This is a genomic window from Thalassobaculum sp., from assembly GCF_040219615.1.
Classification (GTDB): domain Bacteria; phylum Pseudomonadota; class Alphaproteobacteria; order Thalassobaculales; family Thalassobaculaceae; genus Thalassobaculum_A.
Window position 1 is genome coordinate 278,033 of sequence record NZ_JAVJSE010000041.1, and the last position, 54,518, is coordinate 332,550.

Consider the following 54,518-nt stretch of genomic DNA (forward strand, 5'->3'; position numbering starts at 1 on the left):
GAAGGTCAGCTCGAGCGCGCGGGTGATGGCGCCCCAGTTGTCGACGAGGGTGGAGTCCCAGTCGAACAGCACCGCGCGCGGGCGCGGCAGCACGATCACGACGTGCGCCCCTCGCCCGCGGCGTAGGCCAGATAGGCCTGGCGCAGGCCGAGGCCGACGGAGCCGGCCTTGCCGTTCCCGATCACCGCCTCGTCGATCTGGGTGACCGGAGTCACGAAGGAGGTCGCCGAGGAGATGAACGCCTCGCGGGCCTGCTTGGCCTCGTCGACGGTGAAGCCGCGCTCCACGAACTTCAGCTTCTCGCGCTCGGCCAGCTTCAGCAGGGTCAGCCGGGTGATTCCGTTCAGGATCGCCGCGTTGGCGTTGCGGGTCACCAGCTCGCCGTCCTTGGTGACGATCCAGGCGTTGGTCGATGTGCCCTCGGTCACCAGGCCGTCGTCGTCGACCTGCCAGGCCTCGTAGGCGCCGGCCTCCTTGGCCTGCTGCTTGCCGAGCACGTTCGGCAACAGGGCGACGGTCTTGATGTCGCAGCGCTCCCAGCGGATGTCCCGGATCGAGATCACCTTCACGCCGTTCTCGACGGCGGCGGCGGCCGGCAGCGCGATGCGCTTGGCGGTCATCACCAGCGAAGGCTGGGCCTGCTTCGGGAACGGATGGTCGCGGCGCGCCACCCCGCGGGTGACCTGCATGTAGATCAGCCCGGTCCGGATCCGGTTGCGGCGCAGCAGTTCGCGCATGACCGAGCGCAGCGCCGGCCGGCTCATCGGTTCGACGATCCGCAGCTCGCGCAGGGAGCGGTCCAGGCGGTCGAGATGCGGGATCTCGTCGACCATCGCGCCGTCGAAGATCAGCACGACCTCGTAGACGCCATCGGCGAACTGATAGCCGCGGTCCTCGACGTGGACGGCGGCGTCCGCGTGCGGCACGTAGCGGCCGTTGACATAGGCGATGCGCGACATGCTGGGGATCTCCGGACGGGAGGCGAACGGACCTTCCTTACAACGCCCGGCGGTTCAGAAAAAGTCCAGTCGGACGGCGAACATCTTCTCGACCTTCTTCACCGCCTCGTAGGTCGCGAACACCACCACCCGGTCCTTGGTGGCGATCACGGTCTCGCCGCGCGGCACGATGACCTCGCCGTCGCGCACGATGGCGCCGATGATGACCCCGGCCGGCAGTCTCGCGTCCTTCAGCGGCCGGCCGACCAGCGGCGAGGTCTCCAGCGCCTCGGCCTCGATCACCTCGCCGAAGTCCTCTCGGACCGAGTAGACGCTGCGGATCCGGCCGCGGCGGACGTGCTGCAGGATCGACGACACCGTGATCGCCCGCGGGTTGACCACCGCGTCGATGCCGAGCTGGGTGATCAGCGGCGCATAGGTCAGGGTGTTGATCAGCGTCACCGTGCGGGCGCAGCCGGAGCGCTTGGCCAGCAGCGAGCTCAGGATGTTGACCTCGTCGTCGTTGGAGACCGCCACGAAGGTCTCGGTCCGAGCGATGTTGGCCTCGTCCAGGATCTCCGGATCGAGCACGTCGCCGTTCAGGACCATGGTGCGGTTCAGGGCCTGGGCGACGAACCTGGCCCGGTCGCGCGAGTACTCGATGACCTTGACGTCCACGCCCGGGTGGTCGCGCTCGATCTCCTGGGCCAGGGTCAGGCCGATATTGCCGCCGCCGGCGATCACCACGCTGCGCGCCTCCGCCTCCTCGTGGCCGAAGCTGGCCAGCGCCCGCGACAGATGCGCGCTGCTGCACACGAAATACACCTCGTCGCCCGGCAGCATCTGGTCCTCGGGCTTGGGGACGATGGCGCGCTCGTTGCGCAGGATGCCGACGATCACGATCGCCAGGTCGGTGAACAGGCTGGTGAGCTGGCGCAGCGGCGTGTTGACGATCGGCGTGCTCTCGACGCAACGCACGCCGACCACCCGGACCTTGCCGTCGGCCATCGGCACCACGTCGAGCGCGCCCGGCACCTGCAGTCGCCGGCCGATGGCGCGCGCCACCTCGCGCTCGGGCGAAATGATCACGTCGATCGGCATGTGCTCGCGGCTGAACAGGTCGGCCCAGATCGGCAGCAGGTAGTTCTGGTTGCGGACCCGCGCGATCTTGGTGGGTACGTTGAACAGCGAGTGGCCGACCTGGCAGGCCACCATGTTGACCTCGTCGGAGTAGGTCACCGCGATCAGCATGTCGGCGTCGCGCGCGCCGGCCTGCTCGAGGATCCCCGGATGCGAGGCGAAGCCGTTGATGGCGCGCACGTCCAGGGTGTCGCTGATCTTCTGGATCAGCGTCGGCTCCTGGTCGATCACCGTCACATCGTTGTTCTCGCCGGCCAGATGCCGGGCGATGCTGGTGCCGACCTGGCCGGCGCCGCAGATGATGACTTTCATGGGTCGTCCTCAGCTGGCGGGGCGGACCAGCTTGTCCCCCTGGAATACCCCGAGCGACTTCAGCTTGCGGTGCAAAGCGGAGCGTTCCATCCCGATGAACGCCGCTGTGCGCGAGATGTTCCCGCCGAACCGGTTGACCTGCGAGATCAGGTATTCGCGCTCGAAGGTCTCGCGTGCCTCGCGCAGCGCCATGCCCATGATCTCGCCGCCCTTCTCCCACTTCAGGGTGGCCGGGGTGGCGGAGCCGATCTCCGGCGGCAGCTGGTCGGCGCGGATCGCCTCGCGCGGGTCGCCCGACGCCATGATCAGGATCCAGTCGATCACGTTGCGCAGCTGCCGCACGTTGCCCGGCCAGTCATAGGCCTGCAGCGCGGCCACCGCGTCCTCGCCGAGCCCGCGCACCGCCATGCCGCCGTTCTCGGCGGTCTGGCGCACGAAATGGCGGGCCAGCATCGGCACGTCCTCGCGGCGCTCGCGCAGCGGCGGCACGCGGATCGGCACCACGTTCAGGCGGTAGAACAGGTCCTCGCGGAACCGCCCCGCCCCCATCTCCTGCTGCAGGTCGCGGTTGGTGGCCGCGATCACCCGGACGTCGACCTCGACCTCGGTGTCGCCGCCGATCCGCCGGAACGCCTGTTCCTGCAGGACCCGCAGGATCTTGCCCTGGGTCTCGATCGGCATGTCGGCGACTTCGTCGAGCAGCAGCGTGCCCTTGTGCGCCAGTTCCAGCGTGCCCACGGTGCGCGGTTCGCGGCCGCCCGGCTCGGTCCCGAACAGTTCCGACTCCAGCCGTTCCGGCGTAAGCGTGGCGCAGTTCAGCACCACGAAGGGCCCGCTGACCCGGCGCGACCGCTCGTGGATGCGGCGGGCCACGACTTCCTTGCCGGCTCCGGCCGGCCCGGTGATCAGGACCCGGCTGCCGGTCGGCGCCACCTTCTCGATCGCGCCGCGCACCGCGTTGATGCCGGTCGAGATCCCGATCAGGTCGGTCGAGGATCCGGCACGCCGCCGCAGTTCGGTGTTCTCGCGCCGCAGCCGGGTGGATTCCACGGCCCGCTCGATCATGAACAGCAGGCGGTCTGCCTTGAACGGCTTCTCGATGAAGTCGTAGGCGCCCTTCTTGATGGCGGTGACGGCGGTCTCGATCGTGCCGTGGCCGGAAATCATGATCACCGGCAGGTCGGGATGATCGCGGCGGATCTCGTCGAGGATCCCGATCCCGTCCAGGTGACTGTTCTGCAGCCAGATGTCGAGGATGACCAGGGACGGCATGCGCCGGCGGATCGCGTCCAGCGCCTCGCGGGCGTTGGCGGCGGCGCGGGAATCGTAACCCTCGTCCTCGAGGATCCCCGCGATCAGCATCCGGATATCGGCCTCGTCGTCGACGATCAGAATATCATTCGCCATGAGACACAGACGCCGGGTCGGTTGCGGACGGCGTCGGCGCTTCGACCTCGAAGATGAGGCTGACCGTGGCACCGCCGCCGGGACGATCACGTAGCTCGACCGAGCCGCCGTGATCTTCCATGATTTTCTTAACAATGGCCAGTCCGAGCCCGGTGCCCTTGTCGCGGGTGGTGACGTAGGGTTCGGTCAGGCGGTCGCGGTCGGCCTCGGGCAGGCCGCGGCCGTTGTCGGAAACCGTCACGCAAAGCCGCGGCCCCTGGCGCTCTACCATCACTTCGACGAGGCCGTGCCAGTCGTCGTCGGCCGGGTCGCCGCCGTCCTGCCGACGGCTCTCGATCGCCTCGACGGCGTTCTGCAGCAGGTTGGTCAGGGCCTGGCGGAGCTGTCGCGAATCGCCGGTGACCAGGATCGGGTCGATCGGCAGCGCCACCTCGAAGTCGACGTCGGTCCGGCCGGCGCGCTGCAGGTCGACCGCCCCGGATACCAGGTCTCCGATCGACTCCTGCCGCATCACCGGCGTCGGCATCCGGGCGAACGCCGAGAACTCGTCGACCATCCGGCCGATGTCGCCGACCTGCCGGACGATGGTGTCGGTCATGCGCTCGAAGGTCTCGGGATCGCTGCTGATCTGCCCCAGATACTTGCGCTTGAGGCGCTCGGCCGAGAGCTGGATCGGGGTCAGCGGGTTCTTGATCTCGTGGGCGATCCGGCGGGCGATGTCGGCCCAGGCCGCCTTGCGCTGCGCCGACAGCAGTTCGGTGACGTCGTCGAAGGTGACCACGAACCCCGCCACCTCGCCGTCGTCCGTCTCGGCGCCGATCCGGGCCAGGAAGGTCTTGCGCTGGTCGTCGGCGCCCTGGACCGCGACCTGGTCCTCGGACTCCCGCCACGGCCGCCGCCGGGCCTCCGCGATCAGCGGGCCGAACTCCGGGACCAGGTCCTGCAGCGGCTGGCCGATGGCCTCATCCAGATCGAGCCCCAGCAGGCGCCCCGCCGAGCGGTTCGGCAGGTTGACGTTGCCGGCCGGATCGAGACCGATCACCCCCGCCGACACCCCGCCGAGCACCGCCTCGGTGAAGCGCCGGCGGTCGTCGAGCTGCTGGTTGGCGTCGATCAGGTCGGACCGCTGGGATTCCAGCTGCGCGGTCATGCGGTTGAAGGCCCGGCTGAGGGTCGCCAGTTCGTCGACCGCGTCGCCCGGCGAGACCCGGGTGGTCAGGTCGCCGGCCCGCACCCGCTCGGCCACGCTGATCAGGGCACTGATCGGACGCGCCAGCCGGTCCGCCAGCAGCAGCCCGACCCAGCTTGCCGCGAGCAGCAGCAGCAGCGCGACCAGCGCGAAAACGATCGCGAAGGTCAGCTGGAAGTCGAACCGCTTGCCCTCCAGCACCTGGTACTGGGAGACCGCCTCCTGGGTGCGCTCGACATGGGCCAGCAGCGCCGGGTCGACGAAACGGCCGACATAGAGGAAGGCGTCGACGAACTGGTTCAGCGCGACCAGCGCGCGGATCCGGTCGTCGTTCTCACTGGTCAGGATCACCACCTCGCCTTCCCGCGCCTGCGCCATGGCGCGCTCCGGCAGCGGCTCGAAGTCGAACGAGAACGACAGGCTGGAGCGTGCCAGCGCCCGCCCGGAGCCGTCGAACACCACCGCTTCGGTCAGGTTGCGCACGGCCGCCTGGGCCGACATCACCTGGTCGAACCGGCGCGTGTCGGACAGCAGGAACGGAGCGTCGCGGTTCAGGTCGTTGGCCATGGCCAGGGCGTCGCCGCGGATGGTCTGGCGGTGCTCCTCGAGATACGCCTCGGCGACCGCCGTCGAGCTCTTCACCGCGGTAGCCACGCGCTCGCTGAACCAGCCGCGCAGCCCGAAATCGAAGAACACCGCCGAGAAGATCGACACGATCAGGGTCGGGGTGATGGCGACCGCCGCGAACATCACGGCGAGCCGGACATGCAGGCGAGAGCCGGCCTGACCGCGCCGCCGCTCCACCCAGATCCGCGCAAGCTGGCGGGTGATCAACGCGCCGAGCGCCAGCAGGAAGGCGATGTTCAGGTAGATCGCCGCCAGCACCATGTCCGGCTCGGGCCCGAGCGGGCCGGAGCCGGTGAGGATGATCGCGGTGCCGACACCCGAGGCGATCGCCAGCAGCGCCAGGGTCAGGGCCAGCCGACGCTCCAGGTCGTGCCGGCGGGCCCAGCGCAGGAAGCCGTTGATCCAAGGCGTCCCGGCCGGGACCGTCGACGGCGGGTCCGGCGGTCGGTCGTCCGGCTTTCCGGCGGTCGGTCGGGGTGCGGCGGCGTCGGTCATCGTGTCCGGGTTTTATGCTCGGCCGTTGGTTTCGGCCAGCCTGGCGACGCGTCAGGGCTCCGAACGTACGCCACGCACGACCGGGATGTCCAACTCGCGGATCTTCTTGCGCAGGGTGTTGCGGTTGAGCCCGAGCAGTTCGGCCGCCTTGATCTGGTTGCCGCGCGTCGCGTTCAGACACAGTGTCACCAGCGGCCGCTCGACCTCGCGCAGGATGCGATCGTACAGCCCGGCGGCCGGCAGACCGTCGTGGTGGGCGCCGAAATACGCCACCAGGTGACGCTCGACGGCGCCCGACAGGCTGTCCGGCCCGGTCTCGCCCTCGGTTGCCTCGGGTTCCGCGGCATCGGCCAGTTCGGACTCGATCACGTCCTCGCCGATGGTCTCCTCGGCATACAGCGCCGACAGCCGGCGGCACAGGTTCTCGAGCTCGCGCACGTTGCCCGGCCAGGCATAGCGCTGCAGCCGCTGCATCGCCGGCTTGTCCAGGTGCTTGATCGGCAGCCCTTCCTGCGGCATCTGCGCGAAGAAGTGGCGCGCCAGGTCCGGCACGTCCTCGATCCGCTCGCGCAGCGCCGGCAGCCGGATCGGCACCACGTTCAGGCGGTAGAACAGGTCCTCGCGGAACAGCCCCTGGCGGATCAGCTGGCGCAGGTCGCGGTGGGTCGCGGCGACGATCCGGACGTCGGCGCGGATCGGCGTGCGGCCGCCGACGGTGGTGTACTCGCCCTCCTGCAGGACCCGCAGCAGGCGGGTCTGTGCCTCCAGCGGCATGTCGCCGATCTCGTCCAGGAACAGGGTGCCGCCCTGGGCCTGCTCGAACCGGCCGGTCGCCCGCATGGTGGCGCCGGTGAAGGCGCCCTTCTCGTGGCCGAACAGCTCGGACTCGATCAGTTCGCGCGGGATCGCCGCCATGTTGATGGCGACGAACGGGCCGTTGCGGCGCTTGCCGTAGTCGTGCAGCGCCCGGGCCACCAGTTCCTTGCCGGTTCCCGACTCACCGGTGATCATCACCGTCAGGTCGGTGCCCATCAGGCGGGCCAGCACCCGGTAGATGTCCTGCATGGCCGGGGACCGGCCGATCAGCGGCAGCGCCTCCTCGGCGACCGGGGGCGGCGGCGTCCCCTCGGTCACCGTGGCGGGCGCCGCGGTCGGGCTCGACAGGGCCTTGCGGACGGTGGCCACCAGTTCGTTCAGGTCGAACGGCTTCGGCAGGTAGTCGAAGGCGCCGCGCTCGCTGGCCTTGACCGCGGTGAGCAGCGTGTTCTGCGCGCTCATCACGATCACCCGCAGGTCGGGCCGGGCCCGGCGGATGCGCGGCAGCATGTCGAGGCCGTTCTCGTCCGGCATCACCACGTCGGTGATGACCAGGTCGCCCTCGCCGTCCTCGACCCACTGCCACAGGCCGGCGGCGGTGCCGGTGCTCTTGACCTCGTGTCCCAGGCGGGTAAGTGCCTGGCTGAGCACGGTGCGGATCGCGCGGTCGTCGTCGGCGATCAGGATCGAGGCCCGCGCGTCGCTCACAGCGCGCCCTCCATCTCGGCGGCGCCGCGGCGGCGCACGCGCCGTGGCTTGGGCTCTTCGGTGATCGGGAAGGTCAGGCGGAAGATCGTGCGGCGCGCCGCCGAGTCGACCTCGATGACCCCGCCGTGGTCGGCCACCGTCTTCGCGACGAAAGCCAAGCCGAGGCCGGTGCCGTTGATCTTGGTGGTGACGAACGGCTCGAACAGGTTGGCGCGCAGCTCCTCGGGAATGCCGGGGCCGTTGTCCTGGACCGTGACCTGCAGGGGCAGGTGCAGCCGCTCCAGCGAGCCCGCGACCGCGACCCGCATGCCGTGCCGGTAGCTGGTGGTCAGGGTGATCTCGCCGGCCTCCTTCGGGACCGCCTCGCAGGCGTTCTTGATGAGGTTCAGGAAGATCTGCACCAGCAGGTCGTGGTTGCCGAGGACCGGGGGCAGCGACGGGTCGTAGCGCTCCACGAAGGTCACGTGCCGCCCGAAGCCGTTCTGGGCGACCCGCCGGCAGCGCTCCAACACCTCGTGGATGTTGACCGGGCCGCGCTGGATCGGTCGTTCGTCCGAGAACACCTCCATGCGGTCAACCAGCGCGCAGATCCGGTCGGTCTCGTCGCAGATCAGGCGGGTCAGGGTCGCGTCCTCGGGCCCGACCGACTGTTCCAGGAGCTGGGCCGCGCCGCGGATTCCGGACAGCGGGTTCTTGACCTCGTGGGCCAGCATGGCGGCCATGGCGGTCACCGAGCGGGCGGCGCCGCGATAGCTGAGCTGGCGGTGCATCTTGAAGGCGATGGTGCGTTCCTGCAGGCACAGCGCCACGCAGTCCGGCGACTCCGGGATCGGCGAGATCTGCAGGTTGACCGTGCGCTGGCCCAGCCGCGGCGATTCGATCACCAGGTCGTAGTCGGACAGGCTGGCCTGGGTGTCGCGCGCCTGCTCGATCATCCCGATCAGCGGGCTGTCCTCCGGAATCCACTCCGACAGCGGTCGGCCGGCGGCGTAGGCGGCGCTGGCGCCGATCAGGTCCTCGCCGGCCATGTTCAGCGACACGATCACGTTGTCGCCGTCCACCACCACGACCGCGGACGGCAGGGCGTTGAGCACGGCACTTCCGTCGATCGCCGGGGCGCCGCGCCGCTTTCGCGCTGCCTTGGCTGCTGCTCCGATCACGCCGCTCTCCGCTCGATCAGGGGGTCGAAATACCGGTCGATGGCCGCGAACACCCGCTGCGGCTCGACCGTGTTGTTGACGGCCTGGCGGAACCCGGCCGAGTCCGGCAGGCCCTGGCTGTACCAGCCGACATGCTTGCGGGCGTTGCGCAGCCCGGCGTTGACGCCGTAGTGCGACAGCATCCCCTCGAGATGCTCCACCAGGATGGTCTTCAGCTCGGCTACCGACGGCGCCTCGCCTTCGCCGCGCCCGGCCAGCCGGTCGGCCACCTGCCGCAGTACCCAGGGCCGGCCGCAGGCGCCGCGCCCGATCATCACGCCGTCGGCGCCGGACTGTTCCAGGCAGGCGACGGCCTCGTCCGGCGTGGTGATGTCGCCGTTGGCGACGACCGGGATCCGGACGGCGTCCTTGACCTGCCGGATGAATGCCCAGTCGGCCCGGCCGTTGTACATCTGGCAGCGCGTGCGGCCGTGCACCGTGAGCATCCGGATGCCGGCGTCCTCGGCGATCCGGGCCAGCCGGGGGGCGTTGCGGTCGCTCTCGTCCCAGCCGGTGCGCATCTTCAGGGTCACCGGCACCGGCACCGCCTTCACCACCGCCGCGACGATGCGCCCGGCCAGGTCCTCGTCGCGCATCAGCGCCGAGCCGGCCAGCCGGTTGACCACCTTCTTCACCGGGCAGCCCATATTGATGTCGACGATCGCGGCGCCGCCGTCGACCGCCAGGCGGGCGGCCTCGGCCATCACCGCCGGGTCCCAGCCTGCGAGCTGGACCACCGCCGGCGCGTCGTCGGCGTCGATCTCGGCCTTGCGGAGTTCCTCGCGGACCTCGCGCAGCATGGCGTCGCTGGCGATCATCTCGGACACCACCAGCCCGGCGCCGTAGCGTCGGACGATGCGTCGGAACGGCCGGTCAGACACGCCGGACATCGGCGCGAGCACCACGGGGTCCTGAAGGGCGATGGGCCCGATTTCTATGCTCATAATTTAGGCAGGCCAATTCAGTGATGAATTCTTGAGCATTGTTAGCGACGGCGCGCGGAATCGCAAGCACGCCGTTCCGCGACCGTCGTCGGTATCGGGCGAACCGCCGGTGTGCGCGGGGAAGCGCTACTCGAGAAGCAGGGCCTGCACGGCCTTCACGCCGGGATAGGCCAGGGTCAGCAGCAGATAGACCACCAGGACCGCACGGGCGGCCCGCCGGCCGCGCAGGCCGGAACGGGCGTGCAGGAGCAGCACGGCCGCTACCACCAGGAAGGAGGCGAGCGACAGGACGGTCTTGTGGTCGAGCACCAGCAGGCGGCCGGTCTCGTCCAGTTCCAGCACCATGCCGGAGGCGATCCCGAAGCCGAGCACCACCAGCGCCAGCAGCAGCATCTGGAACTGCAGCCGGTCGGCGTCGGCCGCCGCCGGCAGGGAGGCGCGCCAGCCCGCCTCCCGCTTGGCCTTGAGGGCACTCTCCTTGAGCACCACCGCCAGGCCGGCGACCGCCGCCACGGTCGCCAGCGCGTAGGTCGCCAGCGACACCAGGATATGGAGGATGACCCAGCCTTCCGGCAGGGTCCCGACGACGCCGGCCGGCTCGGGGTCGTCGGTCACCGTTGCCAGGAATGCCAGGATCATCAGATACGGCCCCAGCAACGCCGCCAGCCGGCCGGCCCAGGGCCGAACCAGTACCACCGCGGCGAACACCATGACGGTGGCGGCGACGCTGATCCACAGCGCCACCCCGAGGCTGGGGTCCCAGTGCCCGGCGAGCCGGGCGACGCTCCAGCCGACCGCGCCGACCGCGGCGACCGCAAGTGCCAGCCAGAGCCGGGGTCCGGCACCGGGTACCGGCCGTACCGCCAGCAGCGCTGCCGGCACCAGGGCGGCGAGCGCCGAGAGGTTCAGGGCGAGAGACATGGACGGATGCCTACACTAAGATCGCGCCCCGCTCCAGGGCCGGCGACGACGCATGCCCCTTGCCCGCCCACGACCGGCCGAGAGGACCATCCGCGCGTGAAGACCATCGCCCTGATCGTGGCCGCCGGACGCGGCGAGCGGGCCGGCGGCGGACCGCCGAAGCAGTATCGCCGGCTGGCCGGGATGCCGGTGCTGCGCCGCAGCCTGATGCCGTTCCTGACGCATCCGCGGGTCGCCGGGGTCCGGGTGGTGATCGCCGACGGCCACCGCGACGACTATGTCCGGGCGACCGGCGGCCTGGACCTGATGCCGCCCGTGACCGGCGGCGCCGAGCGCCAGGAATCGGTGCGCCTCGGCCTGGAGTCGCTGGCGGCGGAGAACCCGGACGCGGTGCTGATCCACGACGCCGCGCGGCCGTTCGTGCCGGGCGCGATGATCGACCGGGTGCTCGACGCCCTGACCGCCGCGCCGGGCGCCCTGCCCGTCCTGCCGGTGGTCGACACCCTCAAGCGCGGGGCCGGCGGCATGGTCGGCGAGACCGTGCCGCGGGACGGCCTGTGGCGGGCGCAGACCCCGCAGGGCTTCCGCTACCCCGAGATCCTGGCGGCGCACCGGGTCGCCGCCGGCGGCCCGCCGGCGACCGACGACGCGGCCCTGGCCGAGCGGGCCGGGCTGGCGGTCGCATTGGTCGAGGGCGCCGAGGATGCTGCCAAGCTGACCACCGCCGACGACCTCGCCCGCGCCGAGGCCCGGCTGGCGGCGGTCCTGGAGACCCGGGTCGGCACCGGCTTCGACGTGCACCGGATCGGCCCGGGCGACGCCATGATGCTGGGCGGTGTGGCGATTCCCCATGACGGCGCCCTGGTCGGGCACTCCGACGCCGACGTGGCGCTGCACGCCCTGACCGACGCGATCCTGGGCGCCCTGGCCGACGGCGACATCGGGGCGCATTTCCCGCCCAGCGACCCGCAATGGCGCGGGGCGGCCTCCGACCGGTTCCTGGCCGACGCCGTGCGCCGGGTCCGGGAGCGCGGCGGGCGGATCCGCCATCTCGACCTGACGCTGATATGCGAGCGGCCGAAGATCGGCCCGCACCGCGACGCCATCCGGGCGCGCATCGCCGAGATCTGCGGCGTGGCGGTCGACCGGGTGTCGGTCAAGGCGACGACCACCGAGCGGCTCGGCTTCACCGGCCGGCAGGAGGGCGTGGCGGCGCAGGCGGCGGCCACCCTCGCACTGCCCGCCGACGACCCGGGCGCGGAGTAGCCGGGTGCCGGTCCCGCGCCCGTCCCTCGCCGATCCACGGATCCTCGCCGCCACGGCGCTCGGCACCGGCTACCTGCCGGCTGCGCCGGGCACCTGGGCGTCGCTGCTGGCGGCCGTCGCAGCCTGGCCGATCGCGGCCGCCGGCGGCTGGCCGCTGCTGCTGGCCGCCGCCGCGGCGGTCTCCATGCTCGGAATCCCGGCGATCGCGGCCTACCACCGGGCCTCCGGCCGGATCGACCCGGGCGAGGTGACCATCGACGAGGTCGCCGGGCAGTGGCTGGCGCTGGCCGCCTGCCCGCTCGATCCACTGTGGTGGCTGGCCGGGTTCGTCGCGTTCCGGGTGTTCGACATCGTCAAGCCGCCGCCGGTGCGCTGGGCCGATCGCCGCTTCAAGACCGCCGTCGGCGTCATGCTCGACGACGTGCTGGCCGGGCTCTACGCTGTCGCCGTCCTGCTGGCTGCCCGCTGGGCGCTCGCGCCTTCCATATGACCCTGCCGGTGTGACCCTGCCCCTGTGACCCTGCCCGTATGACCCCCTGCCGGAGACGGCCATGCTGCCCGAGACCCTGATCGACGCCGCCACGGCCCTGCTCTACGCCTGCCGCGAGGCCGGCATGACCATCGCCACGGCCGAGTCGTGCACCGGCGGGCTGGTGGCGAGCTGCCTGACCGAGGTGCCGGGCTCCTCAGACGTCTTCGAGCGCGGTTTCGTCACCTACTCGAACGACGCCAAGGCCGAACTGCTGGGCGTGCCGATGCAGATGATCACCCGGCACGGCGCGGTCTCCGAGGAGGTCGCCAAGGCGATGGCGATCGGCGCGCTGGCCCGCTCGCGGGCGCTGATGACGATCTCGATCACCGGGGTCGCGGGCCCCGGCGGCGGCACCGCGGCCAAGCCGGTCGGGCTGGTGCATTTCGCGTCGGCCATGACCGGCGGCAACACCGTCCACGAGCGTCACGAGTTCGAGGGCAACCGCACCGACATCCGGCGCGAGGCGGTGCGCACCGCGCTCCGCATCCTGGCCGACCGGATCCCCCGCCAGGCCTACGGCGCCGGCGGCTGACCGCCGTACAGTTGGTCGGCGCGGGTCTCGAAGGCCTGCACCATGCGGCGGACCGCCTCGTTGAAGAACAGCCCGATCACGCTCTGCAGCATGCGGTTGCGGAACTCGAAGTCGACGTAGAAGTCGATCAGGCAGCCGTCCGGGTGCGGCTCGAAGACCCAGTGGTTGTTCAGGTAGCGGAACGGGCCCTCGGAATAGCTCACATCGATGCGCAGCCTGTCGGGCTGCGGGTCGACCCGCGAGGTGAAGCGCTCGCGGATCATCTTGTAGCCGATCACCAGGTCGGCGAACACCACCCGGCCATCGCGCCGCTTGATGCGGGCGCCGATGCACCACGGCAGGAACTCCGGGTAGCGCTCGATGTCGGCGACCAGGTGGAACAGCTGCTCGGGGGTGTGCGGGACCACCCGCTTCTCGGCGTGGGTCGGCATCCTGCTTCGCGCCGGCCCGGTTACCCGGCGGCCGGTGCGGCCACGGCATCGGCCTCGCTGACGGTCTCGCCGCGCAGCCGCCGGTCGCGGGCATCGCGCAGCCGCCGGAAGTCGTCGCCCGCGAAATAGGACGACCGGGTCAGCGGCGACGACGACACCATCAGGAATCCCTTGGCGTAGGCGAAGCGGGCGTAGGCGTCGAACTCGTCGGGCTCGACGAAGCGGTCGACCACATGGTGCTTCGGGGTCGGCTGCAGGTACTGGCCGATGGTCATGAAGTCGACCTCGGCCGACCGCAGGTCGTCCATCAGCTGCAGGACCTCCTCGCGGCCCTCGCCCAGCCCGACCATGATGCCGGACTTGGTGAACATCGACGGATCGAGCTCCTTGACCTGCTGCAGCAGGCGCAGCGACGCGAAGTAGCGCGCCCCCGGCCGCACCTCGCCGTACAGCCGCGGCACGGTCTCCAGGTTGTGGTTGAACACGTCCGGCTTGGCGCCGACCACCATCGCCAGCGCGTCCTTCTTGCGCAGGAAGTCCGGGGTGAGAACTTCGATGGTCGTGCCCGGGGAAGCCTTGCGGATGCGCAGGATGGTCTCGGCGAAATGTCCCGCACCGCCGTCGGCCAAGTCGTCGCGGTCGACCGAGGTGACGACCACGTGGCTGAGGCCGAGCTTGGCGACCGACTGGGCGACGTTCTCCGGTTCGTGCGGGTCCAGCAGGTCGGGCCTGCCGGTGGCGACGTTACAGAACGAGCAGGCGCGGGTGCACACCGAGCCCAGGATCATCATGGTGGCGTGCTTCTTCGACCAGCACTCGCCGATGTTCGGGCAGGCCGCCTCCTCGCACACGGTGTGGAGGTTGTGCTCGCGCATGATCCGGCGGGTCTCGTGGTAGGTCGCCGAGGTCGGCGCCTTGACCCGGATCCAGGCCGGCTTGCGCTTCTGCACCGGGTTGTCCGGGCGGTGCGCCTTCTCGGGATGGCGCACGCGCCCCGTCGTGACATCCGCCACGGTTTCCGGCGGCGTCGCCTCGCGGGTCGCCTCGGTCATCGTCATTCCTCTCGCAGTCGCGAAATCGACCAGCTCAGAAGTGGATGGCCCGGCCATACGCGTCAAGCACCGACTCGTGCATCATCTCCGACAGGGTCGGGTGCGGGAACACCGCGTGCATCAGCTCGGCCTCGGTGGTCTCCAGCGTCATCGCGACACCGTAGCCCTGGATCAGTTCGGTGACCTCGGCGCCGATCATGTGGGCGCCCAGCAGCTCGCCGGTCTTCCTGTCGAACACCGTCTTGACCATGCCTTCGGGCTCGCCGAGCGCGATCGCCTTGCCGTTGCCGACGAACGGGAAGCGGCCGACCCGGACCTCGTAGCCGGCGGCCTTCGCCTTCGCCTCGCTGAGGCCGACGCTGGCGATCTGCGGCCGGCAGTAGGTGCAGCCCGGGATCTTGCGGACGTCGAGCGGGTGCAGGCCCTTCACGCCGGCGATCCGCTCGACGCAGATCACGCCCTCGTGGCTGGCCTTGTGGGCCAGCCAGGGCGGCCCGGCGATGTCGCCGATGGCGTAGACGCCCGGCTCGCCGGTCTCCATCCACTCGTTGATCACCACATGGGTCTTCTCGACCTTCACCTTGGTGCCCTCGAGGCCGAGGTCCTCGACGTTGCCGACGATGCCGACCGCCAGGATGACCTTGTCGACCTCGATGGTCTCGGTCTTGCCGCCGGCCTCGACCGTCGCCTTCGCGCCCTTGCCGGTCTTCTCCAGCTTGCCGATCTTGACCCCGGTCCTGATCGTCATGCCCTGCTTGGCGAACTGCTTCTGGGCGAAGGCCGAGATCTCCTCGTCCTCGGCCGGCAGGATGCGGTCCACGACCTCCAGCACGGTGACCTTGCAGCCCATGTCGTGGTGGAAGCTCGCGAACTCCATGCCGATGGCGCCGGAGCCGATGACCAGCAGGCTCTTCGGCATGCTCTCCGGAACCATCGCCTCCTTGTAGGTGACGATGGTCTTGCCGTCGGGCTCCATGCCCGGCAGCGTGCGCGCCCGCGCCCCGGTCGCCAGGATGACATGCTTGGCCGTGTAGGTTCCGACCGGCTTGCCGTCCTTGGTGACGTCCAGCTTGCGCAGCCCGCCCTGGGTGCCGGCCAGCTTGCCGTGGCCGTCGATCACCGTGACCTTGTTCTTCTTCAGCAGGTGGGCGACGCCGCCCGAGAGCTGCTTGGCGACCTTGCGCGAACGGTCGACCACTTTCTTAAGATCGTAGGATATGTCCTTGGCGGAAAACCCATAAGCGTCGAGGTGATGCAGGATATGCGAGACCTCGGACGAGCGCAGCAGCGCCTTGGTCGGGATGCAGCCCCAGTTCAGGCAGATGCCGCCCAGGTGCTCGCGCTCGACCACCGCGGCCTTCAGGCCGAGCTGGGCCGCCCGGATCGCCGCGACGTAGCCGCCCGGGCCGCCGCCGACGACGATGACGTCGAATTGGGTGTCGGCCATCGGGTGTCTCCTCGAGGTCAGAGCAGCATGGTGAGCGGGTCTTCGACCAGCTTCTTGAAGGCGGCCAGGAACTGCGCGCCGATGGCGCCGTCGACCACCCGGTGGTCGACCGACAGGGTGCAGCTCATCACCGTGGCGATCGCCAGCGCGCCGTCCTTGACCACCGGCCGCTGCTCGCCGGCGCCGACCGCCAGGATGGCGCCCTGCGGCGGGTTGATGACGGCCGCGAAGTCCTTGATCCCGAACATGCCGAGGTTGGAGATCGAGAAGGTGCCGCCCTGGAACTCCTCGGGCTTCAGCTTGCGGTCGCGGGCCCGGGTTGCGAGGTCCTTCATCTCAGCCGAGATCTGCTTCAGGCCCTTGGAGCCGGCGTCCCTGATCACCGGGGTGATCAGGCCGTCGTCGATCGCCACCGCCACCGAGATGTCGACCTGCTTGTAGATGCGGATCGCCTTCTCGGTCCACGAGGCGTTGGCCGCCGGCACCTGCTTGAGCGCCAGGGCCGCGGCCCGGATCACCAGGTCGTTGACCGACAGCTTGACGCCGTCGCCGGCCTTGTCGTTGAGCTGCTTGCGCACCTTCAGCAGGGCGTCGATCTCGCAGTCGACGGTCAGGTAGAAATGCGGCGCGAACTGCTTCGACTCGGTCAGGCGCTTGGCGATCACCTTGCGCATGCCGGAGTTCGGGATCTCCTCGTAGTCCGGCATGCCCGGCACGTCCGCCGAGGGCGCCGCCCCGAGGGCCGGAGCCGCGGCTTGCGCCGGGGCGGCCGCGGCCGGAGCCGCAGTGGCCTTCGGCGCGCCGCCGGCCAGCGCGGCCTCGATGTCGGCCTTGACGATGCGGCCCTGCGGGCCGGAGCCCTTCAGCGATCCGAGATCCAGCCCGGCCTGCTCGGCCATGCGCTTGGCCAGCGGGCTGGCGAACACCCGGCCGCCGGACGACGGCTGCGGCGCCGGCGCAGCGGCGGCAGCCGGTGCCGCGGCCGGCTTCGGGGCCTCCGCCTTCGGAGCCTCCGCATTCGCGGCTTCAGGCGCCGGCTTCGGCGCCGGAGCACCGCCGCCGTCGGCGGGAATGTCGCTCTCGGACTCGCCCTCCTCCAGCAGCCAGGCGATCACGGCGTTGACCGCCACGCCCTCGCTGCCCTCGGACACGACGATCCTGCCGATCTTGCCCTCGTCGACCGCCTCGACCTCCATGGTGGCCTTGTCGGTCTCGATCTCGGCGATCACGTCGCCGGCGCTGACGGTGTCGCCTACCTTCACGTGCCACTTGGCCAGGTTGCCCTCGCTCATGGTGGGCGACAGCGCCGGCATCAGAATGGAAATCGGCATGGTCCCGTGTCCCCCTTACGAGCGGTAGCAGACCGCCTTGGCGGCCTGGACGATGTTCTCGGGCTGCGGCAGGGCCAGTTTCTCGAGGTTGGCGGCGTACGGCATCGGCACGTCGGCACCGGCGACCCGGGCGACCGGAGCGTCCAGGTGGTCGAAGGCGTGCTCCATCATCAGCGCCGCGATCTCCGAGCCGATGCCGGAGAATGCCCAGCCCTCCTCGCAGGTCACCAGGCGGTTGGTCTTCTTGACCGACTTCACGATGGTCTCGACGTCGAGCGGGCGGATGGTCCGCAGGTCGATGACCTCGGCCTCGATGCCCTCCGCGGCCAGCTTCTCGGCGGCTTCGAGCGCCTTGCCGACCATGATCGAGAACGCCGTGATGGTGACGTCCTTGCCCTGGCGCACGATCTTGGCCTTGCCGATCGGCAGCACGAAGTCCGGGTCCGTCGGCACATCGAAGGACTGGCCGTACAGGACCTCGTTCTCCAGGAAGATCACCGGGTTCGGGTCGCGGATCGCGGCCTTCAGCAGGCCCTTGGCGTCGGCCGCCGACCACGGCGAGACCACCTTCAGCCCCGGGCAGTGCGCGTACCAGCTGGCGTAGCACTGGGAATGCTGGGCGGCGACCCGCGAGGCGGCGCCGTTCGGGCCGCGGAACACGATCGGGCAGCCCATCTGGCCGCCCGACATGTACAGGGTCTTGGCGGCCGAGTTGAGGATCTGGTCGATCGCCTGCATGGCGAAGTTGAAGGTCATGAACTCGACGACCGGCTTCAGCTTGCCGAACGCCGCGCCGACCGCCATGCCCGCGAAGCCGTGCTCGGTGATCGGGGTGTCGATCACCCGCTTGGCGCCGAACTCGGCCAGCAGCCCCTGGGTGACCTTGTAGGCGCCCTGGTACTCGGCGACCTCCTCGCCCATCACGAAGACCTCGGGCGTGGCCCGCATCTCCTCGGCCATGGCGTCGCGCAGAGCCTCGCGCACGGTCTGGCGCTGGGTCTCCTTGAAGAACCTGTCCTCGTCGATGTCGGGCACCGGCACCGCGATCGAGGTATGCGCCGGCGCGCCGGGCAGCGACGGCGCCTCGGGGGCGCCTTCCGGGCCGACCCCGCCGCTCACTTCCTGGCGGGGCTTTTCCTCGGCGGCCGGCGCCGGTGCGGCGGCAGCCGGTGCGCCGCCGTCGGCGGGAATGTCGCCCTCGGACTCACCCTCGTCCAGCAGCCAGGCGATCACGGCGTTGACCGCCACGCCCTCGGTGCCCTCGGCCAGGACGATCCTGCCGATCTTGCCCTCGTCGACCGCCTCGACCTCCATGGTGGCCTTGTCGGTCTCGATCTCGGCGATCACGTCGCCGGCGCTGACGGTGTCGCCTTCCTTGACGTGCCACTTGGCGAGGTTGCCCTCGGTCATCGTCGGCGACAGCGCCGGCATCAGGATGGGTGTCGGCATGCGTTTTCCCCTCGTGCGGGCGCCGCTGTCCGCGGCGGCTCCGGCGTCAGGCCTCTACGAGAATGTCGGTCCAGAGCTCGGACACGTCCGGCTCGGGGCTCTGCTGAGCGAAATCCGCGGCGTCGGTCACCAGGTCCTTCACCTCGCGGTCGACCTTCTTCAAGGTCTCCTCGTCGACCTTCCGCTCCAGCAGGACGCGGCGCAGGGTGTCGATCGGGTCGTGCTCCTGGCGCATCTTGTTGACCTCCTCCTTGCTCCGGTACTTGGCCGGATCGGACATGGAGTGGCCGCGGTAGCGGTAGGTCTTCATCTCGAGGATGTACGGGCCCTTGCCGGCCCGGCAGTAGGCGACCGCCTTGTCGCCGGCGGCCCGGACCTTGGTCACGTCCATGCCGTCGACTTCCTCGCCGGGAATGCCGTAGGCGTGGCCGCGCTCGGCGAGCGACGGTCCGGCGGCGGCCCGGGTCACCGAGGTGCCCATGCCGTACTTGTTGTTCTCGATGATGAAGATGACCGGCAGCTTCCAGAGCGCCGCCATGTTGAAGCTCTCGTACACCTGGCCCTGGTTGACCGCGCCGTCGCCGAGATAGGTCAGCGACACCCGGTCGGTTTCGCGGAACCGGTGATTGAAGGCGAGACCGGTGCCGATCGGCACCTGGGCGCCGACGATGCCGTGGCCGCCGAAGAAGTTCTTCTCGCGGCTGAACATGTGCATCGAGCCGCCCTTGCCCTTCGAGTAGCCCCCGATGCGGCCGGTCAGCTCGGCCATCACGCCGCGCGCCTCCATGCCGCAGGCCAGCATGTGGCCGTGGTCGCGGTACGACGTGACGACGGTGTCGCCCTCGCCGATCGCGGCCTGCATGCCGACCACCACGGCCTCCTGTCCGATGTACAGGTGGCAGAAGCCGCCGATAAGCCCCATGCCGTATAGCTGCCCGGCCTTCTCCTCGAAGCGCCGAATGGTCAGCATGTCCTTGTAGTAGCCGATCAACTGCTCGATCGACGGTTCGGACGATTTGGCTGCCTTGGTGGAGCGTGTCGAGCGCGACGTCGCGGCCCTGGCGGGGCCGGACCGGCTCGTCGTCGACTTCCTGGTCGCCGCACGTGCCATGAAATCCCCCTGCGCGTCCTCTGCGGGCGGCACGGGCTGCGATGCCGCACCGACCCGGACACAATTAGGGGAAGACACTCATGAATGCAAGAGCGCTAAGGGCTTGTGCTGCAATGCAAAAATCGGAATTAACTTAATTTTAGTTAATGACCTGATATCGCTTAGCGAACCACAGCCAATCCGGCCAGCTGGGTGGTCGGAACCACCGTCCTGCCGACGATTACGCTGTCGGCGGGAACATAACCAAGCACCAAACGCGCACGTTCTTCCAGCAGATCGGCGTCGAGGCTGTCGGGCCGCAGCATGGCGACGCGCTGGTCCATCGCGGCCTGCTCGCCGGCCAGCCGGTCGCGCACCGCACGGGCCTCCGAGATCTCGCCGTCCAGCCGCTGCCAGGCCCGGATCCCCCGGTCTCCCTCGACGGCGTGATAGGCGAAATAGGCCACCAGAAGCGAGCCCACCAGCGGTCCGACGACGTGCCGGGCACGACGCTTCAGTTCGAAAACCAGGGCCATGGCGTCCTCCGTATCGGCGACACCGGAATTGAATCATGCGTCACGCGGACCGACAACGTGAACGAATCGGGAATCTTTGATAGAAATTGCCCAATGGTCTCAGGGTGTTGCCGAAAGGACTCAGGCGGTCCGGCCGGCTTCCCTGTCAAGCGCCCGCTGTCGCCAGGCATTCATGGCATAGGCGACGGTGACCGCGTTGCCGGGCAGATCCGCGGGCTCGATGCCGATCGGCAGCGATCGCCCCTTGCCCGAGAGGAAGCGGTTGAACCCGACCAGCGCCCCGTGGTCGCCGCGGGCGTCGTACACCACGTAGGTCTGCCGCATGCCGCGTCCCGGCAGCAGGGTCGCGAGCCCGAAGTCCGAGACCTCGGACCACCGGTAGTGCCGGGTGCGGAACAGCTCGTGGACCACGAAGCCCTCGTCGAACAGCTCGACCCGGCGGCGGCGACCGATGGTCGTCAGGCCCGGGACCAGGATCCCCGCCAGCAGGCCGACGGCGGCGATCGGCCAGCCGATGTCGGGCCGTGGCGGCTGCCCGAACACCATCGACAGGCCGAGGCCGGCGATCGTCAGGAACAGCGCGCACTGCACCAGCGCCCGCCACAGCGGCTGCCGGAAGCTGCGCATCCCGAGCAGGATGCTGTCGTCGATCTGCGGGACCTCGGATCCCGGCGCCGACCGGTCGTCGCGCGGCGCGCTCACCCGGCGAGCGGGGCGAGCGAGGCGCGACCGGCGAAGCGCGCCGCGTCGCCCAGCTGCTCCTCGATGCGCAGCAGCTGGTTGAACTTGGCGGTGCGGTCGGCGCGCGACAGCGAGCCGGTCTTGATCTGCCCGGCGTTGGTGGCGACCGCCAGGTCGGCGATGGTGGCGTCCTCGGTCTCGCCGGAGCGGTGCGACATCACGGTGCCGAAGCGGGCGCGCTGGGCCATCGACACGGTCTCCAGGGTCTCGGACAGGGTGCCGATCTGGTTGACCTTCACCAGGATGGCGTTGCCGGCGGACTCGGCGATGCCGCGCTTCAGCCGCCTGGCGTTGGTGACGAACAGGTCGTCGCCGACGATCTGGACCTTGGAGCCGAGCTCGGCGGTCAGCGCCCTGAAGCCGTCCCAGTCGTCCTCGCTCAGCGCGTCCTCGATCGACACGATCGGGTAGCGCGCCGCCAGGTCGGCGTACAGCTTGATCATGCCGGCGGTGTCCAGGGTCTTGCCCTCGCCCTCCAGCACGTATTTGCCGTCCTTGAAGAACTCGGTCGAGGCCGGGTCGAGGGCGATCATCACCTCCTCGCCCGGCTTGTAGCCGGCCGCCTCGATCGCCTTCATGATCACCGCCAGCGCCTCGTCGGCGCTCTTCAGGTCCGGCGCGAAGCCGCCCTCGTCGCCGACATTGGTGTTGTGGCCGGCGGCGACCAGTTGCTTGCGCAGGGCGTGGAAGATCTCGGAGCCGGCCCGCAGCGCCTCCCGGACGCTCGGGAACGCCACCGGCAAGATCATGAATTCCTGGAAGTCGATCGGGTTGTCGGCATGCGCCCCGCCGTTGATGATGTTCATCATCGGGGTCGGCAGCACGTGGGCGTAGGCGCCGCCCACATAGCGCCACAGCGGCAGGTTCATGTCGGCGGCCTGGGCCTTGGCCACCGCCATCGATACGCCCAGCAGCGCGTTGGCGCCCAGCCGGCCCTTGTTCTCGGTGCCGTCGAGCTCGATCATCGCCCGGTCGATCAGCAGCTGCTCGGCGGCGTCGCGCCCGGACAGCGCGTCGAAGATCTCGCCGTTGACCGCGTCGACCGCCTGCAGCACGCCCTTGCCGCCGTAGCGCTTGGGGTCGCCGTCGCGTTTCTCGACCGCCTCGTAGGCGCCGGTCGAGGCGCCGGACGGCACCGCGGCACGGCCGATCACGCCGGTCTCCAGGGTCACGTCGACCTCCACCGTCGGATTGCCGCGGCTGTCGAGGATCTCGCGGGCGGTGATGTCGATGATCGCGCTCATGGGACGGGCTCCTGGGGACCGGTCGGAAGGTGCGCGAGGTGTAGCGCCCGACCGCTGGCCGTTCAATCGGTTTGCCGTCTAGGCTGTCTCCGGAATCGTCGAAATTCAGGAGCGTTCCATGCCCCTCTCACCGAAATCGCCGGCCTTCGACCCGCTGTCGGTCGTGACACATACCGGAAACAGCTATCCGGCAGAGTTCTCCGGCGCTTCGGCCGGACGCCTGAAGCGCCGCCTCGGCGACCATGGCGGGCTGAGCAATTTCGGGATCAATCACGTCACCCTGCCGCCGGGCTGTGCGTCGGCCCTGCGCCACTGGCACAGCCTGCAGGACGAGTTCGTGATGGTGCTGTCAGGCGAGCTGACCCTGGTCACCGACGCCGGCGAGCAGGTGCTGGGCCCCGGCATGTGCGCCGCCTTTCCGGCCGGCAGGCCGGACGGCCACGCCCTGGTCAACCGGTCGGGCGTCGAGGCCACCTATATCGAGGTCGGCGACCGCACCGACCCGGACGAGGTCGACTACCCGGACGTCGACATGCAGGTGAAGTGGGTCGACGGCGACCAGCGTTTCGTCAGGCGCAGCGACGGAACGCCGTACGACTGACGGGCGCGTCAGGCCGCCGCCAGCAGCGCCTCGGCGCGCTTTTCGGCGGCTTCGGCGGCCGCGCCCTGCCCTCCGGCCCGGAGCGCCTTCGCGTAGTTGCGCCAGCTCCAGGCGCTCTGCGGCTTGGCGGCGGTGCGCTCGGCCAGCAGGGCCCGCGCCAGCTGCGGGCGGGCCTGCACCGCGGCCGATACCAGCATCTCCTCGAACAGGTCGCGCTGGGCGTGGCTGCCGCCCATGCACCAGATGTCGTAGCGGATCGGCAGCAGGGCATCGACCGCGGCCCCGGGATCGCCGTTGGCCAGCGCGGTCATCGCCGCCGCGGTGCCGACGCCGACCCGGGCCGACACCCGGCCCTGGGTGGCCGCCGAGTTGGCGAAGCCCTCGAGCTGGGCCGCCAGCCGCGCCGCCGCCTCGGGCTCGCCGCCCTTCAGCAGCGCCATCAGGTAGTGCAGCGCCACGAAGATCAGGTCGTGGTCCTCGACATGGCGCAGCGACACCTCGGTCAGCCCCTTCCAGCGGTCCCCGACGTCGGCGCCGTACATCTCCAGCCGCCACAACATCGACGCGGCGTTGCACACGTCCAGATACATGTCGGCGGCGATGTCGGACGCCACGTAGTCGTCGTACAGCGCCAGCACCTCGGCGAACTCGTGGCGCTCCAGGTGGTAGAGCGCGCGGTGCCAGTACAGGTGGAAGCGGAAGTTGTTGGTGGTCGACCAGGCGGGCTCGTGGCGCTTCACCCAGGCGATGCCCTCGGCGTGCCGGCCCTGCATCTCCATCACATGGGCGACCGCGTGCACCGACCAGGCGTCGGCCGGGTTACGCTCGACCGCCATGCGGCCGTAGCGCTCGCCCCTGGCGTAGTCGCCGGATTCCTCCAGCGCGAAGCCGTACATGCCGTGCACGAAGCCGATGTCGGGATCGGAATCCTGCCAGTCGGGCAGCACGCGCGCGACGCTGTCGCGCATCCGGCGGCCCTCGCCGGCGTAGAAGTGGTTGAAATGGGCGAGCCTGAGCGCGAAGGCGTCCCTCGGGTTGTCCAGCAGGATCCGCTCCCACAGATCGGTGGTGCGGTCCAGGTCGTCCGCGCACCAGGCCCGCAGCGCCTCCAGGTGCAGCTTCTCGCGCTCGGTGGCGGCGACGGCCGCGAACCTGGAGTCGGCGTCGCCGAGCGCCTTGCGGGCCCGGGCCGACATGGCGGCGCTGCCGAACAGCTTGAGGAAATAGCCCTTGGCGACATGCGCCAGCGGCATGTCGGGATCGTCGGCCTGCAGCGCCTTCAGGCGGTCGCCGATGTCGCGGCCGAAACCGAGATAGGCGCTGACCAGGTCGTCGAACCGGGCCGCCGATTCCGGCCGGTCGGTGGTGTAGACGAGGCCGTAGCGGCCCTCGACGCGCGCCATGCGGCACCTCCCGTGGATCGAACCCGAAACCCGGTCAGACCGCGACCGGGTTGGCCTTGGCGATCCTATCGAAGGCGACGAAGGTGTCCAGGAGGGCCGGCAGGTCGGAAAGTCGCACCATGTTGGGGCCGTCCGACGGCGCGCTGTCCGGGTCGGGATGGCATTCCATGAACACGGCGCCGACGCCGATCGAGAGCGCCGCCCGCGCCAGCACCGGGACGTATTCGCGCTGGCCGCCGGTGGAACCGCCCTTGCCGCCCGGCTGCTGGACCGAGTGGGTGGCGTCGAACACCACCGGCCAGCCGGTCCTGGCCATCTCCGGCAGCGCGCGCATGTCGGAGACCAGGGTGTTGTAGCCGAAGCTGGTGCCGCGTTCGGTCAGCATGATCCGGTCGTTGCCGGTCGAGGCGACCTTGGCGGCGACGTTCTTCATGTCCCAGGGCGCCAGGAACTGGCCTTTCTTGACGTTCACGGCGCACCGCGTCTCGCCGGCCGCCAGCAGCAGGTCGGTCTGCCGGCACAGGAAGGCCGGAATCTGCAGGACGTCGACATACTCCGCCGCCACCGCGCAATGCGGCGGCTCGTGCACGTCGGTCAGCACCGGGCAGTCGAAGCGCTGCCGCACCTCGGCCAGGATCTCCAGCCCGGCCTGCATGCCGATGCCGCGCCCGGCCGCCACGCTGGTGCGGTTCGCCTTGTCGTAGGACGACTTGTAGATCAGCGGCACCCCGGCCCGGCTGCAGATCCCGGTCAGGGCGTCGGCGACCTCGATCGCGTGGTCGCGGCTCTCGATGGCGCAAGGCCCGGCGATCAGCACGAACGGCCGGTCGTTGGCGATCTCGATGCGGCCGACCTTGACGGTGCGGGGCTCGGTCATGGGATCACACCAGCCGCGATTGCTCGACGGCCGCCTCGATGAAGCTGGTGAACAGCGGGTGCGGGTCGAACGGCTTGGACTTCAGCTCGGGATGGAACTGCACCCCGACGAACCACGGGTGGCCGGGCAGCTCGACGATCTCCGGCAGCACGCCGTCCGGCGACATCCCGGCGAACACCAGCCCGGCGCCCTGCAGGGCGTCGCGGTAGTTGATGTTGACCTCGTAGCGGTGCCGGTGTCGCTCGAAGATCTGCGGCTCGCCGTAGATCTGCCGGACCCGCGAACCGTTCTCCAGGCGACACTCGTAGGCGCCGAGCCGCATGGTGCCGCCGAGGTCGCTCTCGGCGTTGCGGGTCTCGCGCTGGTTGCCGCGGCTCCACTCGGTCAGCAGGCCGACCACCGGCTCGGCGCACGGGCCGAATTCCGTGGAGCCGGCGCCCTTGATCTCGGCCAGGTTGCGGGCGACCTCGATGCAGGCCATCTGCATGCCGAAGCAGATGCCGAAATACGGGATCCGGTGCTCGCGCGCGAAGGTCACGGCCGCGATCTTGCCTTCCGAGCCGCGCTCGCCGAAGCCGCCCGGGACCAGGATCCCGTGGACGTCCTCCAGGCGCAGCAGCGCCTCGGTCTCGGTCTCGAAGATCTCGGAATCGATCCAGTCGAGCTCGACCTTCACGTTGTTGGCGATGCCGCCATGGGTCAGCGACTCGGCCAGCGACTTGTAGCTGTCGAGCAGGCTGGTGTACTTGCCGACCACCGCGATCCGCACGCTGCCCTCGGGGTTGTTGACCCGGTGCATGATGTCGGTCCAGCGCGTCAGCGTCGGCTCGGCGTCGCTGGCCAGCATGCCGAAATGCCGCAGCACCTCGGTGTCCAGGCCCTCGCGGTGGTAGCTGAGCGGCACCTCGTAGATCGAGTGCACGTCCAGGGCCGGGATCACCGCCTCGGAGCGGATGTTGCAGAACAGGCCGATCTTGCGGCGCTGTTCGACCGGGATCTCGCGATCGGACCGGCACAGCAGGACGTCGGGCTGAATGCCGACGCTCTGCAGCTCCTTGACCGAGTGCTGGGTCGGCTTGGTCTTCAGCTCGCCGGCCGCCGGGATGTAGGGCAGCAGCGTCAGGTGCAGGAACAGCGACCGCTCGCGGCCGAGCTCGTTGCCGAGCTGGCGGATCGCCTCCAGGAACGGCAGGCCCTCGATGTCGCCGACCGTGCCGCCGATCTCGCACAGCACGAAGTCCTCGTCATCGAGGTCGCCGCGCGCGAATTCCTTGATGCCGTCGGTGACGTGCGGGATCACCTGGATGGTGGCGCCGAGATAGTCGCCGCGGCGCTCGCGGGTGATCACGTTCATGTAGATCTGGCCGGTGGTCACGCTGTCGCTTCGCCGGGCGGACACGCCGGTGAAGCGTTCGTAATGCCCGAGATCCAGGTCGGTCTCGGCCCCGTCGTCGGTGACGTAGACCTCGCCGTGCTGGTACGGGCTCATCGTGCCCGGGTCGACGTTGAGGTAGGGATCGAGCTTGCGCAGGCGGACCTTGTAGCCGCGCGCCTGCAGGAGCGCGCCGAGTGCTGCCGAGGCCAGACCCTTGCCGAGGGAGGAGACCACGCCGCCGGTAATGAAGATGAACCGCGTCATGGACCCCCCTTATACCTGAACGAGCGCTGTCGAGGCACGCTTTGTCATATTGCTTTCCGTTCCGGCGAGCGATTGCCCGTCGGATTCGGTTATGTTGTTGAAAACAAACGAGTTACTGCGAGACCGGCGCGGCCGGCTCGGTCTTTGCTGGAGCGGTCTCTGCAGGCGCGGGCCGGTCGACGATCGACTTCGTGCCGGTATTTCCGGCGAGAATCGCCAGCAGGATGCTGGTCACGAAGAAGCACCCGGCCAGAATCGCGGTCGTGCGGGTCAACAGGTTGGCGGCCCCACGCGCCGACATGAACGAGCCCATGCCGCCACCGCCGCCGATCCCGAGTCCGCCGCCTTCGCTGCGCTGCAGGAGGATGACGATGACCAGGGCCGCCGCGATCATCAGGTGAATGGTAAGAACGATCGCCGTCATATCGATCCTTGTGGTGCTCGCGTCCGGTTTGGGACGGCGCGGGTTTTAACGCCAACGGGGCGTCTTGGCCAGAGCGGAGGTCGCATGCCGGGCCACGGCTTCAGACCGACCGGGCAATCGCCAGGAAATCCGCGGCCTTCAGGCTGGCGCCACCGACCAGCGCTCCGTCGACATTGGCGACCGCCAGAAGCTCGACCGCATTCGACGGCTTCACCGAGCCGCCATACAGGATGCGGACGCCGGGGGCATCGGCCGTCCTGGCCGAGAGCGTCTTCCTGATATGGGCATGCACGGCCGCCACGTCATCCACCGTCGGGGTGCGCCCGGTACCGATCGCCCAGACCGGCTCGTAGGCCACCACCAGGGTGGCGCCGTCGAGGCCGTCCGGTATCGAGCCCGCGATCTGCCGGCCGACCACGTCCAGGGTGGTGCCGGCGTCCCGCTGCGACTCGGTCTCGCCGACGCACACGATCGGCACCAGCCCCGCCGCGCGGGCGGCGGCGGCCTTGGCGCGGACCTGCTCGTCGGTCTCGCCGTGATCGGCCCGCCGTTCGGAATGGCCGACGATGACGTAGGTACAGCCGACGTCCTGCAGCATCGCCGCTGAGACGTCCCCGGTATGGGCGCCGCTGGCGGCGGCGTGGCAGTCCTGGGCGCCCAGCGCCACCAGGCTGCCGCCCAGCACCTCGGCCACCGGGACCAGATACGGGGCCGGCGGGCAGACCGCCATCTCGAAGGCGGCCGCCGCGCCGACCGCCCCGGCGAGCTCCTGCGCCAGATGGGTCGCGGCCTCGCGATTCAGGTTCATCTTCCAGTTGCCGGCGATCAGCGGTCGCGAGGTCATGGGGTTTCTCCTTGCAGGCGGCCGGACGCGTCTAGCACGGTCCCGCCCCGTCGCCAACACGCCCGGCCCGAGAGCCGCGGAATCCTTTGGCTGGCGAGGGATTCGGCGGTTGCTCGCCCGGGACCCTCTCCCTATGATGCCGCGCCCCGACGCCGGGTTGCGGCGGCGACCGAAATTCATTGGCACAAGGCCGGACTGCGCGATGCTCCAATTCATTCGCTCCAAGGTCACCTCGATCTTCGTCAAGATCCTGTTCGTGCTGCTGATCGTCAGCTTCGCGATCTGGGGCATCGGCGACGTGTTCTTCGGAAGCCCGGCCGGCAAGGTCGCGGTCGAGATCGGCGACGACGTCCGCTACACGACTCAGGAGGTGGCGGAACAGTTCGAGCAGTCCCGCCGCCGGCTAGGGGTGCCGCTGACGGCCGAACAGGCCATGCAGCTGGGCCTGCTCGACCAGGTGATCCAGGACATGGTGACCGAGGGGCTGATGCTCGCGGCCGTCAAGTCGCTCGACCTGTCGGTCGGCACCGACCGGGTCGTGCAGTTCGTACGGTCGCGCTTCGTCGACCAGGCCGGGAATTTCGACCGGGCCCGCTACCAGACCGTGCTCGCCAACAACGGCTGGAGCGAGGAGGAGTTCGTCAGCCGGCTGCGCCAGGACTTCACGCGGCGGCAGCTGATCGACGCGTTGATCGCCGTCGACGCGGCACCGCAGCCGATCGTGGAGCGGCTGTTCGCCTACCGCGAGGAGAAGCGGGTGGCGCAGGTGGTTTCCATTCCGGCCTCGGTGATCCCGGAGCCGGCCGCGCCGGAGGCCGCCGCGCTGGAGAGCTTCTACGACGCCAACAAGAGCCGCTACGAGGAGCCGGAGTACCGGACCGTCTCCTGGGCCCAGGTCTCGCCGACCGCGGTCGCCAAGGGCATCGACATCCCGGAGAGCGAGCTGCGTGCCGCCTATGACGAGCGTGCGGGCCAGCTCAGCAACCCCGAGCGGCGCGAGGTCCGGCAGATCCTGTTCGAGACCCAGGACGCCGCGGCGTCGGCCCGGGCCCGGATCGAGGGGGGCGAGGATTTCGCCGCCGTCGCCAAGGACAGCACCGGGGTCGACGAGGCTTCGCTGGACCTCGGCATGCTGACCCGCGACGGCCTGCCCGACGGCACCGCCGACGCGGTGTTCCGGCTTGTGCAGGGCGAGGTCAGCCAACCGGTCGAGAGCCCGTTCGGCTGGCACCTGTTCCGGGTCGAGCGGATCCAGCCGGGAACCACGACGAGCTTCGAGGAAGCCAGGGATCGGATCCGCGACGAGCTGGCGCATGACCGCGCCCTCGACCAGGTCTATGAGACCGCCAACAGGCTCGAGGACGCGCTGGCCGGCGGGGCAACCCTGGAGGAGGCCGCGAAGTCGCTGGAGTTGCCGGTCAGCAAGGTCGACGGCCTGGCGCGTTCCGGCGCCCGCAAGGGCGGCGGGACGGCGGAAGGTCTGCCGGGCGGCCAGTTCACCCAGCTCGCGTTCGAGACCGCCCAGGGCCAGCAGAGCAGCCTCGGCGAGGGCGAGAACGGCGGCTTCTTCGTGCTCCGGGTCGACGCGGTCGAGGCACCGCGCACGCCCGGCCTCGACGAGATCCGCGACCGCGTGCTCGCCGACTGGAAGGCGGAGCGCCGCCTCGAGCTCGCCGAGGAGAAGGCCGACGCCCTGGCCGAGAAGGTGCGCGGCGGCGGCGACCTGAAGGATCTGGCGGCGGCCGAGCAGTTGCCGACCGCCGAGCTGCCGGCGATGACCCGGGCCGGCCGCGGTCTGCCGGAGGGCTATCCCGGAACCTTGCCGGCGACCCTGTTCGGGCTTGCGGCCGACGGCGACGTGGCCGTGACCGCGGACGACAGCCAGGCGGTCGTCGTCCGGCGGCAGCAGGTGCTGCCGGCCGATCAGACCGCCAAGACGGAGGTCCGTGAGGCCATCGCCAACCAGATCGCCCAGGGGGTGGAGTCGGACGTGATCGAGCTGTTGCTGGCCGATCTGCGCAGCCGCCTGGGCGTCACGGTCGACAAGGCGAGCGTCCAGCGCCTCTACGAGACGGTGCAATGAGGACGCTTCCCGACTACGGCCGCTTCGTCGAGCTCTACGAGGCCGGTCAGCCCCAGGTGGTGTGGACCACCCTGGTGGCCGACCTGGAGACGCCGGTGTCGGCGATGCTGAAGCTGGCCGACGGTCGGGCCAACGCCTTTCTGCTGGAATCGGTCGAGGGCGGGTCGGTTCGCGGCCGCTACTCGGTGATCGGCATGCGGCCCGACCTGATCTGGCGGTTCTACAAGCAGAAGGCGGAGATCAACCGCGACGCGCGCATCGATCCCGGCCGCTTCGAGCCGGTGGCGGAGGATCCGCTGGCGTCGCTGCGCGCCCTCATCGAGGAAAGCCGGATCGAGCTTCCGGAGGGCCTGCCGCCGATGGCGGCCGGGCTGTTCGGCTACATGGGTTACGACGCGATCCGGCTGTTCGAGCGGATCCCCGACGAGAACCCGGATACCCTGGACATCTGGGACGGCATGTTCCTGCGGCCGACCGTGGTCTGCATCTTCGACCGGCTGGAGGACGTGGTCACCCTGGTGACGCCGGTGCGGCCCCGGCCGGGCGTATCGGCGGCCGCCGCCTGGGGTGACGCGCGGGTGCGGCTGGCCGATCTGGTCGCCGACTTCGAGCGTTCCCTGCCCTACCGGCGCGAGGGCGGCGCCGCCGTCGACCCGCTGCTGGAGCCGGTGTCGAACACCGGGCGCGAGGCCTATCACCGGATGGTCCGCAAGGCGGTCGAGTACATCCACGCCGGCGACGCCTTCCAGATCGTGCCGTCGCACCGCCTGGCAGTGCCGTTCCGGCTGCCGCCGTTCGCGCTGTACCGCTCGCTGCGGCGCCTGAACCCCTCGCCGTTCCTGTTCTTCTTCGATTTCGGCGGCTATTCGATCGTCGGCTCCAGCCCGGAGATCCTGGTGCGGGTGCGCGACGGCGTGGTGACGATCCGGCCGCTGGCAGGCACCCGCAAGCGCGGCGCCTCGCCCGAGGAGGACCGGGCGCTGGCGGCCGAACTGCTGGCCGACCCCAAGGAGCGGGCCGAGCACCTGATGCTGCTCGACCTCGGCCGCAACGACACCGGCCGGGTCAGCGAGATCGGGACGGTCTCGGTGAAGGAGCAGTTCGTGGTCGAGCGCTACAGCCACGTCATGCATATCGCCAGCCATGTCGAAGGCCGGCTCGCCGAGGGCTTCGACGCGGTCGATGCACTGTTCGCCGGGTTCCCGGCCGGAACGGTGTCCGGCGCGCCGAAGGTCCGGGCCATGGAGATCATCGACGAACTCGAGGTTTCGCGCCGCGGCGTCTATGCCGGCGCGGTCGGGTATTTCGGGGCCGACGGCAGCATGGACACCTGCATCGCGCTGCGCACCGCCCTGGTGAAGGACGAGACCATGTACGTCCAGGCCGGCGGCGGCGTGGTCGCCGACAGCGATCCCGAGGCGGAGTGGCAGGAGACCCTCAACAAGTCGCGGGCCCTGGTGCGCGCCGCCGAGGAGGCGATCCGATTCGCGTCCTCCGCCGGCAACGCCCAGTAGCGCCCCGGCCTCAGTAGAGGCGGTTCGAGACCTCGATCAGGTTGCCGTCGGGATCGCGGGCATAGACCGAATTGATCGGTCCCCTGGCACCGGTCCGCGGCTCGGGACCCTCTTCGATGGCGATCTCCAGGGCGTCGGCCCGCGCCACCACGTCGGCGATCGGCACCGACGTCAGGAAGCAGAGATCGCCGGATCCGGGGACCGGATGCGCCGCCTTGATCGCCGGCGGGTCGAAGTCCTCGCCGGCGATGTGCAGGTTGATCTTCTGCTGCCCGAACGACAGCGCCTTGCGGCCGGCGCCGAATGTGACGACCTGCATGCCGAGCCAGTCTCGGTAGAACGCGATCGTGGCGTCGATGTCGCGGACCGCCAGGACCAGGTGGTCGAGGGAGTCGATGACGACGGGCCGGCTCTCGGCCATGCGTGTTCCCCCTACTCGGCCGGCTGCGCCGCCGGCGTACGCCGCACCGCCGGCAGCAGCAGCGCGGCGGCGGTGCCGAGCCCGGCCGCGACCGCGAGCGTCGCCAGCAGCGGCCCGAACTCCTGGAACGCCCGGTACATCTCGCCGACCAGCGGCACGCTGACCGCGGCCACCCCCAGGGAAACCAGGAACTTCACGCCGAACGCCGTGCCGCGCCAAGCCGGCGGGGTGTAGCGGGCGAACAGGCTGTTCTCGGCCGGCACCGCCGTGGTGTTGACCAGCACCATCAGCGCGGCCACCGGGACCAGCACCGGGCCGGCCAGCGAGATCGCCAGCGCCAGCACCGGGATCTGCAGCAGCCAGCACACGAAATACACCCGGCGCAGATCGTAGCGGTCGGCCAGCCAGCCGCCGAACACCTGGGCGCTGGCCGAGACCAGATACACCGCCGACACCAGCGCGCCGACCCCGGCCGCGGTGTCCACGATGCCCCCGAGCCGCTGCTCGAACAGTTTCGGCATGGCGAAGGACGTCGTCTGGTAGATCAGCCCCGAGCAGGCGATCGTGACCAGCAGCACCAGGCCGCCGCGCATCATGTCGCCGCGCGACGACTCCGCCGGCGCCGACCGGCCCGCTTCGCGCGCATCGCTTACCCGGCCGGTCAGGATCAGCGCGGTCAGCAGCACGCCGAAGCCGACGCACAGCGCGCCGGGCACGAAGAACGCCCACTGCCAGCCATAGGCGGTCGCCAGCGTCCCCGCCACCACCGCCCCGCCGGCGGTCCCGGCGGACCCGAAGATGCCGTTGATGCCGAGCGCCTTGCCCCGGTTGACCGGGTTGCGCGCCACCCAGGCGATGCCGACCGGATGGTAGATCGCGGCGAACAGGCCGATCGCCGCCAGCCCGAGGGCCAGCTCGAACGGGCCGTCGGCGAAGCCGGTGGCGATCGCCGCAGCGCCGGTGCCGATGAAGAACACCGCCATCATGCCGGGCACGCTCCAGCGATCGCCGAGCCAGCCGGCCGGTACCGCACCGACCCCGAACAGCACCTGGCCGACCAGCATCAGGGCGATCAGTTCCTCGAAGGGCAGTTTCCAGGCGGCCTCGAGGGACAGCACCACGGTCGGGTACAGCAGCATCAGGAGGTGCGCGAAAGTGTGGCCGGCGCAGGAGAAGCCGAGCGCGAGCCGCGCCGAGGTCGTTGACGGTGACATGGATGGCCTCCGGTGGGGCGAAACTATCCCACGCTGAACGGCGGTGCGGCAAGCCGTGGCCGACCGGCTGCGGCCGCGCGGTGGACGACCCGGCGGGGCTTGCCTACAGTGCCGGCGGGAGGACGGGAATGGCGACGCAAGCACGACGACGCAAGCGCGACGATTCGGCCGATGCTGCGGTGCCGCGGGCGACCGTCGCGCAGAAGGACTGGCTGCGCCGGGGTCTCGACCAGCCCGGCGGCAAGCTGCCGCTGTTCGACCGCGACGGCCAGCGCATGCATCCCGGGACGGTCCGCGCCTGCATGCAGCGCGGCTGGGCCGAGCCGTGGTTCGACAATCCCCTCAAGCCCGACTGGCTGGTCTGCAAACTCACCGATGCCGGCCGTCGGATCGTTTCGCAGGGCTGAGCGGCAAATCTGCCGGGTCCGCCGCGCTCGCTGGACAGGTCGGGCTCCGACTGTCCATGATCATGCTGTGATGCAAGGTGGTGGGTAATGACGCTGGAGGACTTCCTGACCGTCATCGCGGCGAGCAAGCCGAGCGACTGGCGTTCCACGCTCCTGCCGACCTTCATGTACCGGGTGGTGCCGGTCCGCGCCGCCGGCGGCGGCACCGCGGATTTCGAGCTGCAGGAGCACACCACCACCCTCACCTTCCTGCGCGACATCCGGTTCGGCATGGCCTGGGGGCTGGTCGCGGACCGGAACTACAACGAGGACTGGATCCAGAAGCTGCCGAACAAGCGGGCCCAGACGGTGATCCTGGACTTCCTCTACAACGGCGCCCTGGTGTTCCGGGACCAGCTGGTGGCGGTCGACGGCTGGCGCTGCATCCTGCCGCAGCCGGTCAACGAGGTCGGCCCGCCCTACAACGTGCCGGAGCGCCGGGCGCGAATCGCCAAGCTGGTCCATCAGCTCGTCGGGCCGGAAACCAATTTCGACGCCTATTTCAAGCGGGTCGGCATGCAGCCGGTCAACCAGCCCTGGCCGGCCGACTGATCCGGGCCGACTGATCCGGGGCGGCTGCTAGTCGCGGTAGTCCGGCTCGTCGCGGTCGAGCAGGCGCTTCAGCGACTCGAAGTGGCGGACCGCCTGGGCCCGCTCGGAATCGCTCGCCATCTGGTCGGCGGTCATCCGCGCCACGTCCTGCGGGATGCGGCGCATGGCCCGGCCCGTCGACATGGCGATGACCTGGGCCTGGCAGGCCCGTTCGAGGTAGTAGAGGTCGTCGAAGGCGTGGGCGATCGTCCTGCCGGTCACCACCACGCCGTGATTGGCGAGGAACGCCACGCGCTTGCCGGACTGCAGCGCGGCGGCGATCCGCTCCCCCTCGGAATCGTCGAGAGCGAGACCGTTGTACAGGTCGTCGTAGGCGATCGCGTCGTAGAACTTCAGCGAGGTCTGAAGGGTCGGCTCGACCCGCCCGTCCTCCAGCATGGTGAGCGCGGTCGCGTACGGCATGTGGGTGTGCAGCACCACCTTGGCGTCGGGAACCAGCCGGTGGATGTGATAGTGGATGAAGAACGCGGTCGGCTCCGGCGGCTCGCGGCCATCCATCGCATTGCCGTCGGAATCGACCTCGACCAGGTCGCTGGCCCGCACCTCGGACCAGTGGAAGCCGTGAGGATTGATCAGAAACCGATCATTCTCGCCCGGAACCACGGCGGAAAAGTGGTTGCAGATCCCCTCGTGGAACCCGAGCCGGACGGCCCAGCGCAGGGCGGCGGCCAGGTCGATCCGGCTGCGCCGGCGCGCATCGTCCTGGGACGGGGACACGGGAACGCTCGCGAGTGCCACGGCGGCCTCCTCTGATGAACGGACTGCCGGCGCCGGCAGGACGGGGCGCCGGACTCCTCCGCGCGGACGGCGGCGGACGAATTGGTCGGAGCGGCGGGATTCGAACCCACGACCCCCACACCCCCAGTGTGGTGCGCTACCAGACTGCGCTACGCTCCGACGCGGCGGACTATAGGCGAACACCCGGCCGGGAACAACGCCGAGACGCGCTCTTTTCCGCAATCGCATGGCCTATATTGGACAGCATGTCCGACGACCTGTCGCCCGCGAACGACGATCTGCCGGTTGATCCGAGACTGGCCGTTTCCGAGCCGGAAGGCCTGTTGCTGGCCGAGGCCTGCCCGGAGGCGCATCCGTGCCTCGATCCGGTCCGGCCGCTGGTCGCGCGCTGGCGTCGGGCGCGATCCGGGGACCCCGGCAGGCTGCCGCCCAGGGATGCGTTCTCGCCGGAAACGCTCGGCGGTCTGCTGGGGCGAATCTCGCTGCTGGAACCGGTCGACGGCGGCCGCGACTTCCGGTTCCGGATCCATGCCGGGATCGCCGCGGATGTCGGCGGCATCGAACTGGGTGGGAAGTTGGTCGGCGAGATGCCCTATCCGGCGTACCGGGAGGCGATCGTCGCCTTGTTCGCGGCGGCACTGGAGGCGGAGGAGCCGCGCTTCGGGCGGATGCGCATCAACTGGTTCGGGACGATATACGACTATGTCGACCTGGCGCTGCCCCTGCTCGACCGGACACGGGACGTGCCGATGGTCCTGTCGGTCATGCTGCACTACGACGTGACCCGGCCGACCTATGTCTCGCGGTTCCGCCCCGCGGCGATGGACCGCGACACGATCAAGCCGGTCGCGGATTGACAGAGGCGAGCGGCAGGCGGGGCGGTCAGCGTCCCGGAAGGACCTCGGCCAGCATCTTGCGCAGCGACTTCAACTCATCGAGTGCGCGTCTAACCTCGCCGGCAGTGTCGCCCGGTGCGCTCCCGGCAGTGGCAGCGGCGGCTGTGGCCGGGGCCTCGGCCGGCGGTGCCGCATGCCCGCCCTTGACCGGGGTCGCGGACTGCGCCGCACGGGCGGTCTCGCCGGCCGTGGGCATGCGCACCGCGCCGTCCCGCAGCAGCTTCTGCACGCCCTTGATGGTGTACCCCTCGCGATAGAGCAGCTCGCGGATGCGCTGCAGCAGCGCCACGTCCTCGGGGCGGTAGTAGCGGCGCCCGCCGCCGCGCTTGAGCGGGCGGACCTGGTTGAACTTGGTCTCCCAGAACCGGAGAACGTGCGGCGGCACCTCGAGGTCGTCCGCGACCTCGCTGATCGTCCGGAAAGCCGCGGCGGATTTCCCGTTTCGACGATGTGACGTCGATGTCTGTACGTCGGCCATTGAACCCCTCGTGCCGCGGCTACGCGTCGTCGGAGAGCGTGGCGTTGATCTTGTTTTTCAAGACGTGGGACGGCCGGAACACCAGGACCCTGCGCGGCAGGATCGGCACCTCGTCGCCGGTCTTCGGATTCCGGCCGACGCGCCGCCCCTTCTGGCGCACCGAAAAGCTTCCGAACGATGAGATCTTGACCATCTCGCCGCGGGCCAGCGCCGAGATCATCTCGTCGAGGACCGACTCCACCAACTCGGCGGACTCGTTGCGGGACAGGCCAACCTCTTCATAAACCGATTCGCTCAATTGAGCGCGGGTAACGGTGTGTCCGGCCATGTGCACCCCCATTTAAGAAGGCAAGGGTACAGCGAACCAAGAATGCGGTCAATTAACTCGGCGATTTCAGGCGATTGGGACGACTTCCTCGCGTACCGTCTCGACGCTGCCCGATTTGGCCATCACCGGGGCCCCGTAGCGCACCAGCCCGGCACCCCATGCCAGGCCGCCGCCGATCGCCTCCATGAGCACCAGATCGCCCGGCTTTATGCGGCCGTCGCGCACCGCCTCGTCGAACGCCAGCGGCACCGATGCGGCCGAGGTGTTGGCATGGCGCTCGATCGAACAGACCACCTTGCTCATCGGCAGGCCGAGCCGATTGGCCATGCTCTCGATGATCCGGCGGTTGGCCTGGTGCGGCACCAGCCAGTCGACGGCAGAGGACGCATAACCGTTCGCGGCCAGTGCCTCGTCGATCACCGCCGCCAGCTTGCCGACGGCGTGGCGGTAGACTTCCTTGCCGTTCATCCGCACGTGGCCGACGGTCTGCGTCGACGAAGGCCCGCCGTCGACATACAGGATGTCGCGGGCATTGCCGTCGGTATGCAGGTGGGTCGACAGCACGCCCCAGGACTTGGCGTCCGGGCCGTCCATCTCGGCGGCGCGCAGCACGACGGCGCCGGCGCCGTCGCCGAACAGCACGCAGGTCGAGCGGTCCTCCCAGTCCAGGATCCGCGAGAACGTCTCGGCGCCGATCACCAGGGCGGTGCGCGCCTGACCCATCTTCAGGAAGTTGTCGGCCACGGCCAGCGCGTAGACGAACCCGGCACACACCGCCTGCACGTCGAACGCGAAGGCCTGGCTCGCACCGATATTCGCCTGCACCTTGGTCGCGGTCGCAGGAAAGGTCTCGTCGGGCGTGGTGGTCGCCAGCACGATGACGTCGACGTCCTCCGGGGTCAGGCCGGCATGCTCCAGCGCCCGTTCGGCGGCCTGGGTGGCCAGATCGCTGGTGAACTGGCCTTCCGCGGCGATGTGGCGCTGGCCGATGCCGGTGCGCTGCCGGATCCATTCATCGGAGGTGTCGACGCGTGCCGCCAGCTCCTCGTTCGTCAAGATCCGCTCCGGCAGATAGCTGCCGGAGCCGATCAGAAGCGTGCGTCTCGTCATGCTGTCGCTACCACCTTCCGCTCGTCACTCGGTTTGTCGAAGCCGACCGCCGACAGCTCGCGCCTGACGGTCTCGATGAACCCGTGCCTGGCCATGTCGGCGGCCACGCCGATGGCGTTGGCGAAGCCGAGCGCGTCGGTCCCGCCATGGCTTTTCACGGCGATCCCGTTCAGGCCCAGGAACACGGCCCCGTTATAGCGCCGGGGATCCATGCGCTGCCGCAGCTGCCCGACCGCCGCGCGCGCCAGCAGGTAACCGATCTTCGACAGGATCGAGCTGCGGAAGGCGTCACGCAGGAACTGGCCGATCAGCCGGGCGGTCCCCTCGGCGGTCTTCAGGGCGATGTTGCCGCTGAAGCCGTCGGTCACGATCACGTCCACGGTTCCGGAGGGAATGTCGTCGCCTTCGACGAAGCCGTGAAACTCGAACGGCATGTCGGTGATACCGCGCAGCATGGTTGCGGCCTCGCGGACCGACTCGTGGCCCTTCTGCTCCTCGCTGCCGACGTTCAGCAGCCCGACGATCGGACGCTCGAGGCCGAGCACGGTGCGGGCGAAGATCTGCCCCATGATGGCGAACTGCACCAGGTTGGTCGCATTGCAGTCGATGTTGGCGCCGAGGTCGAGCATCGCGGACTCGCCGCGCAGGGTCGGGAAGAAACCGGCGATGGCGGGACGGTCGATGCCCGGGACCGTCCGGAACACGAACTTCGACATCGCCATCAGGGCGCCGGTGTTGCCGGCCGAGACCACGCAGTCGGCCTTCTGACTGCCGACCAGGTCGATCGCCAGCCGCATGCTGGACCCGCGTCCGGTCCGCAGCGCCACCGACGGCTTCTCGGCGGCGCCGACCGACTTGTCGGTGTGGACGATTTCCGGGTCGGACTTCTTGAGGCGCCGGGTCTTGGCCAGCAGCGGCCGGATCAGCGCCTCGTCGCCCACCAGGATGAAGGCAAGGTCGGGGTCGCGCTCGAGCGCAACGTCGGCACCCCGGATGACCATTTCCGGTGCCTGGTCGCCGCCCATGGCGTCGACTGCGATCCTCAGCGTGCGCGACACCTTCAGATCCCCGTTCCAACCCGATCAGTATACCGCAAGTCCCCTCCTCCGCGCCGAAACGGCGCGCCGGTCGACGGATCATTGCTGAAGCCGACAGAGAATCGGCAATCGGACTCTACCCGTCTCTGCGACTGACGTCGACGCACGGTCCCCGCTGCTTCATACGGCATATGCGGATAGGGCGACAAGAACGTTACCCCCCGCCCCTCGGCCGGCCCTTGATCGACGCCAGCTTGGCGAAGGGCGATCCGCTCCCGGCGTCGCCCGGCTCGGAAACGGTTACCTCCGGCTCGGCGCCCGGTACCCGGGGATACGGATCGAGCGCCAGTCCCAGAGCCTGGGCAGCCACCTCGCCGACATCGATGCTGTCGCCGTCGACCGGCTCCGGGCTGTCGGCCATCGGGTCCAGGACGATCTCGTCGGTGCCGATATCGCCCGAATCATCGAACAACTCGCTGATTTCCGCGTGCACGGCCGCCGGCACCGGGTCGGTCGTCACAACGCAGGTCTGCACGACATCGGCCCGGATCTCGCCGGTCACCTCGATCCAGCCATTGTCCTTCCGTCGTCGGATCGAGAGCTGGGCCTGGAGCGAGTCGACGGCTATCAGGTCGAAGCGTTCGGCCAACGCGGTCCGCACCCGCTGGTCGGGAACGATCGAGACGGCCATCGGCGCCGCGCCGATCCGGTCAAGCCGCACCAGGTGTGAGAGCTCGGGGTCGATGGCGGTCATGGCGTGCTCCGGGGGTCGGGAAAGCGGATGCGGCCGGCCGCGATGTCGTCGACCGGTTGGGCGGTCAACTCGGCCACCGTCGCCCGGACCTGTCGGGCGAGCCGGCTTGGGCCTTCCCCGGGCGCGCTGCCGGCAGCCGCGTCGGCGCCGAAGATGTTGCGATGGAGGGTGACTGCCAGGGCGTCGTCGGCGCTCTCCTGCAGTGCCGAATCGTAGGCGGCGGTGCGGCCGTAATAGGCCCGGACCATGTCCTTGACGCGCTTTCCCACGCTCATGTCGCCGACGCCGATCGCGCGCAAGCTGCGGTCCATATCGAAGAACATCGCGTCGAACAGCGCCTGGGCCCGGTCTCCCGCCCCGGCCCGGGTCAGGTGGCGGACGACGAGGTGGACATGCAGCACGAGCAGGTCGAAGCGCTCCTCGAAGCCGTCCGCAACGCCGTAGTCGGTGTAGAAGGCAGGGTGGCGCGCCTGCGCCACGATCGCCTCGTAGACCGCCTCTGCCGGGCGCGACTGACGACGCCCCTTGAAAAGCCGCTCGAAAACCATTTCTCTCCCGTGCAATCGGGGCGCCTTACAATAGCGTTGACCCGATCCCTATCACGACGACCGGCTCGGTAACCTGATGCGATCCCGAAACGCCCTGGCCGCCCTCGTCATGCTCGGGATGGCGGCCTGCTCCCCCCAGATTGCCACGCACGGCAACCTGGTGGATCCCGACGCCCTGGCCAAGATCGAGCCCGGGCGAAGCGACCAGGCGGCGGTTCTCAGCCTCCTGGGCTCGCCGTCCACCCGCGGCAACTTCAACGAACCGACCTGGTACTACATCGGTCAGCGTACGGAACGCCAGGCGTTCTACCGGCCCGAGACCATCGAGCGGAAGGTGGTGTACATCGACTTCGAACCGGACGGCCGGGTGAAGTCGATCGGCTCCCTGGATCTCGAGGACGGCAGCAAGATCGCCTTCGTCACCCGCGAGACGCCGACGGCGGGGCAGCGGGTGACGCTGATCAAGCAGTTGATCGGCAACATCGGACGCTTCAACACAAACGACAACCAGTAGGCCGGCGACAACCATTAGCCCGGCCCTCGCCGCGGTCGCTCCACCCGGCCGGTGCCGGGCGCCTGAACGGCAGAGGCCCCGGGGATATCGTCCCCGGGGCCTCCGTCGTCAAGGTCTTCGACGATCAGTGTGCCAGTGCCGCGAGCAGCAGCAGCGCCACGATGTTGATGATCTTGATCATCGGGTTGATGGCCGGACCGGCGGTGTCCTTGTAGGGATCGCCGACCGTGTCACCGGTCACCGCGGCCTTGTGGGCTTCCGAACCCTTGCCGCCGTGGTGGCCGTCCTCGATGTACTTCTTCGCGTTGTCCCAGGCGCCGCCACCGGCGGTCATCGAGATCGCCACGAAGATGCCGGTCACGATGGTGCCAAGCAGCATGGCGCCGACGGTGGTGAACGCCGCCGACTGCCCGGCCACCCACAGGATCACGAAATACACCACCGGCGGTGCGAGCACCGGCAGCAGCGACGGGGCAATCATCTCCTTGATCGCCGCCTTGGTCAGCATGTCGACGCACCGGGCGTAGTCCGGCTTGTCGGTGCCCTTCATGATGCCCGGCTTCTCGCGGAACTGCCGACGCACTTCCTCCACGACCGCACCGCCGGCCCGGCCGACGGCCTGCATGCCGAGCGCGCCGAACAGGTAGGGCAGCATGCCGCCGATGAACAGGCCGACCACCACGAACGGATCCTGCAGACGGAACGTCACGTCGAGGTCCGGGAAGTAGTGCTTCAGGTCCTCGGTGTAGGCCGCGAACAGCACCAGGGCGGCGAGACCGGCGGAGCCGATCGCATAGCCCTTGGTGACCGCCTTGGTGGTGTTGCCGACGGCGTCGAGGGCGTCGGTGACCTTGCGCACGTCGTCCGGCAGCTCGGCCATCTCGGCAATGCCGCCGGCATTGTCGGTGACCGGCCCGTAGGCGTCGAGCGCCACCACCATGCCCGCCAGCGCCAGCATCGTGGTCGCCGCCACGCCGATGCCGAACACGCCGGCCGACAGGTAGGCGACGATGATGCCGCCGGCGATGATCAGCGCCGGCAGGGCGCAGGCTTCCATGGAGACCGCGAGACCCTGGATCACGTTGGTGCCGTGGCCGGTCTCGGACGACTTGGCGACCGAGCGCACCGGGCGGAACTCGGTGGAGGTGTAGTACTCGGTCACCCAGACCAGCAGGCCGGTCACGACCAGCCCGACCAGGGCGCAGTAGTACAGGACCCGACCGGTGATCACCTGCTCGCCCATCTGGATCGGGTCGCTGATCCCGAACATCGAGAAGGTGACGGCCGCGATCAGGATCGCCGACAGCACGGCGCTGACGATGAAGCCCTTGTAGAGCGCCGCCATGATCTTGCCGCTCGAGCCGAGCTTGACGAAGAACGTGCCGACGATCGAGGCCAGGATGCAGACCGCGCCGATGACCAGCGGGAAGACCATCAGGTCGGCGGCCGCCTGCCCGGTGAAGAAGATCGCCGCCAGCAGCATGGTCGCGACGACCGTGACGGCGTAGGTCTCGAACAGGTCGGCGGCCATGCCGGCGCAGTCGCCGACGTTGTCGCCGACGTTGTCCGCGATCACGGCCGGGTTGCGGGGGTCGTCCTCCGGGATGCCGGCCTCGACCTTGCCGACCAGGTCGGCGCCGACGTCCGCACCCTTGGTGAAGATGCCGCCGCCCAGACGCGCGAAGATCGAGATCAGCGAGGCGCCGAAGCTGAGGGCGACCAGCGCCTCCAGGATCTTGCGCAGGCCGGCCGGGTCGGCCGCGTCATACATGCCCGCCAGCACGAGATAGTAGCCGGCGACGCCGAGCAGGCCGAGGCCGACGACCAGCATGCCGGTGACGGCGCCCGACTTGAAGGCGACGTCCAGGGCCTGAACCATGCCCTGGGTCGCGGCCTGGGTCGTGCGCACATTGGCCCGGACCGACACGTTCATGCCGATATAGCCGGCGACGCCGGACAACACGGCGCCGATCACGAAGCCGATGGCCACGGGAAGGCCGAGGGTGATTGCCAGGATCACCGCCACGATGACGCCGACGATCCCGATGGTGGTGTACTGCCGGTTCAGATAGGCGGTCGCGCCGATCTGGATGGCACCGGCAATCTCCTGCATGCGCTCACTTCCGGCGGAGGCCGCCAGAATCGACCGGCTGGCCCACCAGCCGTAGGCCAGTGCCGCAAGTCCGCACGCGATGACGAACAACATCAATCCACTCATGGATGGAAACCCTTCCTCCCTCAAGGAGCCCGGCCCGCTCGGCCGTTCCGACCTGCGGTGGGGCAATCTGGCTCATCTGCGAATGCGGCACACCCCGCGGCGCCGCCCCATCCGGCCGCGAGGCGCGCGGAACATACCAAAAACCGCCCCCCGTGCAAACGCGCGGCGGCCGGGTTGGGAATGCCGGTGTCAGGCGACCGCCGATTGCCGGCGAAGGCGGTACCAGAGCAGCGCGCCGGTCACGATCGCCACCAGCGGAACGACCCCGAGATTGAGGGCCTGCCAACCGATCGCATGGTTGAGCGCACCGGAGGAAAAGGCTGCGACGGTCGAGCTGGTGAACACCAGGAAGTCGCCCAGGCCCTGCACCTTCGCCCGTTCCTCCGGCCGGTAGGACTGGGTCAGCAGCGTGGTGCCGCCGATGAACAGGAAATTCCAGCCGATACCGAGCAGGACCAGGGCCGAGAAGAACTGCAGGAGCTCGATTCCCGACACGTTGATGACGATGCAGGCGAGATAGGCCAGCGCGCCGACGAACATGACCTGCACGACGCCGAAGCGCTGGATCAGCGAGCCGGTGAAGAACGACGGCAGGAACATCCCGACCGCATGCCACTGGATCACGAAGGCGGCGTCCTGGAACGCGAACCCGCAGCCGATCATGGCCAGCGGCGTGGCGGTCATCAGGAAGGTCATGCTGCCGTAGCCGACCATGGCGCCCAGGATCGCCACGATGAACACCGGCTGCCGGACGATCACGCTGAGCGGCCGGCCGCTGGTCGCGCGCTCCGCCGCGGTCGGCGTCGGGATCCGGACGAACAGCAGGAACAGCAGGGAACTGGCCTGTACGACCGCGATCACGACGAAGGTGCCGGCGAACGTGATCGGCGCCAGCAGGTCGTGCGACCACTTGGCCAGTTCGGGGCCGGCCAGCGCCGCGAACACGCCGCCGGCAAGCACCAGCGAGATCGCCCGCGGCCGGAACGCCTCGCTGGCGGTGTCGGCGGCGGCGTAGCGGTACAGGATCGCGAAGCCCTGGAACGACCCGATCAGCATCGAGCCGAGGCAGAAGGTCACGAAATTGCCGTTCAGCACCGACAGCGCGGCGACGATCGCCCCGACGACGCCGACCAGGACGCCGGTCGCGAAGCCCAGCCGACGGCCGACGCGCCGCATGTACAGCGAGGCCGGCATGGTGGTCAGCATGGTCGCCATGAACTGCAGCGACAGCGGCAGCGTGGCCCAGGCCGGGTCGGGGGAGAGCTCGTGCCCGGTGAGCGCGGTCACCGTCATGTTCATCGTCATGCCGGTCATCGCCAGCGCCTGGCAGATGGCCAGCAGTGTGACGTTCCGAACGGCCGGATCGCGAACCGACATGGGAAGAGCCCCCGACAGGATGATGTTTCGGACCCGCCGCCCGCGATGGGCGTCAGCCGAGCGGGCGCTCGAACAGGTCCGAGAACAGGAGGTTCACCACATACCCCTTCCCGATCGTCTCGTCGATCTTGGCGAGCAGCCGTTCCTTCAGGAACTGGCGGTCGGAGATCCCCGGGGCGATGTCGAGCGACGCGAGCGCATGGGTGTAGGTGATGAACATGTCGATCAGCCGGGGAAGCTGCTGGTTCACATAGGCCTGCTTCTCGCCCGGCTCGACCTCCAGCAGCACGTGCATCACCAGGAACCGGTCGACCGTGCCGTTCTCGAAGATCGGGATGGTCAGCGGGTCGAGGTCGATCAGGGTGGTGCTCGACGGCTTGGCGGCCTCGGCGATCTCCTCGTCCGTCACTTCGATGTTCAGCAGTTGGCGGACCGGGATCGGGACCATGGTGGGGGCGAAGGTCACGGCGGCGAACCCGCCGCCCCCGAGCAACGCCAGCAGCACCACGATGATGATGATCAGTTTCATCCGACCTGCGTGCCGCCCGACATTTCAGAAATGATCCCAGCCGCCGCGGTCGAGCCCGCCGAGCGGCCGGCCGTCCACCCCGACGACCCGCACGTCCTCGCCGGCCTCGACCCGCCCGATTCGCGTGACCGCGATGCCTGCCCGCTCGGCCGCCCGGACGATCTCGCCGCGGCGTGACGGCAGCGCCGCGAACAGCAGCTCGTAGTCGTCTCCGCCGGTCAGCACATCGTGCAGCAGAGCGGCCGACCTGTCGACGTGGCGCTGCGCCGACGCCGACAGCGGCACCGCCGATGCCTCGATCACCAGCGATACCCCGGACCGTCGCGCCATGTGACGCGCGTCCTGCACCAGCCCGTCCGACACGTCGAGGGCTGCCGTCGCCAATCCGACGAGGGCCGGCCCCAGGGCGGTCCGTGGCTGCGGAAGCCGGTAGCGGTCGACCAGGTCGGCATCGCCCGGTCCGCTGCTGTCGAGGTCCCCGGTCTGCAGCCGCAGGCCCAGCGCCGAGTCGCCGATCGTTCCGCTGACCCACAGGTCGTCGCCGGCCCGGGCCCCTGCCCGCCGCAATTCCCGGCCGCGCGGCACCGTGCCGAAGGCGGTGACCGACAGGGTCACCGGCCCGGTGGTGGACACGCTGTCGCCGCCGAGCAGGTGGATCCCGTACTGCGCCTGGTCCGCCCCAAGGCCCTCGGCGAAGCCCTGCAGCCAGGACACGGGGTCGGCTAGATCCTTGGGAAGCGCCAGCGCCAGGGTGTAGCCGTAGGGTTGTGCCCCCATCGCCGCGAGGTCCGACAGGTTGACCCGGAGCGCCTTGCGGGCCACCAGGTCGCTCGGGTCGTCGGCGAGGAAGTGAATGCCGGCGACCAGCGCGTCGACGGTCACCACCCAGGCGGTACCGATCGGCGGAGCCGGCAGCAGGGCGGCATCGTCGGTCAGCCCGAAGGCACCGTCCGCCCCCCGGCTCAGCGGCGCGAAGAACCGGTCGATCCGCTCGAATTCACCCAGTGCCATGGGGATCCGGCGGTGTCACGACGCCCCGCCCCTGCCCGGACCGGCCAGCTCCTCCGAGCGGACGACATGCGCGATCCTGTCCAGCACGCCGTTCACCAGCGCCGGCTCGCGGCCCGCGAAGAAGGCGTGGGCCAGATCGACGTATTCGCTGATCGCCACGCGCGCCGGGACCTCGGCGACCGCCAGCAGCTCGTATGCGCCGAGCCGCATGATCGCCCGCAGGACGATCTCCAGCCGCTCCAGATGGCCTTCCGGCTGCAGGCAGTCGGTCAGCATCCGGTCGAGGGTCGGCATCTCGCCGGCCACCCCGAGAACCAGCCGCTCGAAGAACCGCGGATCGGCCGGGGCCATGTCGCCGCCCTCGATCAGTCCGGCGAACCGCGACGCCACGAACTCCGGCACCACCTCGTGGCCGCTCTTGCCCGCGATCTCCATCTCGTACAGCGCCTGGGCGGCCGCCAGACGGGCCGTGGTGCGCGGCGCCGAGCGGGCCTGCTTCGGGACCTTGCGGGGCTTGGGGGCCGGCTGATCGGTCGTGTTCATACCAGTCCGAACTGCTTCTTGAGGGCGATCATGGCCAGGCATGCCTCGGCGGCGTCCCGGCCCTTGTTCTTCTTGTCGACCGAGGCGCGGGCCCAGGCCTGCCCGTCGTTCTCGACGGTCAGGATGCCGTAGCCGACCGCCATGGCCTCGCCGACGGCGAGATACTGCAGGCCCCGGGCGCTCTCGGCGCAGACATAGTCGTAGTGGGTCGTCTCGCCGCGGATCACGCAGCCGAGTGCCACATAGCCGTCATAGGCGACGGAGCCCTTCAGGTTGGCCCGGTGGGCGAAGCCGATGGCGGCCGGGATCTCGAAGGCGCCGGGCACCGAGATCCGCTCATAGGTGGCGCCGGCCGCTTCCAGATGGGCGATCGCGCCCTTAACGAGTTCATCCGCGATGTCCTCGTAGAACCGCGCCTCGACGATCAGGATGTTCGTCATTTTTCCCGTCCCTTCAGTCGACCCGAGGCAGCGCCCGATGGTCGACAACCGTCAGGCCGTACCCCTCGAGCCCGATGATCGTGCGCTTGGTATTGGTCAGCAGGACCATGTGATGCACCCCCAGGTCCAACAGGATCTGGGCACCGACGCCGTAGTCGCGCAATTCGTTCTCCGGGGCGGTGCCGTCGGCCGCCGCCCGCAGCCTGGCCTTGATCCGGTCGGACAGCGCGGTGGCCGTCGGCTCGCGGATCAGGACGACGACCCCGCGCCCGGCATCGCCGATCGCCTGCATCGCGGCCTGCAGTTCGCCGCCGCCGCGCTGGCTGGACCGGTCGCCCAGCACGTCGTCCAGCACGCTGAGCGCGTGCATGCGGACCAGCACCGGGTCCGGCGTGGTGATGTCGCCCTTCACCAGGACGACGTGCTCGGCGTAGGTGATCTTGTTGGTATAGACCAGCATCCGCCAGCCGCCGCCGAACCGGCTGTCCAGCGAGGTCTCGACCGAGCGCTGCACGATGCTCTCGGTCCGCCGGCGATGCGCGATCAGGTCGGCGATCGTGGCGATCTTGAAGCCGTGAAACTGCGCGAAGGTCACCAGGTCCGGCAGCCGGGCCATGGTCCCGTCGTCGTTCATGATCTCGCAGATCACGCCCGACGGATTGAGTCCGGCCATGCGGGCGATGTCGACCACCGCCTCTGTGTGCCCGGCGCGCACCAGGGTGCCGCCGTCGCGGGCCAGCAGCGGGAACACGTGGCCCGGGGTTACGATGTCCTCGCGGCCGTGCTCCGGGTCGATCGCCACCTGAATGGTATGGGCCCGGTCATGCGCCGAGATCCCGGTGGTCACCCCCTCCCGGGCCTCGATCGAGACCGTGAAGGCGGTCTCGTGCCGGGTCTCGTTCTTCGACGACATCAGCGGCAGGCCGAGCCGCTGGATGCGGTCGCGGGTCATCGACAGGCAGATCAGGCCGCGCGCGTGCTTGGCCATGAAGTTGATGACCTCGGGCGTGACCATCTGTGCCGGAATGCACAGGTCGCCCTCGTTCTCGCGGTTCTCGTCGTCGACCAGGATGAACATCCGGCCGGAGCGCGCCTCTTCGATGACTTCCTCGATCGAGGACAGCGCGCCCTTGTAGACATCGGCGAGAGTGTCGGCCATGTGCTTGATCACCTGCCGCCGGGGGCGGCGTTGGTCGAAAGGAGGCGCGCAACGTACCTTGCGAGCGGGTCCACTTCCATATTCAAAACGTCGCCGGAACGGCGGTTGCGGAACGTCGTATGTGCCCAGGTGTGCGGGATCAGGTTGATCCAGAACCGCCGGCCCTGGACGCCGTTCACGGTCAGCGACACCCCGTCCAGCGCGACCGACCCCTTCTCGGCCACCAGACCCTCCAGGCCGTCCGGCGCCAGCACCCGGATGCGGTGGCTGTCGCCCACCGGCTCGACGTTCTCAAGGACCGCCAGTCCGTCGACATGGCCGGTCACGACGTGCCCGCCCATCTCGTCGCCCATCCGCAGGGAGCGCTCCAGGTTGACCTCGGTGCCGGCCGTCCAGGTGCCGATCGAGGTGCGCGACAGGCTCTCGTCCGAGACCTCGAAGGCGAACCAGCCGCCCGATCCGTCGCCGGCCTTCTCGATCACGGTCATGCAGGCGCCGCCGCAGCAGATCGACGCGCCGATCGCCACCCCGCCCATGTCGTAGGCGGTGGCGATCTCGATGCGGGTGTCGCCGCGACGCTCGATCGAACGGACGCGGCCGACGTCGGTGACGATGCCGGTGAACATGCGCCGGAACTTAGGTCCGTCGGCGGTAGGTTTCCAGCACATCCTCCCCGAATGCCGCGCAATCGACGCGCGCGAACCGCGGCGCGGTGTCCGGGGCCGCGACCGCCAGCGGGTCGACCGCCGCCCGGCCGTCCCCGCCCAGCAGCATCGGGGCGCGATACCAGGCGATCTCGTCGACCAGGTCGGCGGCGACGAAGGATCGCGCCACAGCGGCCCCGCCCTCGACCAGCAGCCGGCCGATCCCGCGGCCGGCGAGCGCCACCAGCGCGGCCGCGACCGAAGGCCGGCCGGCCTCGTCGGGCTCGGCCTCGATCACCGTCACACCGAGGTCTTCGAGCGCCGCGGGCGATCCGGAATGACCGGTGCCGGTCACCACCCAGGTCGGGACCGACCCGGCGGTGCGGGCGAGCGCCGAGGTCGCCGGCAGCCGCAGAAGGCCGTCCAGTACGACGCGGACCGGCGAGCGGTTCTCGAGGCCGGGCGCCCGGCAGGTCAGCGAGGGATCGTCCGCCAGGGCGGTGCCGATGCCGACCAGGATGGCATCGTGGCGTGCCCGCATGGCATGGGCATGCGCCCGCGCCGCCGGCCCGGTGATCCAGCGGCTGGCACCGGCGGCGGTGGCGATCCGGCCGTCCAGCGAGGTCGCGAGCTTGAGGGTCACATGCGGCCGGCCGGCGGACACCCTGGCCAGGAACCCGGCCGCGATCGCGGTCGCCGGCCCGGCCCCGATCCCGACATCGACGGCGATGCCGGCGCGCCGGAGGGTCTCGAAGCCACCGCCGTCGACCCGCGGATCGGGATCTCGGACGGCCGCGACCACCCGGGTCACGCCGGCTGCCGCGAGGGCCTCGGCGCAGGGCGGCGTGCGGCCGTGGTGGGCGCAGGGCTCCAGGGTGACGTAGGCGGTCGCGCCGCGGGCCGCGGTGCCGGCCTGGGCCAGCGCCGCCGCCTCGGCATGCGGACGGCCGCCGGCGGCGGTGCGGCCGCGACCGACCACACGGCCGTCGCGGACCAGCACGCAGCCGACCGGCGGGTTCTCGGCGGTATCGCCGATCGCCGCCCGTGCCAGCCGCAGGGCCACCGCCATCCACCGACGATCGTCGGCCGGGTCCGGCACGGCGCGGTCCTCCTCGCGGTCAGTCGCGGTCGAGATCGCCGCCGGTCTGGATGTTCTCGACGAAGTTCTCGAAATCCTTGGCCTCGCGGAAGTTCTTGTAGACCGAGGCGAACCGGACATAGGCGACCTGGTCGACGTTGGCGAGCGCGTCCATGACCATCTCGCCGATCACGTCGGACGGGATCTCACTCTCGCCCATGCTTTCCAGCCGGCGCACGATGCCGGTGGTCAGGCGCTCGATGCGCTCGGGATCGATCGGCCGCTTGCGCAGCGCGATCTGGATCGAGCGGGCCAGCTTGTCGCGGTCGAAAGGCACGCGCTTGCCGGTCTTCTTCATCACCGTCAGCTCGCGCAGCTGGACCCGCTCGAAGGTGGTGAAGCGGGCGCCGCACGCCGGGCAGAACCGGCGCCGGCGGATGGCGGTGTTGTCCTCGGTCGGACGTGAGTCCTTAACCTGGGTGTCGTCGTTCCCGCAGAACGGACAGCGCATGCGTCTGGCCTCCCCTCGCCCCTGTGTCGCAGCTTCGGCCGGTCAGCCGAGATCCGGATAGATCGGGAACCGCCGGCACAATTCCTCGACCCGCCCCCGGACGGCCTGCTCGACCTGGGCGTCGCCCTCGGGGTTGCGGGCCAGAGCGTCCATCACGTCGCCGATCAGCGCCCCGATCAGCCGGAACTCGGCGACCCCGAATCCGCGGGTGGTGCCGGCCGGCGTGCCGAGCCGGATGCCCGACGTAATCGCCGGCTTCTCAGGATCGAACGGCACGCCGTTCTTGTTGCAGGTGATGCCGGCCCGCTCGAGGGCGATCTCGGTATCGCGGCCCTTGAGGCTCTTCGGCCGCAGGTCGACCAGCATCAGGTGGCTGTCGGTGCCCCCGGAGATGATGGCCAGGCCGCGCTCCTCGAGGGTCGCTGCGAGCGCCTTGGCGTTGTCCACGACGGCCCGGGCATAGGCGCGGAACTCGGGGCGCAGCGCCTCGCCGAAGGCCACCGCCTTGGCGGCGATCACATGCATCAGCGGGCCGCCCTGCAGGCCGGGGAACACGGCGGAATTGATCTTCTTGCCGAGATCGGCGTCGGTCGACAGCACCATGCCGCCGCGCGGGCCGCGCAGGGTCTTGTGCGTGGTGGTCGTCACCACATGGGCATGCGGCAGCGGGCTCGGGTAGGCCCCCCCTGCCACCAGCCCGGCGAAATGCGCCATGTCGACCATGAGGTAGGCCTCGACGGAATCGGCGATCGCCCGGAACCGCTCGAAGTCGATGATCCGCGAATAGGCCGAGCCGCCGGCGATGATGATCTGCGGCCGGTGCTCCTTCGCCAGGGCCTCGACCTGGTCGTAGTCGATCCGGCCGTCGCCTTCGTTGACGCCGTAGCCGATCGCCTTGAACCACTTGCCCGACTGGTTCGGCGCCGCCCCGTGGGTCAGGTGGCCGCCGGCGTCGAGCGACATCCCGAGGATGGTGTCGCCCGGCTTCAGCAGCGCCATGAACACCGCCTGGTTGGCCTGGGCGCCGGAATGCGGCTGCACGTTGGCGTAGGCGCAGTCGAACAGTCTGGTCGCCCGCTCGATGGCCAGGCGCTCGGCAACGTCGACATACTCGCAGCCGCCGTAGTAGCGGCGGCCCGGATAGCCCTCGGCATATTTGTTCGTGAGGACCGAGCCCTGGGCTTCGAGCACCGCGCGGGAGACGATATTCTCGGAGGCGATCAGCTCGATCTGCGACTGCTGGCGGTGCAGTTCGCCGGTCAGAGCCTCCAGCAGTTCGGGATCGGCCGTGCTCAGGCGAGCGCCAAAAAAGGCCGAGGCGTCGGTATGGGGCATGGCGGCAGTGGTCATCGGTAGCGGGCCTCGCTCGGTCGGGGTCGGTTCAGGAGACGCTCGGCGCCTGCGGCGGCGCGCCCAGCTTGTCGACGCGGCGCGCATGGCGGTCGCCGGCGAATGGCGTAGTCAGGAACACGTGCAGCGCCTCCCGCGCAACCTCGATCCCGATCAGGCGCTCTCCGAAGGCGATGACATTGGCGTCGTTGTGCTCACGGCAGAGGCGCGCGCTGGTCACATCGTGGCAAAGCGCCGCGCGCACCCAGGCATACCGGTTCGCCGCGATGCTGATGCCGATGCCGGTGCCGCAGACGAGCACGCCGCGTGCCGCCCGGCCGTCGGCAAGTGCGGCCGCCATCCGGAATCCGTAGTCGGGGTAGTCGACGGAGGCGCTCGTATCTGTGCCGAGGTCCAGCACCGCGTGGCCCAGCCGTTTCAACTCGTCGGCGAGCGCGGTCTTCAAGGCGATCCCGGCGTGGTCTGACGCCAGGGCGATGACGTCGTCGCTCATGCTCGCAAAGCTCCTGCTGCTCCAACGCGCCCCATATACGCCAATTTGCCGGCCGCTGGCCACAACTCGTGGCGTTCCTCGGACGCTGCCGCTCATCGCGCCATCCGTCGCCCGGGTCCGCCTTCCAAGTCGATCAGCGAATCTGTGCTGCCCCTGAACTTAACCGTGCCGAATGGAGCACATGTATTCCCGATGAAAATCTTGGCGGTTACGTTGACTTGCCGTGGCCTCTGTGCCACCTAGATCATAATTGTCCCTAACCTATGGCTGGTTGTATTCATGACTGAAGATGCGACGAAGGGCGAGATCGGCGGAAAGTCCGTGATCGAAATGACGACCACCGTGGTGGCCGCCTACCTCAGGAACAACACAGTGGCATCGGCGCAGATCTCGGAAGTGATCCACACGGTTCACGATGCGCTGAAGGCTCTGTCCGACGGTTCGCACGAGCCGGAGCCGGAGCCGCTGAAGCCGGCCGTGCCGATCCGCAGGTCGGTCACGCCCGACTACATCGTCTGCCTCGAGGACGGCAAGCAGTTGAAGATGCTGAAGCGTCACCTGCGCACGACCTACGACCTGACGCCGGACGAGTATCGGGTGAAGTGGGGGCTGCCGGCCGACTATCCGATGGTCGCCCCGAATTACGCGCAGCAGCGCTCCGACTTCGCCAAGAAGATCGGCCTGGGTCGTCAGGCCACCGGCCGTGCCGGGCGCCGCAAGGGCTGACCGCACCAGCCATCCGGCCGCCTCGGCGGGCCCGGAACCAGGGTATGACGGGCGGCCGGTTCAGGATCGGCCGCCCGTTCTTCGTTTCTCCATCACGTATTTCAGCTTCCGCAGCGCTGTCTGCCTGAGCGCGTTCTCGCCGCGCATCGGATCGCCGACGATCGACGCCTCGATGCCGGTTGCGGGGTCGATGGCGCTGACTTTGACGTAGGCGCCGACCGTAATGAACTCGAAGATCACGCCAGTTTCGCGACCGCCGGCCATCTTGACCCCTTCCCGCAATTGGACCCGCCGGTCCGACGGCGTATATATGGCCTGAAATCATTCGGATCGAGGAGCCAACAATGACCCCGCCCGTGGCCGCGATGGCGGACAAGGCCGCCGCCAAGACCTCCAGCCGTCCCGAGTTCGCCTGGGACGACCCCCTGCTCCTCGACGATCAGCTCGACGAGGACGAGCGGATGGTTCGCGACGCCGCCCGCGACTACTGCCAGGAACAGCTCCTGCCGCGGGTCCGGGAGGCGTTCCGCAACGAGGTGTTCCATCGCGAGATCATGAACGAGATGGGGGCACTGGGCTTCCTCGGCGCGACCATCGGCGAGGAGTACGGCGGCGCCGGCGTCAACCATGTCTGCTACGGCCTGATCGCGCGCGAGGTCGAGCGCGTCGACTCCGGCTACCGCTCGGCGATGAGCGTGCAGTCCAGCCTGGTGATGCACCCGATCCACGCCTACGGCTCCGAGGAGCAGCGCCGCAAGTACCTGCCCAAGCTGGCGACCGGCGAGTGGGTCGGCTGTTTCGGCCTGACCGAGCCGGACCACGGCTCCGACCCGGGCGGCATGAAGACCCGGGCGGCCAAGGTCGACGGCGGCTACGTGCTGAACGGCGCCAAGATGTGGATCACCAACTCGCCGATCGCCGACGTGTTCGTCGTGTGGGGCAAGACCGAGGACGGCGTGATCCGCGGCTTCGTGCTCGAGAAGGGGATGAAGGGCCTGTCGGCCCCGAAGATCGAGGGCAAGTTCAGCCTGCGTGCCTCGGTCACCGGCGAGATCGTCATGGACGGCGTGTTCGTGCCCGAGGAGAACCTGCTGCCGAACGTCAAGGGGCTGTCCGGCCCGTTCGGCTGCCTGAACAAGGCGCGCTACGGCATCTCCTGGGGGGCCCTCGGGGCCGCCGAGGCGTGCTGGCACGCCGCCCGCCAATACACCATGGACCGCAAGCAGTTCGGCCGTCCGCTGGCCGCCAACCAGCTGATCCAGAAAAAGCTGGCCGACATGCAGACCGAGATCGCGATCGGCATGCAGGCCTGCCTGCGGCTCGGCCGGCTGCTCGACGAGGGCCGCGCGGCGCCCGAGGCGATCTCGCTGTGCAAGCGGAACTCCTGCGGCAAGGCGCTCGACATCGCCCGGACCGCCCGCGACATGCACGGCGGCAACGGTGTCTCCGACGAGTACAACGTGATCCGCCACGTCCTGAACCTCGAGGCGGTGAACACCTACGAGGGGACGCACGACGTCCACGCCCTGATCCTGGGCCGCGCCCAGACCGGGCTGCAGGCGTTCACCGGCGCCTGAGGCGCCGCTCGCGCCCTTCACTTCGAGCATGACG

57 protein-coding genes and 1 tRNA gene (1 of these 58 cut by a window edge) are annotated in these 54,518 nt (G+C 69.6%); 12 read left to right on the forward strand and 46 right to left on the reverse strand.

The features are described 5' to 3' along the window. The 9 genes from RIC31_RS24245 to ccsA form a co-directional block, all read right to left on the reverse strand. Nucleotides 1–99, reverse strand: the 5' portion of a protein-coding gene (locus RIC31_RS24245; protein WP_350114264.1) for an HAD family hydrolase. The gene continues 555 nt to the left of window position 1, outside the view; 99 of the gene's 654 nt are visible here — the first part of the coding sequence; it begins with the start codon at nt 97–99; its stop codon lies beyond the left edge, outside the window. Beyond that, on the reverse strand, nt 96–959 hold the full coding sequence (locus RIC31_RS24250) for a D-amino-acid transaminase (protein WP_350114267.1): 864 nt from the start codon (nt 957–959) through the stop codon (nt 96–98). Before RIC31_RS24250 ends, RIC31_RS24245 begins: the two co-directional genes overlap by 4 nt. Before the next feature lie 54 nt (nt 960–1,013). Continuing rightward, the gene (gene trkA, locus RIC31_RS24255) at nt 1,014–2,390 is read right to left on the reverse strand and encodes a Trk system potassium transporter TrkA (RefSeq protein WP_350114269.1); all 1,377 of its coding nucleotides are present in this window, start codon (nt 2,388–2,390) and stop codon (nt 1,014–1,016) included. A gap of 9 nt (nt 2,391–2,399) precedes the next feature. Next, nucleotides 2,400–3,797, reverse strand: coding sequence for a nitrogen assimilation response regulator NtrX (gene ntrX, locus RIC31_RS24260; RefSeq protein WP_350114272.1), 1,398 nt, complete (start codon nt 3,795–3,797; stop codon nt 2,400–2,402). Beyond that, complete coding sequence (locus tag RIC31_RS24265; protein WP_350114275.1) at nt 3,787–6,108, reverse strand: sensor histidine kinase NtrY-like; 2,322 nt, start codon at nt 6,106–6,108, stop codon at nt 3,787–3,789. The genes ntrX and RIC31_RS24265 overlap by 11 nt, the downstream gene beginning before the upstream one ends. A 51-nt stretch (nt 6,109–6,159) precedes the next feature. Next, nucleotides 6,160–7,632, reverse strand: a complete 1,473-nt coding sequence (ntrC, locus tag RIC31_RS24270) for a nitrogen regulation protein NR(I) (protein WP_350114278.1) — start codon at nt 7,630–7,632, stop codon at nt 6,160–6,162. Continuing rightward, a complete protein-coding gene (locus RIC31_RS24275; RefSeq protein WP_350114281.1) occupies nt 7,629–8,792 on the reverse strand; it encodes a two-component system sensor histidine kinase NtrB in 1,164 nt (387 codons plus the stop codon). The genes ntrC and RIC31_RS24275 overlap by 4 nt, the downstream gene beginning before the upstream one ends. Continuing rightward, nucleotides 8,789–9,775 (reverse strand): tRNA dihydrouridine synthase DusB, encoded by a 987-nt coding sequence (gene dusB / locus RIC31_RS24280; RefSeq protein WP_350114284.1) that lies wholly within the window; start codon nt 9,773–9,775, stop codon nt 8,789–8,791. The genes RIC31_RS24275 and dusB overlap by 4 nt, the downstream gene beginning before the upstream one ends. 126 nt (nt 9,776–9,901) lie before the next feature. After that, nucleotides 9,902–10,696 carry a cytochrome c biogenesis protein CcsA gene (gene ccsA / locus RIC31_RS24285; RefSeq protein WP_350114287.1) on the reverse strand — a complete coding sequence of 265 codons (795 nt, stop codon included), beginning with the start codon at nt 10,694–10,696 and terminating at the stop codon, nt 9,902–9,904. A 96-nt stretch (nt 10,697–10,792) separates the two neighbouring features. On the opposite strand from ccsA, the gene RIC31_RS24290 reads away from it, so the two are divergent. From RIC31_RS24290 to RIC31_RS24300, 3 genes are all read left to right on the forward strand, one after another. Beyond that, nucleotides 10,793–11,962: a bifunctional 2-C-methyl-D-erythritol 4-phosphate cytidylyltransferase/2-C-methyl-D-erythritol 2,4-cyclodiphosphate synthase gene (locus RIC31_RS24290; protein WP_350114290.1), complete on the forward strand. Its 1,170-nt coding sequence runs from the start codon at nt 10,793–10,795 to the stop codon at nt 11,960–11,962. A 4-nt stretch (nt 11,963–11,966) separates the two neighbouring features. Then, nucleotides 11,967–12,452, forward strand: coding sequence for a phosphatidylglycerophosphatase A family protein (locus RIC31_RS24295; RefSeq protein WP_350114293.1), 486 nt, complete (start codon nt 11,967–11,969; stop codon nt 12,450–12,452). 61 nt (nt 12,453–12,513) lie between these two features. Next, nucleotides 12,514–13,026 (forward strand): CinA family protein, encoded by a 513-nt coding sequence (locus RIC31_RS24300; RefSeq protein ID WP_350114296.1) that lies wholly within the window; start codon nt 12,514–12,516, stop codon nt 13,024–13,026. On the opposite strand, the gene RIC31_RS24305 is transcribed toward RIC31_RS24300, so the two are convergent. The 9 genes from RIC31_RS24305 to eno all read right to left on the reverse strand — a co-directional run bounded on the left by RIC31_RS24305 (nt 13,008) and on the right by eno (nt 22,347). Continuing rightward, nucleotides 13,008–13,457 carry a type II toxin-antitoxin system RatA family toxin gene (locus tag RIC31_RS24305; RefSeq protein WP_350114299.1) on the reverse strand — a complete coding sequence of 150 codons (450 nt, stop codon included), beginning with the start codon at nt 13,455–13,457 and terminating at the stop codon, nt 13,008–13,010. The genes RIC31_RS24300 and RIC31_RS24305 overlap by 19 nt on opposite strands. A gap of 20 nt (nt 13,458–13,477) precedes the next feature. Then, nucleotides 13,478–14,509: a lipoyl synthase gene (gene lipA, locus RIC31_RS24310; RefSeq protein WP_350114302.1), complete on the reverse strand. Its 1,032-nt coding sequence runs from the start codon at nt 14,507–14,509 to the stop codon at nt 13,478–13,480. Nucleotides 14,510–14,543: 34 nt separating this feature from the next. Next, the gene (gene lpdA, locus RIC31_RS24315) at nt 14,544–15,956 is read right to left on the reverse strand and encodes a dihydrolipoyl dehydrogenase (RefSeq protein WP_350114305.1); all 1,413 of its coding nucleotides are present in this window, start codon (nt 15,954–15,956) and stop codon (nt 14,544–14,546) included. Between the two features lie 17 nt (nt 15,957–15,973). Next, nucleotides 15,974–17,287 (reverse strand): pyruvate dehydrogenase complex dihydrolipoamide acetyltransferase, encoded by a 1,314-nt coding sequence (locus RIC31_RS24320; RefSeq protein ID WP_350114308.1) that lies wholly within the window; start codon nt 17,285–17,287, stop codon nt 15,974–15,976. Between the two features lie 15 nt (nt 17,288–17,302). After that, nucleotides 17,303–18,736, reverse strand: coding sequence for a pyruvate dehydrogenase complex E1 component subunit beta (locus RIC31_RS24325; protein ID WP_350114311.1), 1,434 nt, complete (start codon nt 18,734–18,736; stop codon nt 17,303–17,305). Between the two features lie 46 nt (nt 18,737–18,782). Further along, nucleotides 18,783–19,847: a pyruvate dehydrogenase (acetyl-transferring) E1 component subunit alpha gene (gene pdhA, locus RIC31_RS24330; protein WP_350114314.1), complete on the reverse strand. Its 1,065-nt coding sequence runs from the start codon at nt 19,845–19,847 to the stop codon at nt 18,783–18,785. Between the two features lie 161 nt (nt 19,848–20,008). Then, nucleotides 20,009–20,362: an FtsB family cell division protein gene (locus RIC31_RS24335; RefSeq protein WP_350114317.1), complete on the reverse strand. Its 354-nt coding sequence runs from the start codon at nt 20,360–20,362 to the stop codon at nt 20,009–20,011. Nucleotides 20,363–20,482: 120 nt separating this feature from the next. Then, the gene (locus tag RIC31_RS24340; RefSeq protein WP_350114320.1) at nt 20,483–21,064 is read right to left on the reverse strand and encodes a hypothetical protein; all 582 of its coding nucleotides are present in this window, start codon (nt 21,062–21,064) and stop codon (nt 20,483–20,485) included. Continuing rightward, nucleotides 21,061–22,347 (reverse strand): phosphopyruvate hydratase, encoded by a 1,287-nt coding sequence (gene eno, locus RIC31_RS24345; RefSeq protein ID WP_350114323.1) that lies wholly within the window; start codon nt 22,345–22,347, stop codon nt 21,061–21,063. Before eno ends, RIC31_RS24340 begins: the two co-directional genes overlap by 4 nt. A gap of 118 nt (nt 22,348–22,465) precedes the next feature. On the opposite strand from eno, the gene RIC31_RS24350 reads away from it, so the two are divergent. Further along, the gene (locus RIC31_RS24350) at nt 22,466–22,948 is read left to right on the forward strand and encodes a cupin domain-containing protein (RefSeq protein ID WP_350114326.1); all 483 of its coding nucleotides are present in this window, start codon (nt 22,466–22,468) and stop codon (nt 22,946–22,948) included. An 8-nt stretch (nt 22,949–22,956) separates the two neighbouring features. On the opposite strand, the gene RIC31_RS24355 is transcribed toward RIC31_RS24350, so the two are convergent. The 5 genes from RIC31_RS24355 to tpiA all read right to left on the reverse strand — a co-directional run bounded on the left by RIC31_RS24355 (nt 22,957) and on the right by tpiA (nt 28,135). After that, nucleotides 22,957–24,351, reverse strand: a complete 1,395-nt coding sequence (locus RIC31_RS24355) for a tetratricopeptide repeat protein (RefSeq protein WP_350114329.1) — start codon at nt 24,349–24,351, stop codon at nt 22,957–22,959. Nucleotides 24,352–24,385: 34 nt separating this feature from the next. Continuing rightward, nucleotides 24,386–25,228, reverse strand: a complete 843-nt coding sequence (gene kdsA, locus RIC31_RS24360) for a 3-deoxy-8-phosphooctulonate synthase (protein ID WP_350114332.1) — start codon at nt 25,226–25,228, stop codon at nt 24,386–24,388. Between the two features lie 4 nt (nt 25,229–25,232). Beyond that, complete coding sequence (pyrG, locus tag RIC31_RS24365; RefSeq protein WP_350114335.1) at nt 25,233–26,867, reverse strand: CTP synthase; 1,635 nt, start codon at nt 26,865–26,867, stop codon at nt 25,233–25,235. Between the two features lie 112 nt (nt 26,868–26,979). Next, a complete protein-coding gene (secG, locus tag RIC31_RS24370) occupies nt 26,980–27,291 on the reverse strand; it encodes a preprotein translocase subunit SecG (RefSeq protein ID WP_350114338.1) in 312 nt (103 codons plus the stop codon). Between the two features lie 100 nt (nt 27,292–27,391). Next, entirely contained in the window at nt 27,392–28,135 is a 744-nt protein-coding gene (tpiA, locus tag RIC31_RS24375; protein ID WP_350114341.1) for a triose-phosphate isomerase, read from the reverse strand. A gap of 202 nt (nt 28,136–28,337) precedes the next feature. On the opposite strand from tpiA, the gene RIC31_RS24380 reads away from it, so the two are divergent. Together RIC31_RS24380 and trpE are read left to right on the forward strand one after the other, a co-directional pair. Continuing rightward, on the forward strand, nt 28,338–30,218 hold the full coding sequence (locus RIC31_RS24380; protein ID WP_350114344.1) for a peptidyl-prolyl cis-trans isomerase: 1,881 nt from the start codon (nt 28,338–28,340) through the stop codon (nt 30,216–30,218). Next, entirely contained in the window at nt 30,215–31,732 is a 1,518-nt protein-coding gene (gene trpE, locus RIC31_RS24385) for an anthranilate synthase component I (RefSeq protein WP_350114347.1), read from the forward strand. The genes RIC31_RS24380 and trpE overlap by 4 nt, the downstream gene beginning before the upstream one ends. Before the next feature lie 10 nt (nt 31,733–31,742). Here the strand turns inward: trpE and RIC31_RS24390 are convergent, their stop codons facing one another. Both RIC31_RS24390 and RIC31_RS24395 read right to left on the reverse strand, forming a co-directional pair. Next, nucleotides 31,743–32,153, reverse strand: a complete 411-nt coding sequence (locus tag RIC31_RS24390) for a VOC family protein (RefSeq protein WP_350114350.1) — start codon at nt 32,151–32,153, stop codon at nt 31,743–31,745. 11 nt (nt 32,154–32,164) lie between these two features. Beyond that, the gene (locus RIC31_RS24395) at nt 32,165–33,367 is read right to left on the reverse strand and encodes an MFS transporter (protein WP_350114353.1); all 1,203 of its coding nucleotides are present in this window, start codon (nt 33,365–33,367) and stop codon (nt 32,165–32,167) included. A 128-nt stretch (nt 33,368–33,495) separates the two neighbouring features. Between RIC31_RS24395 and RIC31_RS24400 the strand changes: the two genes are divergently transcribed. After that, entirely contained in the window at nt 33,496–33,774 is a 279-nt protein-coding gene (locus RIC31_RS24400) for a hypothetical protein (protein WP_350114355.1), read from the forward strand. Between the two features lie 87 nt (nt 33,775–33,861). Beyond that, nucleotides 33,862–34,365: a hypothetical protein gene (locus RIC31_RS24405; RefSeq protein WP_350114358.1), complete on the forward strand. Its 504-nt coding sequence runs from the start codon at nt 33,862–33,864 to the stop codon at nt 34,363–34,365. Between the two features lie 27 nt (nt 34,366–34,392). Here RIC31_RS24405 and RIC31_RS24410 read toward each other — a convergent pair whose 3' ends face one another. Together RIC31_RS24410 and RIC31_RS24415 are read right to left on the reverse strand one after the other, a co-directional pair. Beyond that, nucleotides 34,393–35,163 (reverse strand): aldolase, encoded by a 771-nt coding sequence (locus tag RIC31_RS24410; RefSeq protein WP_350114361.1) that lies wholly within the window; start codon nt 35,161–35,163, stop codon nt 34,393–34,395. A gap of 82 nt (nt 35,164–35,245) precedes the next feature. After that, nucleotides 35,246–35,322 (reverse strand) — tRNA-Pro (locus RIC31_RS24415). An 86-nt stretch (nt 35,323–35,408) separates the two neighbouring features. Between RIC31_RS24415 and RIC31_RS24420 the strand changes: the two genes are divergently transcribed. Then, nucleotides 35,409–36,020, forward strand: a complete 612-nt coding sequence (locus RIC31_RS24420; RefSeq protein ID WP_350114364.1) for a PAS domain-containing protein — start codon at nt 35,409–35,411, stop codon at nt 36,018–36,020. 25 nt (nt 36,021–36,045) lie between these two features. Here RIC31_RS24420 and RIC31_RS24425 read toward each other — a convergent pair whose 3' ends face one another. The 6 genes from RIC31_RS24425 to RIC31_RS24450 all read right to left on the reverse strand — a co-directional run bounded on the left by RIC31_RS24425 (nt 36,046) and on the right by RIC31_RS24450 (nt 40,314). Next, on the reverse strand, nt 36,046–36,537 hold the full coding sequence (locus tag RIC31_RS24425; protein WP_350114367.1) for a MerR family transcriptional regulator: 492 nt from the start codon (nt 36,535–36,537) through the stop codon (nt 36,046–36,048). Nucleotides 36,538–36,556: 19 nt separating this feature from the next. Continuing rightward, entirely contained in the window at nt 36,557–36,865 is a 309-nt protein-coding gene (locus RIC31_RS24430) for an integration host factor subunit alpha (RefSeq protein ID WP_350114370.1), read from the reverse strand. Between the two features lie 66 nt (nt 36,866–36,931). After that, nucleotides 36,932–37,975 carry a beta-ketoacyl-ACP synthase III gene (locus tag RIC31_RS24435; RefSeq protein WP_350114373.1) on the reverse strand — a complete coding sequence of 348 codons (1,044 nt, stop codon included), beginning with the start codon at nt 37,973–37,975 and terminating at the stop codon, nt 36,932–36,934. After that, on the reverse strand, nt 37,972–39,033 hold the full coding sequence (plsX, locus tag RIC31_RS24440; RefSeq protein WP_350114375.1) for a phosphate acyltransferase PlsX: 1,062 nt from the start codon (nt 39,031–39,033) through the stop codon (nt 37,972–37,974). The genes RIC31_RS24435 and plsX overlap by 4 nt, the downstream gene beginning before the upstream one ends. Nucleotides 39,034–39,226: 193 nt before the next feature. Further along, a complete protein-coding gene (locus RIC31_RS24445) occupies nt 39,227–39,766 on the reverse strand; it encodes a YceD family protein (RefSeq protein WP_350114378.1) in 540 nt (179 codons plus the stop codon). Continuing rightward, on the reverse strand, nt 39,763–40,314 hold the full coding sequence (locus RIC31_RS24450; RefSeq protein WP_350114381.1) for a ubiquinol-cytochrome C chaperone family protein: 552 nt from the start codon (nt 40,312–40,314) through the stop codon (nt 39,763–39,765). The genes RIC31_RS24445 and RIC31_RS24450 overlap by 4 nt, the downstream gene beginning before the upstream one ends. A gap of 76 nt (nt 40,315–40,390) precedes the next feature. Between RIC31_RS24450 and RIC31_RS24455 the strand changes: the two genes are divergently transcribed. Continuing rightward, the gene (locus tag RIC31_RS24455) at nt 40,391–40,828 is read left to right on the forward strand and encodes an outer membrane protein assembly factor BamE (RefSeq protein ID WP_350114384.1); all 438 of its coding nucleotides are present in this window, start codon (nt 40,391–40,393) and stop codon (nt 40,826–40,828) included. Between the two features lie 124 nt (nt 40,829–40,952). Here RIC31_RS24455 and RIC31_RS24460 read toward each other — a convergent pair whose 3' ends face one another. The 12 genes from RIC31_RS24460 to rpiB all read right to left on the reverse strand — a co-directional run bounded on the left by RIC31_RS24460 (nt 40,953) and on the right by rpiB (nt 52,181). Beyond that, nucleotides 40,953–43,046, reverse strand: a complete 2,094-nt coding sequence (locus tag RIC31_RS24460) for a sodium-translocating pyrophosphatase (protein ID WP_350114386.1) — start codon at nt 43,044–43,046, stop codon at nt 40,953–40,955. 189 nt (nt 43,047–43,235) lie between these two features. Next, nucleotides 43,236–44,423, reverse strand: a complete 1,188-nt coding sequence (locus tag RIC31_RS24465; protein WP_350114389.1) for an MFS transporter — start codon at nt 44,421–44,423, stop codon at nt 43,236–43,238. A 52-nt stretch (nt 44,424–44,475) separates the two neighbouring features. Beyond that, entirely contained in the window at nt 44,476–44,952 is a 477-nt protein-coding gene (locus RIC31_RS24470; protein ID WP_350114392.1) for a flagellar basal body-associated FliL family protein, read from the reverse strand. A gap of 24 nt (nt 44,953–44,976) precedes the next feature. After that, nucleotides 44,977–45,963, reverse strand: coding sequence for a thiamine-phosphate kinase (gene thiL, locus RIC31_RS24475; protein WP_350114395.1), 987 nt, complete (start codon nt 45,961–45,963; stop codon nt 44,977–44,979). Between the two features lie 15 nt (nt 45,964–45,978). Next, nucleotides 45,979–46,506: a transcription antitermination factor NusB gene (gene nusB / locus RIC31_RS24480; RefSeq protein WP_350114397.1), complete on the reverse strand. Its 528-nt coding sequence runs from the start codon at nt 46,504–46,506 to the stop codon at nt 45,979–45,981. Then, nucleotides 46,503–46,946 carry a 6,7-dimethyl-8-ribityllumazine synthase gene (locus RIC31_RS24485; protein WP_350114400.1) on the reverse strand — a complete coding sequence of 148 codons (444 nt, stop codon included), beginning with the start codon at nt 46,944–46,946 and terminating at the stop codon, nt 46,503–46,505. The genes nusB and RIC31_RS24485 overlap by 4 nt, the downstream gene beginning before the upstream one ends. 13 nt (nt 46,947–46,959) lie before the next feature. Further along, entirely contained in the window at nt 46,960–48,105 is a 1,146-nt protein-coding gene (gene ribB / locus RIC31_RS24490; RefSeq protein ID WP_350114403.1) for a 3,4-dihydroxy-2-butanone-4-phosphate synthase, read from the reverse strand. 8 nt (nt 48,106–48,113) lie between these two features. Further along, nucleotides 48,114–48,731 (reverse strand): riboflavin synthase, encoded by a 618-nt coding sequence (locus RIC31_RS24495; RefSeq protein WP_350114406.1) that lies wholly within the window; start codon nt 48,729–48,731, stop codon nt 48,114–48,116. Between the two features lie 10 nt (nt 48,732–48,741). Beyond that, nucleotides 48,742–49,848: a bifunctional diaminohydroxyphosphoribosylaminopyrimidine deaminase/5-amino-6-(5-phosphoribosylamino)uracil reductase RibD gene (ribD, locus tag RIC31_RS24500; protein ID WP_350114409.1), complete on the reverse strand. Its 1,107-nt coding sequence runs from the start codon at nt 49,846–49,848 to the stop codon at nt 48,742–48,744. Nucleotides 49,849–49,867: 19 nt separating this feature from the next. Beyond that, nucleotides 49,868–50,338, reverse strand: a complete 471-nt coding sequence (gene nrdR / locus RIC31_RS24505; RefSeq protein ID WP_350114412.1) for a transcriptional regulator NrdR — start codon at nt 50,336–50,338, stop codon at nt 49,868–49,870. Nucleotides 50,339–50,380: 42 nt separating this feature from the next. After that, on the reverse strand, nt 50,381–51,673 hold the full coding sequence (glyA, locus tag RIC31_RS24510) for a serine hydroxymethyltransferase (RefSeq protein ID WP_350115216.1): 1,293 nt from the start codon (nt 51,671–51,673) through the stop codon (nt 50,381–50,383). A 46-nt stretch (nt 51,674–51,719) separates the two neighbouring features. Further along, nucleotides 51,720–52,181: a ribose 5-phosphate isomerase B gene (rpiB, locus tag RIC31_RS24515; RefSeq protein WP_350114415.1), complete on the reverse strand. Its 462-nt coding sequence runs from the start codon at nt 52,179–52,181 to the stop codon at nt 51,720–51,722. A 279-nt stretch (nt 52,182–52,460) separates the two neighbouring features. On the opposite strand from rpiB, the gene RIC31_RS24520 reads away from it, so the two are divergent. Further along, nucleotides 52,461–52,907 carry a Ros/MucR family transcriptional regulator gene (locus RIC31_RS24520; protein ID WP_350114418.1) on the forward strand — a complete coding sequence of 149 codons (447 nt, stop codon included), beginning with the start codon at nt 52,461–52,463 and terminating at the stop codon, nt 52,905–52,907. 60 nt (nt 52,908–52,967) lie between these two features. Here RIC31_RS24520 and RIC31_RS24525 read toward each other — a convergent pair whose 3' ends face one another. Next, nucleotides 52,968–53,171, reverse strand: coding sequence for a DUF6898 family protein (locus tag RIC31_RS24525; protein ID WP_350114421.1), 204 nt, complete (start codon nt 53,169–53,171; stop codon nt 52,968–52,970). A 101-nt stretch (nt 53,172–53,272) separates the two neighbouring features. On the opposite strand from RIC31_RS24525, the gene RIC31_RS24530 reads away from it, so the two are divergent. Continuing rightward, a complete protein-coding gene (locus tag RIC31_RS24530) occupies nt 53,273–54,484 on the forward strand; it encodes an acyl-CoA dehydrogenase (protein ID WP_350115219.1) in 1,212 nt (403 codons plus the stop codon). The last annotated feature ends 34 nt before the right edge of the window (nt 54,485–54,518 follow it).

What these genes read in the sequence shown, in the direction of transcription:
- RIC31_RS24250 (WP_350114267.1), bottom strand. Translation starts at nt 959, where the DNA reads ATGTCGCGCATCGCCTATGTCAACGGCCGCTACGTGCCGCACGCGGAC.
- trkA (WP_350114269.1), bottom strand. Translation starts at nt 2,390, where the DNA reads ATGAAAGTCATCATCTGCGGCGCCGGCCAGGTCGGCACCAGCATCGCC.
- ntrX (WP_350114272.1), bottom strand. Translation starts at nt 3,797, where the DNA reads ATGGCGAATGATATTCTGATCGTCGACGACGAGGCCGATATCCGGATG.
- RIC31_RS24265 (WP_350114275.1), bottom strand. Translation starts at nt 6,108, where the DNA reads ATGACCGACGCCGCCGCACCCCGACCGACCGCCGGAAAGCCGGACGAC.
- dusB (WP_350114284.1), bottom strand. Translation starts at nt 9,775, where the DNA reads ATGAGCATAGAAATCGGGCCCATCGCCCTTCAGGACCCCGTGGTGCTC.
- ccsA (WP_350114287.1), bottom strand. Translation starts at nt 10,696, where the DNA reads ATGTCTCTCGCCCTGAACCTCTCGGCGCTCGCCGCCCTGGTGCCGGCA.
- RIC31_RS24300 (WP_350114296.1), top strand. Translation starts at nt 12,514, where the DNA reads ATGCTGCCCGAGACCCTGATCGACGCCGCCACGGCCCTGCTCTACGCC.
- RIC31_RS24305 (WP_350114299.1), bottom strand. Translation starts at nt 13,457, where the DNA reads ATGCCGACCCACGCCGAGAAGCGGGTGGTCCCGCACACCCCCGAGCAG.
- lipA (WP_350114302.1), bottom strand. Translation starts at nt 14,509, where the DNA reads ATGACCGAGGCGACCCGCGAGGCGACGCCGCCGGAAACCGTGGCGGAT.
- lpdA (WP_350114305.1), bottom strand. Translation starts at nt 15,956, where the DNA reads ATGGCCGACACCCAATTCGACGTCATCGTCGTCGGCGGCGGCCCGGGC.
- RIC31_RS24320 (WP_350114308.1), bottom strand. Translation starts at nt 17,287, where the DNA reads ATGCCGATTTCCATTCTGATGCCGGCGCTGTCGCCCACCATGAGCGAG.
- RIC31_RS24325 (WP_350114311.1), bottom strand. Translation starts at nt 18,736, where the DNA reads ATGCCGACACCCATCCTGATGCCGGCGCTGTCGCCGACGATGACCGAG.
- pdhA (WP_350114314.1), bottom strand. Translation starts at nt 19,847, where the DNA reads ATGGCACGTGCGGCGACCAGGAAGTCGACGACGAGCCGGTCCGGCCCC.
- RIC31_RS24335 (WP_350114317.1), bottom strand. Translation starts at nt 20,362, where the DNA reads ATGGCCCTGGTTTTCGAACTGAAGCGTCGTGCCCGGCACGTCGTCGGA.
- eno (WP_350114323.1), bottom strand. Translation starts at nt 22,347, where the DNA reads ATGAGCGCGATCATCGACATCACCGCCCGCGAGATCCTCGACAGCCGC.
- RIC31_RS24350 (WP_350114326.1), top strand. Translation starts at nt 22,466, where the DNA reads ATGCCCCTCTCACCGAAATCGCCGGCCTTCGACCCGCTGTCGGTCGTG.
- RIC31_RS24355 (WP_350114329.1), bottom strand. Translation starts at nt 24,351, where the DNA reads ATGGCGCGCGTCGAGGGCCGCTACGGCCTCGTCTACACCACCGACCGG.
- kdsA (WP_350114332.1), bottom strand. Translation starts at nt 25,228, where the DNA reads ATGACCGAGCCCCGCACCGTCAAGGTCGGCCGCATCGAGATCGCCAAC.
- pyrG (WP_350114335.1), bottom strand. Translation starts at nt 26,867, where the DNA reads ATGACGCGGTTCATCTTCATTACCGGCGGCGTGGTCTCCTCCCTCGGC.
- secG (WP_350114338.1), bottom strand. Translation starts at nt 27,291, where the DNA reads ATGACGGCGATCGTTCTTACCATTCACCTGATGATCGCGGCGGCCCTG.
- tpiA (WP_350114341.1), bottom strand. Translation starts at nt 28,135, where the DNA reads ATGACCTCGCGACCGCTGATCGCCGGCAACTGGAAGATGAACCTGAAT.
- RIC31_RS24380 (WP_350114344.1), top strand. Translation starts at nt 28,338, where the DNA reads ATGCTCCAATTCATTCGCTCCAAGGTCACCTCGATCTTCGTCAAGATC.
- trpE (WP_350114347.1), top strand. Translation starts at nt 30,215, where the DNA reads ATGAGGACGCTTCCCGACTACGGCCGCTTCGTCGAGCTCTACGAGGCC.
- RIC31_RS24390 (WP_350114350.1), bottom strand. Translation starts at nt 32,153, where the DNA reads ATGGCCGAGAGCCGGCCCGTCGTCATCGACTCCCTCGACCACCTGGTC.
- RIC31_RS24395 (WP_350114353.1), bottom strand. Translation starts at nt 33,367, where the DNA reads ATGTCACCGTCAACGACCTCGGCGCGGCTCGCGCTCGGCTTCTCCTGC.
- RIC31_RS24400 (WP_350114355.1), top strand. Translation starts at nt 33,496, where the DNA reads ATGGCGACGCAAGCACGACGACGCAAGCGCGACGATTCGGCCGATGCT.
- RIC31_RS24405 (WP_350114358.1), top strand. Translation starts at nt 33,862, where the DNA reads ATGACGCTGGAGGACTTCCTGACCGTCATCGCGGCGAGCAAGCCGAGC.
- RIC31_RS24420 (WP_350114364.1), top strand. Translation starts at nt 35,409, where the DNA reads ATGTCCGACGACCTGTCGCCCGCGAACGACGATCTGCCGGTTGATCCG.
- RIC31_RS24425 (WP_350114367.1), bottom strand. Translation starts at nt 36,537, where the DNA reads ATGGCCGACGTACAGACATCGACGTCACATCGTCGAAACGGGAAATCC.
- RIC31_RS24430 (WP_350114370.1), bottom strand. Translation starts at nt 36,865, where the DNA reads ATGGCCGGACACACCGTTACCCGCGCTCAATTGAGCGAATCGGTTTAT.
- RIC31_RS24435 (WP_350114373.1), bottom strand. Translation starts at nt 37,975, where the DNA reads ATGACGAGACGCACGCTTCTGATCGGCTCCGGCAGCTATCTGCCGGAG.
- RIC31_RS24445 (WP_350114378.1), bottom strand. Translation starts at nt 39,766, where the DNA reads ATGACCGCCATCGACCCCGAGCTCTCACACCTGGTGCGGCTTGACCGG.
- RIC31_RS24450 (WP_350114381.1), bottom strand. Translation starts at nt 40,314, where the DNA reads ATGGTTTTCGAGCGGCTTTTCAAGGGGCGTCGTCAGTCGCGCCCGGCA.
- RIC31_RS24455 (WP_350114384.1), top strand. Translation starts at nt 40,391, where the DNA reads ATGCGATCCCGAAACGCCCTGGCCGCCCTCGTCATGCTCGGGATGGCG.
- RIC31_RS24460 (WP_350114386.1), bottom strand. Translation starts at nt 43,046, where the DNA reads ATGAGTGGATTGATGTTGTTCGTCATCGCGTGCGGACTTGCGGCACTG.
- RIC31_RS24465 (WP_350114389.1), bottom strand. Translation starts at nt 44,423, where the DNA reads ATGTCGGTTCGCGATCCGGCCGTTCGGAACGTCACACTGCTGGCCATC.
- RIC31_RS24470 (WP_350114392.1), bottom strand. Translation starts at nt 44,952, where the DNA reads ATGAAACTGATCATCATCATCGTGGTGCTGCTGGCGTTGCTCGGGGGC.
- thiL (WP_350114395.1), bottom strand. Translation starts at nt 45,963, where the DNA reads ATGGCACTGGGTGAATTCGAGCGGATCGACCGGTTCTTCGCGCCGCTG.
- nusB (WP_350114397.1), bottom strand. Translation starts at nt 46,506, where the DNA reads ATGAACACGACCGATCAGCCGGCCCCCAAGCCCCGCAAGGTCCCGAAG.
- RIC31_RS24485 (WP_350114400.1), bottom strand. Translation starts at nt 46,946, where the DNA reads ATGACGAACATCCTGATCGTCGAGGCGCGGTTCTACGAGGACATCGCG.
- ribB (WP_350114403.1), bottom strand. Translation starts at nt 48,105, where the DNA reads ATGGCCGACACTCTCGCCGATGTCTACAAGGGCGCGCTGTCCTCGATC.
- RIC31_RS24495 (WP_350114406.1), bottom strand. Translation starts at nt 48,731, where the DNA reads ATGTTCACCGGCATCGTCACCGACGTCGGCCGCGTCCGTTCGATCGAG.
- nrdR (WP_350114412.1), bottom strand. Translation starts at nt 50,338, where the DNA reads ATGCGCTGTCCGTTCTGCGGGAACGACGACACCCAGGTTAAGGACTCA.
- glyA (WP_350115216.1), bottom strand. Translation starts at nt 51,673, where the DNA reads ATGCCCCATACCGACGCCTCGGCCTTTTTTGGCGCTCGCCTGAGCACG.
- rpiB (WP_350114415.1), bottom strand. Translation starts at nt 52,181, where the DNA reads ATGAGCGACGACGTCATCGCCCTGGCGTCAGACCACGCCGGGATCGCC.
- RIC31_RS24520 (WP_350114418.1), top strand. Translation starts at nt 52,461, where the DNA reads ATGACTGAAGATGCGACGAAGGGCGAGATCGGCGGAAAGTCCGTGATC.
- RIC31_RS24525 (WP_350114421.1), bottom strand. Translation starts at nt 53,171, where the DNA reads ATGGCCGGCGGTCGCGAAACTGGCGTGATCTTCGAGTTCATTACGGTC.
- RIC31_RS24530 (WP_350115219.1), top strand. Translation starts at nt 53,273, where the DNA reads ATGGCGGACAAGGCCGCCGCCAAGACCTCCAGCCGTCCCGAGTTCGCC.